The sequence below is a fragment of the Halorussus marinus genome (assembly GCF_004521895.1).
GTDB classification, from domain to species: Archaea; Halobacteriota; Halobacteria; order Halobacteriales; family Haladaptataceae; genus Halorussus; species Halorussus marinus.
The window spans coordinates 1-54,466 of record NZ_SBIR01000017.1 but is presented as its reverse complement, the minus strand read 5'-3'; the positions used below and the strand labels follow the sequence as shown (position 1 = coordinate 54,466).

At 65.2% G+C, this 54,466-nt stretch carries 59 protein-coding genes and 1 pseudogene (1 of these 60 cut by a window edge); 33 read left to right on the top strand and 27 right to left on the bottom strand.

Going from position 1 to position 54,466, the window contains the following annotated elements; all coding sequences use genetic code 11:
• On the bottom strand, window positions 1-63 hold the beginning of the coding sequence (locus EPL04_RS17810; RefSeq protein ID WP_134672528.1) for an IS6 family transposase. The gene continues 576 nt to the left of window position 1, outside the view; only the first 63 of its 639 coding nucleotides appear in the window; its start codon is at window positions 61-63; its stop codon lies off the left edge, out of view.
• Window positions 64-157: 94 nt separating this feature from the next.
• On the opposite strand from EPL04_RS17810, the gene EPL04_RS17805 reads away from it, so the two are divergent.
• Together EPL04_RS17805 and EPL04_RS17800 are read left to right on the top strand one after the other, a co-directional pair.
• Window positions 158-1,273, top strand: coding sequence for a DHH family phosphoesterase (locus EPL04_RS17805; protein ID WP_134672527.1), 1,116 nt, complete (start codon window positions 158-160; stop codon window positions 1,271-1,273).
• 93 nt (window positions 1,274-1,366) lie between these two features.
• Window positions 1,367-2,710, top strand: coding sequence for an alkaline phosphatase family protein (locus tag EPL04_RS17800; RefSeq protein WP_134672526.1), 1,344 nt, complete (start codon window positions 1,367-1,369; stop codon window positions 2,708-2,710).
• 71 nt (window positions 2,711-2,781) lie between these two features.
• On the opposite strand, the gene EPL04_RS17795 is transcribed toward EPL04_RS17800, so the two are convergent.
• Window positions 2,782-3,861, bottom strand: coding sequence for a tubulin/FtsZ family protein (locus EPL04_RS17795; RefSeq protein ID WP_134672525.1), 1,080 nt, complete (start codon window positions 3,859-3,861; stop codon window positions 2,782-2,784).
• A 116-nt stretch (window positions 3,862-3,977) separates the two neighbouring features.
• Here EPL04_RS17795 and EPL04_RS17790 point away from each other — a divergent pair, with 116 nt between their 5' ends.
• The 3 genes and pseudogenes from EPL04_RS17790 to EPL04_RS17780 form a co-directional block, all read left to right on the top strand.
• A complete protein-coding gene (locus EPL04_RS17790; protein WP_134672524.1) occupies window positions 3,978-4,394 on the top strand; it encodes a DUF7310 family coiled-coil domain-containing protein in 417 nt (138 codons plus the stop codon).
• The gene (locus tag EPL04_RS17785; RefSeq protein ID WP_134672523.1) at window positions 4,391-4,969 is read left to right on the top strand and encodes a DUF7311 family protein; all 579 of its coding nucleotides are present in this window, start codon (window positions 4,391-4,393) and stop codon (window positions 4,967-4,969) included. Before EPL04_RS17790 ends, EPL04_RS17785 begins: the two co-directional genes overlap by 4 nt.
• Before the next feature lie 152 nt (window positions 4,970-5,121).
• A pseudogene (locus EPL04_RS17780) lies at window positions 5,122-6,036 on the top strand (phytoene/squalene synthase family protein); the annotation flags it as partial.
• An 82-nt stretch (window positions 6,037-6,118) separates the two neighbouring features.
• Here EPL04_RS17780 and cruF read toward each other — a convergent pair.
• The 3 genes from cruF to EPL04_RS17765 are packed head-to-tail and all read right to left on the bottom strand — an operon-like array spanning window position 6,119 to window position 9,237.
• Entirely contained in the window at window positions 6,119-6,934 is an 816-nt protein-coding gene (gene cruF / locus EPL04_RS17775) for a bisanhydrobacterioruberin hydratase (RefSeq protein WP_134672521.1), read from the bottom strand.
• Complete coding sequence (locus EPL04_RS17770) at window positions 6,927-7,754, bottom strand: prenyltransferase (protein WP_134672520.1); 828 nt, start codon at window positions 7,752-7,754, stop codon at window positions 6,927-6,929. Before EPL04_RS17770 ends, cruF begins: the two co-directional genes overlap by 8 nt.
• 1 nt (window position 7,755) lies before the next feature.
• On the bottom strand, window positions 7,756-9,237 hold the full coding sequence (locus EPL04_RS17765; protein WP_134672519.1) for a phytoene desaturase family protein: 1,482 nt from the start codon (window positions 9,235-9,237) through the stop codon (window positions 7,756-7,758).
• A gap of 129 nt (window positions 9,238-9,366) precedes the next feature.
• Between EPL04_RS17765 and EPL04_RS17760 the strand changes: the two genes are divergently transcribed.
• Window positions 9,367-9,675, top strand: coding sequence for a hypothetical protein (locus EPL04_RS17760; RefSeq protein ID WP_134672518.1), 309 nt, complete (start codon window positions 9,367-9,369; stop codon window positions 9,673-9,675).
• A 77-nt stretch (window positions 9,676-9,752) separates the two neighbouring features.
• On the opposite strand, the gene gatE is transcribed toward EPL04_RS17760, so the two are convergent.
• Entirely contained in the window at window positions 9,753-11,621 is a 1,869-nt protein-coding gene (gene gatE / locus EPL04_RS17755) for a Glu-tRNA(Gln) amidotransferase subunit GatE (protein WP_134672517.1), read from the bottom strand.
• A gap of 114 nt (window positions 11,622-11,735) precedes the next feature.
• Here gatE and EPL04_RS17750 point away from each other — a divergent pair, with 114 nt between their 5' ends.
• The gene (locus EPL04_RS17750; RefSeq protein WP_134672516.1) at window positions 11,736-12,452 is read left to right on the top strand and encodes a hypothetical protein; all 717 of its coding nucleotides are present in this window, start codon (window positions 11,736-11,738) and stop codon (window positions 12,450-12,452) included.
• On the opposite strand, the gene EPL04_RS17745 is transcribed toward EPL04_RS17750, so the two are convergent.
• The 4 genes from EPL04_RS17745 to EPL04_RS17730 form a co-directional block, all read right to left on the bottom strand.
• Entirely contained in the window at window positions 12,453-13,919 is a 1,467-nt protein-coding gene (locus EPL04_RS17745; RefSeq protein WP_134672515.1) for a PH domain-containing protein, read from the bottom strand. It lies immediately after the preceding gene.
• Window positions 13,916-14,380 carry a PH domain-containing protein gene (locus tag EPL04_RS17740; protein ID WP_134672514.1) on the bottom strand — a complete coding sequence of 155 codons (465 nt, stop codon included), beginning with the start codon at window positions 14,378-14,380 and terminating at the stop codon, window positions 13,916-13,918. Before EPL04_RS17740 ends, EPL04_RS17745 begins: the two co-directional genes overlap by 4 nt.
• A gap of 58 nt (window positions 14,381-14,438) precedes the next feature.
• On the bottom strand, window positions 14,439-14,831 hold the full coding sequence (locus EPL04_RS18935) for a hypothetical protein (protein ID WP_167599518.1): 393 nt from the start codon (window positions 14,829-14,831) through the stop codon (window positions 14,439-14,441).
• Between the two features lie 71 nt (window positions 14,832-14,902).
• The gene (locus EPL04_RS17730) at window positions 14,903-16,315 is read right to left on the bottom strand and encodes a class II fumarate hydratase (RefSeq protein WP_134672513.1); all 1,413 of its coding nucleotides are present in this window, start codon (window positions 16,313-16,315) and stop codon (window positions 14,903-14,905) included.
• A gap of 170 nt (window positions 16,316-16,485) precedes the next feature.
• Here EPL04_RS17730 and EPL04_RS17725 point away from each other — a divergent pair, with 170 nt between their 5' ends.
• Genes EPL04_RS17725 through EPL04_RS17710 form a run of 4 tightly spaced genes read left to right on the top strand, consistent with a single transcriptional unit; the run spans window position 16,486 to window position 21,081 of the window.
• Window positions 16,486-17,865, top strand: a complete 1,380-nt coding sequence (locus EPL04_RS17725; RefSeq protein ID WP_134672512.1) for an extracellular solute-binding protein — start codon at window positions 16,486-16,488, stop codon at window positions 17,863-17,865.
• 24 nt (window positions 17,866-17,889) lie between these two features.
• On the top strand, window positions 17,890-18,963 hold the full coding sequence (locus EPL04_RS17720; RefSeq protein WP_209019665.1) for a carbohydrate ABC transporter permease: 1,074 nt from the start codon (window positions 17,890-17,892) through the stop codon (window positions 18,961-18,963).
• Complete coding sequence (locus tag EPL04_RS17715; RefSeq protein ID WP_134672511.1) at window positions 18,960-19,895, top strand: carbohydrate ABC transporter permease; 936 nt, start codon at window positions 18,960-18,962, stop codon at window positions 19,893-19,895. Before EPL04_RS17720 ends, EPL04_RS17715 begins: the two co-directional genes overlap by 4 nt.
• Before the next feature lie 43 nt (window positions 19,896-19,938).
• Window positions 19,939-21,081 carry an ABC transporter ATP-binding protein gene (locus EPL04_RS17710; protein WP_134672510.1) on the top strand — a complete coding sequence of 381 codons (1,143 nt, stop codon included), beginning with the start codon at window positions 19,939-19,941 and terminating at the stop codon, window positions 21,079-21,081.
• Window positions 21,082-21,338: 257 nt separating this feature from the next.
• Here the strand turns inward: EPL04_RS17710 and EPL04_RS17705 are convergent, their stop codons facing one another.
• A complete protein-coding gene (locus tag EPL04_RS17705) occupies window positions 21,339-21,593 on the bottom strand; it encodes a BolA family protein (RefSeq protein WP_134672531.1) in 255 nt (84 codons plus the stop codon).
• A 179-nt stretch (window positions 21,594-21,772) separates the two neighbouring features.
• On the opposite strand from EPL04_RS17705, the gene EPL04_RS17700 reads away from it, so the two are divergent.
• Together EPL04_RS17700 and EPL04_RS17695 are read left to right on the top strand one after the other, a co-directional pair.
• Window positions 21,773-22,738 carry a DUF7139 domain-containing protein gene (locus tag EPL04_RS17700; RefSeq protein ID WP_134672509.1) on the top strand — a complete coding sequence of 322 codons (966 nt, stop codon included), beginning with the start codon at window positions 21,773-21,775 and terminating at the stop codon, window positions 22,736-22,738.
• Between the two features lie 33 nt (window positions 22,739-22,771).
• A complete protein-coding gene (locus EPL04_RS17695) occupies window positions 22,772-24,109 on the top strand; it encodes a DEAD/DEAH box helicase (RefSeq protein ID WP_134672508.1) in 1,338 nt (445 codons plus the stop codon).
• Between the two features lie 15 nt (window positions 24,110-24,124).
• Here EPL04_RS17695 and EPL04_RS17690 read toward each other — a convergent pair whose 3' ends face one another.
• Entirely contained in the window at window positions 24,125-24,499 is a 375-nt protein-coding gene (locus EPL04_RS17690; RefSeq protein ID WP_134672507.1) for a hypothetical protein, read from the bottom strand.
• 78 nt (window positions 24,500-24,577) lie between these two features.
• Between EPL04_RS17690 and EPL04_RS17685 the strand changes: the two genes are divergently transcribed.
• On the top strand, window positions 24,578-26,146 hold the full coding sequence (locus tag EPL04_RS17685) for a DUF790 family protein (RefSeq protein WP_134672506.1): 1,569 nt from the start codon (window positions 24,578-24,580) through the stop codon (window positions 26,144-26,146).
• Here EPL04_RS17685 and EPL04_RS17680 read toward each other — a convergent pair.
• Complete coding sequence (locus tag EPL04_RS17680) at window positions 26,143-26,658, bottom strand: DUF7122 family protein (RefSeq protein WP_134672505.1); 516 nt, start codon at window positions 26,656-26,658, stop codon at window positions 26,143-26,145. The genes EPL04_RS17685 and EPL04_RS17680 overlap by 4 nt on opposite strands.
• A complete protein-coding gene (locus EPL04_RS17675) occupies window positions 26,655-27,608 on the bottom strand; it encodes an RsmB/NOP family class I SAM-dependent RNA methyltransferase (RefSeq protein WP_134672504.1) in 954 nt (317 codons plus the stop codon). Before EPL04_RS17675 ends, EPL04_RS17680 begins: the two co-directional genes overlap by 4 nt.
• 108 nt (window positions 27,609-27,716) lie before the next feature.
• Between EPL04_RS17675 and EPL04_RS17670 the strand changes: the two genes are divergently transcribed.
• On the top strand, window positions 27,717-27,992 hold the full coding sequence (locus tag EPL04_RS17670; protein WP_209019664.1) for a hypothetical protein: 276 nt from the start codon (window positions 27,717-27,719) through the stop codon (window positions 27,990-27,992).
• A gap of 28 nt (window positions 27,993-28,020) precedes the next feature.
• Here EPL04_RS17670 and EPL04_RS17665 read toward each other — a convergent pair whose 3' ends face one another.
• Window positions 28,021-28,239 (bottom strand): hypothetical protein, encoded by a 219-nt coding sequence (locus EPL04_RS17665; protein WP_134672503.1) that lies wholly within the window; start codon window positions 28,237-28,239, stop codon window positions 28,021-28,023.
• Window positions 28,240-28,348: 109 nt separating this feature from the next.
• Between EPL04_RS17665 and EPL04_RS17660 the strand changes: the two genes are divergently transcribed.
• Window positions 28,349-29,488, top strand: a complete 1,140-nt coding sequence (locus EPL04_RS17660; RefSeq protein WP_134672502.1) for an NAD(P)/FAD-dependent oxidoreductase — start codon at window positions 28,349-28,351, stop codon at window positions 29,486-29,488.
• Here EPL04_RS17660 and EPL04_RS17655 read toward each other — a convergent pair whose 3' ends face one another.
• Window positions 29,489-29,863 carry a hypothetical protein gene (locus EPL04_RS17655; RefSeq protein ID WP_134672501.1) on the bottom strand — a complete coding sequence of 125 codons (375 nt, stop codon included), beginning with the start codon at window positions 29,861-29,863 and terminating at the stop codon, window positions 29,489-29,491.
• Between the two features lie 67 nt (window positions 29,864-29,930).
• Complete coding sequence (locus EPL04_RS17650) at window positions 29,931-30,338, bottom strand: SHOCT domain-containing protein (RefSeq protein ID WP_134672500.1); 408 nt, start codon at window positions 30,336-30,338, stop codon at window positions 29,931-29,933.
• Window positions 30,339-30,447: 109 nt separating this feature from the next.
• On the opposite strand from EPL04_RS17650, the gene EPL04_RS17645 reads away from it, so the two are divergent.
• The 5 genes from EPL04_RS17645 to EPL04_RS17625 all read left to right on the top strand — a co-directional run bounded on the left by EPL04_RS17645 (window position 30,448) and on the right by EPL04_RS17625 (window position 35,006).
• On the top strand, window positions 30,448-30,669 hold the full coding sequence (locus tag EPL04_RS17645; RefSeq protein WP_134672499.1) for a hypothetical protein: 222 nt from the start codon (window positions 30,448-30,450) through the stop codon (window positions 30,667-30,669).
• A 31-nt stretch (window positions 30,670-30,700) separates the two neighbouring features.
• On the top strand, window positions 30,701-31,090 hold the full coding sequence (locus tag EPL04_RS17640; RefSeq protein WP_134672498.1) for a hypothetical protein: 390 nt from the start codon (window positions 30,701-30,703) through the stop codon (window positions 31,088-31,090).
• A 112-nt stretch (window positions 31,091-31,202) separates the two neighbouring features.
• Complete coding sequence (locus EPL04_RS17635) at window positions 31,203-32,090, top strand: ABC transporter ATP-binding protein (protein ID WP_134672497.1); 888 nt, start codon at window positions 31,203-31,205, stop codon at window positions 32,088-32,090.
• Window positions 32,087-33,964 carry an ABC transporter permease subunit gene (locus EPL04_RS17630; RefSeq protein WP_134672496.1) on the top strand — a complete coding sequence of 626 codons (1,878 nt, stop codon included), beginning with the start codon at window positions 32,087-32,089 and terminating at the stop codon, window positions 33,962-33,964. The genes EPL04_RS17635 and EPL04_RS17630 overlap by 4 nt, the downstream gene beginning before the upstream one ends.
• The gene (locus tag EPL04_RS17625) at window positions 33,957-35,006 is read left to right on the top strand and encodes an ABC transporter permease (protein ID WP_167599517.1); all 1,050 of its coding nucleotides are present in this window, start codon (window positions 33,957-33,959) and stop codon (window positions 35,004-35,006) included. Before EPL04_RS17630 ends, EPL04_RS17625 begins: the two co-directional genes overlap by 8 nt.
• Window positions 35,007-35,039: 33 nt before the next feature.
• Here EPL04_RS17625 and EPL04_RS17620 read toward each other — a convergent pair whose 3' ends face one another.
• The 4 genes from EPL04_RS17620 to EPL04_RS17605 form a co-directional block, all read right to left on the bottom strand.
• Window positions 35,040-36,290: an arginine deiminase family protein gene (locus EPL04_RS17620; protein ID WP_167599516.1), complete on the bottom strand. Its 1,251-nt coding sequence runs from the start codon at window positions 36,288-36,290 to the stop codon at window positions 35,040-35,042.
• An 81-nt stretch (window positions 36,291-36,371) separates the two neighbouring features.
• The gene (locus tag EPL04_RS17615; protein ID WP_134672494.1) at window positions 36,372-37,595 is read right to left on the bottom strand and encodes an aminotransferase-like domain-containing protein; all 1,224 of its coding nucleotides are present in this window, start codon (window positions 37,593-37,595) and stop codon (window positions 36,372-36,374) included.
• A gap of 9 nt (window positions 37,596-37,604) precedes the next feature.
• On the bottom strand, window positions 37,605-39,200 hold the full coding sequence (locus EPL04_RS17610) for a thiamine pyrophosphate-binding protein (RefSeq protein WP_167599515.1): 1,596 nt from the start codon (window positions 39,198-39,200) through the stop codon (window positions 37,605-37,607).
• Window positions 39,201-39,393: 193 nt separating this feature from the next.
• Window positions 39,394-39,654: a hypothetical protein gene (locus tag EPL04_RS17605; protein ID WP_134672492.1), complete on the bottom strand. Its 261-nt coding sequence runs from the start codon at window positions 39,652-39,654 to the stop codon at window positions 39,394-39,396.
• Window positions 39,655-39,747: 93 nt separating this feature from the next.
• Between EPL04_RS17605 and EPL04_RS19375 the strand changes: the two genes are divergently transcribed.
• The gene (locus EPL04_RS19375; RefSeq protein ID WP_280633731.1) at window positions 39,748-39,879 is read left to right on the top strand and encodes a hypothetical protein; all 132 of its coding nucleotides are present in this window, start codon (window positions 39,748-39,750) and stop codon (window positions 39,877-39,879) included.
• Between the two features lie 288 nt (window positions 39,880-40,167).
• Window positions 40,168-40,692, top strand: a complete 525-nt coding sequence (locus tag EPL04_RS17600; RefSeq protein WP_134672491.1) for a hypothetical protein — start codon at window positions 40,168-40,170, stop codon at window positions 40,690-40,692.
• Window positions 40,693-40,794: 102 nt separating this feature from the next.
• On the opposite strand, the gene EPL04_RS17595 is transcribed toward EPL04_RS17600, so the two are convergent.
• From EPL04_RS17595 to EPL04_RS18930, 4 genes are all read right to left on the bottom strand, one after another.
• The gene (locus EPL04_RS17595) at window positions 40,795-41,022 is read right to left on the bottom strand and encodes a DUF3592 domain-containing protein (protein WP_134672490.1); all 228 of its coding nucleotides are present in this window, start codon (window positions 41,020-41,022) and stop codon (window positions 40,795-40,797) included.
• A 73-nt stretch (window positions 41,023-41,095) separates the two neighbouring features.
• Window positions 41,096-41,221, bottom strand: coding sequence for a hypothetical protein (locus EPL04_RS19370; RefSeq protein ID WP_280633730.1), 126 nt, complete (start codon window positions 41,219-41,221; stop codon window positions 41,096-41,098).
• Between the two features lie 79 nt (window positions 41,222-41,300).
• Complete coding sequence (locus EPL04_RS17590) at window positions 41,301-41,555, bottom strand: hypothetical protein (protein WP_134672489.1); 255 nt, start codon at window positions 41,553-41,555, stop codon at window positions 41,301-41,303.
• A 109-nt stretch (window positions 41,556-41,664) separates the two neighbouring features.
• Window positions 41,665-41,808: a hypothetical protein gene (locus EPL04_RS18930; RefSeq protein ID WP_167599514.1), complete on the bottom strand. Its 144-nt coding sequence runs from the start codon at window positions 41,806-41,808 to the stop codon at window positions 41,665-41,667.
• Window positions 41,809-42,074: 266 nt separating this feature from the next.
• Between EPL04_RS18930 and EPL04_RS17585 the strand changes: the two genes are divergently transcribed.
• The 5 genes from EPL04_RS17585 (at window position 42,075) to EPL04_RS17565 (ending at window position 44,817) form a co-directional block, all read left to right on the top strand.
• Entirely contained in the window at window positions 42,075-42,494 is a 420-nt protein-coding gene (locus tag EPL04_RS17585) for a universal stress protein (protein WP_134672488.1), read from the top strand.
• A 283-nt stretch (window positions 42,495-42,777) separates the two neighbouring features.
• Complete coding sequence (locus EPL04_RS17580; RefSeq protein WP_134672487.1) at window positions 42,778-43,800, top strand: tyrosine-type recombinase/integrase; 1,023 nt, start codon at window positions 42,778-42,780, stop codon at window positions 43,798-43,800.
• Window positions 43,801-43,885: 85 nt separating this feature from the next.
• Window positions 43,886-44,071 carry a hypothetical protein gene (locus EPL04_RS17575; protein ID WP_134672486.1) on the top strand — a complete coding sequence of 62 codons (186 nt, stop codon included), beginning with the start codon at window positions 43,886-43,888 and terminating at the stop codon, window positions 44,069-44,071.
• Window positions 44,064-44,258 carry a hypothetical protein gene (locus EPL04_RS17570; protein WP_134672485.1) on the top strand — a complete coding sequence of 65 codons (195 nt, stop codon included), beginning with the start codon at window positions 44,064-44,066 and terminating at the stop codon, window positions 44,256-44,258. The genes EPL04_RS17575 and EPL04_RS17570 overlap by 8 nt, the downstream gene beginning before the upstream one ends.
• Window positions 44,259-44,577: 319 nt before the next feature.
• Window positions 44,578-44,817, top strand: coding sequence for a hypothetical protein (locus EPL04_RS17565; protein ID WP_134672484.1), 240 nt, complete (start codon window positions 44,578-44,580; stop codon window positions 44,815-44,817).
• Between the two features lie 425 nt (window positions 44,818-45,242).
• Here EPL04_RS17565 and EPL04_RS17560 read toward each other — a convergent pair whose 3' ends face one another.
• A complete protein-coding gene (locus tag EPL04_RS17560; protein WP_134672483.1) occupies window positions 45,243-48,257 on the bottom strand; it encodes a carboxypeptidase-like regulatory domain-containing protein in 3,015 nt (1,004 codons plus the stop codon).
• 59 nt (window positions 48,258-48,316) lie between these two features.
• Here EPL04_RS17560 and EPL04_RS17555 point away from each other — a divergent pair, with 59 nt between their 5' ends.
• The 5 genes from EPL04_RS17555 to EPL04_RS17535 all read left to right on the top strand — a co-directional run bounded on the left by EPL04_RS17555 (window position 48,317) and on the right by EPL04_RS17535 (window position 53,399).
• Window positions 48,317-48,535, top strand: a complete 219-nt coding sequence (locus EPL04_RS17555) for a hypothetical protein (RefSeq protein WP_134672482.1) — start codon at window positions 48,317-48,319, stop codon at window positions 48,533-48,535.
• A 71-nt stretch (window positions 48,536-48,606) separates the two neighbouring features.
• A complete protein-coding gene (locus tag EPL04_RS17550) occupies window positions 48,607-49,881 on the top strand; it encodes a hypothetical protein (protein ID WP_134672481.1) in 1,275 nt (424 codons plus the stop codon).
• Between the two features lie 110 nt (window positions 49,882-49,991).
• On the top strand, window positions 49,992-50,249 hold the full coding sequence (locus EPL04_RS17545) for a hypothetical protein (protein WP_134672480.1): 258 nt from the start codon (window positions 49,992-49,994) through the stop codon (window positions 50,247-50,249).
• Window positions 50,250-50,259: 10 nt separating this feature from the next.
• Window positions 50,260-52,020, top strand: coding sequence for a hypothetical protein (locus EPL04_RS17540; protein ID WP_134672479.1), 1,761 nt, complete (start codon window positions 50,260-50,262; stop codon window positions 52,018-52,020).
• A gap of 173 nt (window positions 52,021-52,193) precedes the next feature.
• Entirely contained in the window at window positions 52,194-53,399 is a 1,206-nt protein-coding gene (locus EPL04_RS17535) for a hypothetical protein (protein ID WP_134672478.1), read from the top strand.
• A 14-nt stretch (window positions 53,400-53,413) separates the two neighbouring features.
• Here the strand turns inward: EPL04_RS17535 and EPL04_RS17530 are convergent, their stop codons facing one another.
• A complete protein-coding gene (locus EPL04_RS17530; protein WP_134672477.1) occupies window positions 53,414-54,265 on the bottom strand; it encodes a hypothetical protein in 852 nt (283 codons plus the stop codon).
• Window positions 54,266-54,466 lie beyond the last annotated feature (201 nt).

Here is a 54,466-nt window from a genome sequence, read left to right as displayed (position 1 = left end):
CCGCTCCACAAACGACAAATCTATCCACGTGATAGCATCGCTGAGGCGTTCGAGATCGAGCATGGACACTCAGAGATCGAACGCCTCATCCTCTAACTTAACGCGACCCGGACGGCCTCCCGAAAATATTTATCGCTGGAATCGGGACCCCGAAGCGATGGCGCTCGGGACCGGATTCGGGAACGCGGAGTTGGCCGCGATGGCAGCCACGGTGGTGGTCGCCGGTGGAGTCGTCCTCTACGCCGCCCGGTCGGTCACCGGCTGGCGACGCGATCGCGAGCCCGCACCGGTCGACGCGCTCAAGAACACGGTCGCCGGCCAGAACCGGGTCGCGCTGGTGGTGCCCGACGGCCCGAGCATCGACGCGCTCGCGGCGGCGGTCGGGCTCCGGGCGCTCTGCAAGGAGTGGGGCGTCACCGCCCGACTGTTCGCGGAGGGCGAGATCACCGGCGAGGACACCAAGGCGTTCTCGAACATCTTCGACCTCGAGTTCGCGGTTATCGGCGACGGGAGCGAGGAGCTGACCGAGTTCGACGCCGCGATCGCGGTCGGCGGGGGCGGGGCGGTCCCCCGGCTCTCGAACAACCCGCCGGTGGTCGCGGTGGTCCGCCACCGGCCGACCGCCGCGGAGAACATCCTGACGGTGACGCCCACCGAAGACGGCTCGACCTCGACCACGGTCGCGCGATTCCTCCAGACCGAGAACGTGGTCCCCGACCAGCGGATCGCGACCGCGCTCCTTCACGGCATCCGGGCCGGCACGCGGGAGTTCCGCCGGGCGAACGGCCAGCAGGACTACGAGGCCGCCGGCTACCTCCACACCTACGCCGACCTCGGGCGCATCGAGGACCTCCGATCGCCCGGCATGAGCGGCGACACCTTCGACGTGATCGGCGATGCGATCGCCAACCGCGAGCGCCGGGCGAGCTTCGCGGTGACGAACGTCGGGTCGATCCCGGCGGTCTCGGCGCTCGAAGAGGCCGCCGACGCCATGCTCCGGCTCGAAGGCGTCTCGACCGCGGCGGTGTTCGGGATACACGAGGAGACCATCGTGGTGTCGTGTCGCGCCGAGGACGTCCGGACCAACGCGTTCGACATCCTCGACTCCGCGTTCGAGACCAGCGAGACCACCGGCGGCAACACCGACGCCGCGACGGCCCGGGTGCCCCTCGGACTGTTCTCGCAGGTCGACGACGATCAGGAAGAGACCCTCGACATGCTCATCGACGCGAGCACCCGGAAGGCGCTGTTCGAGGCGTTCGAGAGCTCCTGATCTTCTCGGTCGCGAGGTCTTTCATCATCGTTCGGGTCGAAGGCGGCGCTTACGAAAAGAAATTTCTTGTATGCGGTCCTCGTAGCCGGAAGCATGGGACTCTTCGATAAGCTCCGCGGCGACGACAAGCCCCGCGTCGCGTTCTTCGGTATCGACGGCGTGCCGTACAGTTTCCTCGAGGATCACTTCGACGAGTTCGAGAACCTCGCCGCGCTCGCCGACGAGGGGTCGGCCGGGCCGATAGACAGCATCGTCCCGCCCGAGTCGTCGGCGTGTTGGCCCTCCCTCACCACCGGCGTCAACCCCGGACAGACCGGCGTCTACGGCTTCCAAGACCGCGAAACCGGCTCGTACGACACCTACGTCCCGATGGGTCGGGACGTCCAGGCGACCCGAGTGTGGGATCGCGTCCAGAACGCCGGCCGGGACGCGACCGTGATGAACGTCCCCGTCACCTTCCCGCCCCAGCGCAACGTCCAGCGGATGGTCTCGGGCTTTCTCTCGCCGGGCATCGACAAGGCGGCCTACCCCGACGAACTCGGCTCGTACCTCGACTCGATCGACTACAAGATCGACGCCAACGCCAAGCTCGGCCACGACGAGGACAAAGGCGACTTCATCGAGAACGCCCACGAGACCCTCGACGCCCGCTACGAGGCGTTCAAACACTACCTCCAGCAGGACGACTGGGACCTCTTTTTCGGCGTGTTCATGACGACCGACCGGGTCAACCACTTCCTGTTCAAACACTACGAGGAGGACGGCGAGTACAGAGAGGCGTTCCTCGACTTCTACCGGAAGCTCGACCGATACGTCGGCGAGATCCGCCAGAACCTCCCCGACGACGTGACGATGCTGGTCGCCTCCGACCACGGGTTCACCTCCCTCGACTACGAGTTCTACGCGAATACCTGGCTCGAACAGGAGGGGTGGCTCTCCTACGAGGACGACGACCACGAGGAGCTCGGCGACATCACCGACGACACCGAGGCCTACTCGCTGATCCCGGGCCGGTTCTATATCAACCTCGAAGGCCGCGAGCCCCGCGGGAGCGTCCCCGAGAGCGAGTACGAGACCAAGCGCGACCAGCTCAAAGAGGCGCTCGAAGCCGTAGAGGGTCCCGACGGTCGGAAAGTCGTCGAGCGCGTGGTCGAGAAAGAAGACGCCTTCCACGGCGACCACGACGACATCGCGCCCGACCTCGTCGCAATCCCGAACTACGGCTTCGACCTCAAGGCCGGGTTCAAGGGCCACGAGGACGTGTTCGGTCAGGGCCCGCGCAACGGGATGCACAGCTTCGACAACGCGTCGCTGTTCGTCGACGACCCCGAAGCGACGGTTCGTGACGTCGATCTCTTCGACATCACCCCGACGATCCTCGACCTGCTCGAGGTCGAGTACGACGCCGCTGAGTTCGACGGCGCGAGCCTGGTCTGACCGAGGTGAGGCTCAGCCGTCGGCTCTGTGAGTTCGACGCCGTCGAAACGCGCGACCGAAGACGCCGGCCGCTAGATCAAATCGTCCAGTTCGTCGGTGCGGAACTGCTCGGCCGGGTCCTGTTTGGGTTCCTCGGCCCGCTTGCTCGCCTCTTTCGCGCGGTCGAGGAACGCCTCGATCCGATCCGAGCGCTCGACCCCGCCCAGCAGGATGAGCGACGCCAGTCGGCCGCTGTCGAGCGGGAAGTCCCCGCCCCGGACCTGCAGGCTCCCGGTCTCGTCTTCCATCCACTTGCGGGCGCGCTCGACGCCCTTCCGCGGGATCGCGTCCGGCTGGCCGGCGACCACCAGCAGTCCCGAGTCGGCCTCGACGGCGTTGGGCAGGCTGAGGTTGCTGAGGAGCGCCCGCCGGGTCGTGGAGGTGACGGTGTTGATGTTGGCCTCGGCGTCCTCGCCCGCCTCGGCGCTGGCGAACCCGAGCGTGGCGATGCCGCCCGACCGGAGAGTGTTGATGACCTCGCTGGAGTCGACGACGCTCTCGCCGACGCCCTCGACCGCCTCGCCCGAGGCGAACAGCAGGCCGACCCGCTGGGCGATGTTCTCGTTGATCTTGTCGAACGCCTCGCCGACGCTCTCGCCCGAGGTGTGCCACGCGTCGTTGTCGATGAGGAGGGTCGCATCGGCCTCCCGGACCAGCGTCATCAGCGACCGGCCGGCGTTGGCCTGATACATCGCGCCCTCGTCGCGGCCCGGCAACACGCCGAGGCCGTAGACCGGGATCTGGTAGACGCGGTTGAGTTCGCGGGCGAGCACCGGCGCGCCGCCCGATCCGGTGCCGCCGCCGAGGCCCGCGACGACGAATATCGCCTCGGCCTCGGCGGTGATGCGTCCGTCGAGCGCATCCATCACTTCGGTCGCGTCGCTCTGCATCACCTCCGCGCCGAGTTCGTTGTCGCCGCCGACCCCGTGGCCTTTCACCCGATCCTGTCCGATGAGCACCGTATCCAGATCGAGTTCGCGGAGGTCAGCCTTCGCGGAGTTGACCGCGAGGGCGCCCTTGACCGCGCCGAACCCCATCTTCCGGTCGTATTCGGCGAGCCGCTGGGTGAGTTTGCCCCCGGCCTGCCCGACACCAATCAGGACGACTTTCATGCACGGGGACTCGAATTGGAGGACAATCAACTTTCCGGCGCGCGGCGGCGTCCGCGCCGGGATCGAGGCGGTCGTCGGACGAACATTTAAGTATCGGAGCGGGACCACCCCGAGCCATGTCCGACCTCGAAACGCTCGACGAGCGACTCCGCGCGGTCGAGCGAGCGCTCACCGGCGAGGACCGCGACCTGACCGACCTCCGGACCGGCGCCGAACTCGCCGCCGAGACCGACGCGCTCGCCGATCGCCTCGACGAGGCCGAGAACCGACTCGACGAGCTCGACGCCGCCACGCAGGCGCTCAGAGGCTACGTCGGCAACGCACGGACCGTCAACGAGACGGTCGAGCGCCGGGCCGACGCGGCGCTGGCGAAGGCCGAGGCGCTCGAACGCGAACCGCCGACGGTCGAGCGCCCCGTCTGTGACTGCGAGCCCCGACGCGCCGGCGAGTGCGCCGACAGCGAGCGACCCGACCCCGATCGCAGTGGCGACGACGCGGGACTTCTCGCCCGGCTCGCGGAGGCGCTCGGGTGATACGGACGGTGCTCTCGGTGACGCTGGCGGCGACGCTGGCGGCCGCGGCCGCCCCCGCGGTCGACGACGCTCGCACCGCCAGAACCGAGCGGCTCGTCGACGGCGAACTCGACCGCATCGAGGCGGCCGCCGAACGCCTCGTTCGCGAGGAGAGTCCCGCACGGCCCGGCGCGCAAGGGCCGCGGCGCGCGCTGACCGTCTCGTTCCCGTCTGGGTCGGCGACCGCCGTCCCCGTCGCGTCGGTCGCGCTCGGGAGTCGGCTCGACGGCGCCGCGGCCGAACCGCCTTCGAACGCCGAGACCGACGCCAACGGTGTGGTGGCCGCCACGGTCGCGGGCGGCCGGCGGCACGTCCGTCGGATCGGGGTCGAACTCCGGCCGGCCGAGTCGGTCGCCGACGGGGACGCGACCGCCGACCCACTGCTCCTCCGAGCGGGCACCCACCGGCTGGTGCTCCGGCTCGTCAACCTCGATGACCGCCCGGTCGTGCTCGTGACGCTGGCGACCCGAGACGGCTCGTCGCTCCCCGACGGCAGACCTCCACGGAGCCGTGACGGCGGTTCGGCGCCGAAATGACACGAGGGCGCTATGTCCGCTGGAGACGATTTCACCGAAGCCAACAATTAACTCGGACGCGCCCTAAGTGCGGGTACCGCGGCGCCGTTGCACGGCCGGACTCTCACACAGGAGACACTGAATGGTCACAGACCGACAACTCCGACGCAGCACAGCGAACTGGCAGAACCTTCCACTTCGCCACGCGACTCCTCCCCGAACGGGTGCGCAACCCGACCTACGTCCTCTACGCGTTCTTCCGCGTGGCCGACGAGGTCGTGGACGGCGCGACCGACCTGTCACCGGAGGAGGAACGCGAGCGACTGGAGCAACTGCGCGCCGAGGCGCAGGGCCGTCGTGAGACCGACGACCCCGTGCTCGCCGCGTTTCAGGAGATGCGCGAAGAGTACGACATCCCCGACGACGAGATCGAGGAGTTCATCGACGCGATGGCGACCGACATCGACAAGAGTCGGTACGCGAACTACGAGGAACTGGAGTCGTACGTTCGCGGCTCGGCGGCCGCCGTCGGGGTGATGATGCAGGCGGTCATGGGCGTCGAGGAGCCCGACCGGGCGCGGCCCCACGCGGTCGCGCTGGGCGAGGCGTTCCAGCTGACGAACTTCCTGCGCGACGTGCGCGAGGACATCCGCGACCACGACCGCGTCTATCTCCCCGGGACGACCCGCGAGCGCCACGGCGTCACGGAGGCCCAGCTCCGGCGTTGCGACCCGGACGACGGCTTCCGAGCCACCATGGCCGAGGAGCTCCGGCGCGCCGAGCGCAAGTACCGCGAGGGCGTGGCGGGCATCGAGTACCTTCCCGAAGACTGTCAGTTCGCGGTGCTTTTCGCCGCGGTACTGTACGCTGAGTACCACCGGCTCATCCGGGCGCGGGAGTTCGACGTGCTGACCTCGCCCCCGGAGCTGAGCGCGCCGCGCGCGGCGTGGCTCTGGGCGAAGACCCGGTGGCACTGGCAGTGGTCCGACGACCCCAAGACGGTGTTCCGCCGAGTCAGCGCCGTCCCCGACGGCGACGGCTCGCCCGGCGGCGCCGACGTTCCCGGCGGAACGCCCCAGTTCGAGTAGGGAGTCGTCGCACCGCTGTCGATCCGCTCTTCCGGTGTGTCCCCACTATAGCGATCCGTGGAGCGGCGCCCACACGTTCGAACTACCCGGGACTGCCCCGGCCGAACACCGCGAAGTCGAAGCGGTCGGCCCGAATCAGCCCGACGGCCAGCGCGGCCGCCAGCCCGACCGCGACCCAGTTGCCGAAGTAGGCGTTGGTCGCGCCCCACAGGACCACGAAGCTCACGAAGTCGTCGAGCGCGAACTCACAGTCGGCGAGTCGGGCGGCCAGCGCGTCGGCGTCGAAGGCGTACTCGATCGCGGTGACGGCCACGAATCCGCTCAGCACCCACCCGACGTAGTTCGAGACCGGGACCCCGTAGTACGGGCCGCCGCCGTAGGTCCAGAAGCCGATCGCGACCGCCGCGGGGTCGAGCACGAGGTCGACGACCAGCACGACCGCCAGCGACGCGCCGATCCGGCCGGCGGTCGACAGCCGCGGGGCCAGCAGTCCCACCAGCAGGTAGCTGTTGAGCACCAGCGGGAGGAAAAAGACCGGCAGTCCCACCGGCACGCCCGCGATCATCGGTCCCAGTTCGGTCTGGTAGTGGAACTCGCCGTAGGGCCAGCCGGTCGTCACGCCGACGAACTCGATGAGGTAGCTGTAGGCGGTCACCGCGACCAGGCCGGCGGCCGCCCGCCGGTCGATCAGCGGGGCGAGCGCGGCCGCCAGCGGGAGCCGCATCACGAGCGTCCCGAAAAGCACCGCCAGCGGGTTCATCGCGAGCCAGTCCGGGAGCAGTCCCTCGTGGCTCGTGACGAACAGCGCGGCGCCGACGACCGGGAACACCACCGCGATCGTGAAGCGGTTGTCCAGCACGACCTCGGCGAGCGTCGCCTCGACGGCGTCTCTACGCACGCACGACCCCCCAGAGGCCCCCGAGGGTCAGCACCATCCCGACGAGGCCGTTGATCGCCGGGAACCACCAGTACGCCCGGGCGACGTCGACGTCGGTCTCGGCGACGCCGACCGCGAGCGCGGGATACACCGCGAGCAACGCCCCCGCCCGGAGGTCGATCGCGCCGAAGGCGCCGGCCGCGAGGAGCCAGCACCCCGCACAGTACGCCAGCGTGGCTCGCTCGCCCAGCAGCGTCGCGGTCGTCCGGATACCGGCCCGGCGGTCGGGCTCGATGTCGGGCACCGCCGAGAAGGTGTGCATCGCCATCGCCCAGAGCCAGCCGCCGGCCAGCGCGAGCACCGGGGGCTGGCGGCCCGCGACCGCGGCGAACGCCGCCGCGCCCGGCAGGACGTACAGCCCGTTCGAGACCGAGTCCAACAGCGGCGTCGTCTTGAATCGGAGCGGCGGGGCGCTGTACGCGAACCCGAGCGCGAGGAACCCGGCGACCCAGACCGAGGCCCCGAGCGGGAGGACGGCGACCAGCGCCGCGCCCGCGACCCCGCAGACCGCGACGACCGCGCCGACCGCGAGCCCGCCGCGATACCGGGCTTCGCGGTTCTCTTTTTTGGGATTTGTCTCGTCGATCTCGGCGTCGAAGGCGTCGTTGACCCCGTAGAGGTAGACGTTTGCGGGGACGAGGAAGTACGCGAACAGCGCGACCGCCTCCGGCGCGAACAGGTCGGCGGTCGTCGACGCGCCGAACGCGACCCCGACGACCACCGGTCCCGCCAGATAGAACCAAAAGCGGGGCCGCGAGAGCACCAGCAGGTACCGGAGCATGCTACTCGCCGCGGTCCTCCAGCACCGCGTCGGCGGTGTGCTGGCCGCCGATCAGACACATCGGCACCCCGATGCCGGGCGTGGTGTACGACCCGGTGAAGTAGAGCCCGTCGACCTCCGACGAGCGGCGACTCGGCCGGAGCGGGCCGGTCTGGCGGAGGGTGTGAGCGAGCCCGAGCGCGGTGCCCGCCCGGCTGTTGTACCGGTCGGTGAACTCGGAGACGGAGAAGCGCTCTTCGACCACGATGCGATCCCGGAGGTCGACGCCCGTGTTCTCGGCGATGTCCTCGAGCACGAGGTCGCGGTAGCGCTCGCGGGTCTCGGCGTCGTCGTCGAGCCCGGGCGCGATCGGTACCAGCGCGAACAGGTTGCTGTGGCCCTCCGGGGCGACGGTCTCGTCGGTCTCGCTGGGCACGCAGAGGTAGTAGGCCGGGTCGTCGGGCCACGCCGGCTCGTCGAAGATCTGCTCGAAGTGCTCGTGCCAGTCGGTCGGGAGCACGAGGGTGTGGTGTTCGAGGGAGTCGACCGATCCCTCGACGCCGAGATACAGCAGGAACGCGGAGGGCGCGTACGTCCGGGAGTCCCAGTAGTCCTCGTCGTACTGGCGGCGCTCGGGGGCCAGAAGCTCCTGTTCGGTGTGGGCGTAGTCGGCGTCGCTCACCACGAAGTCCGCCCGGAGGAACCCCTCGTCGGTCTCGACTTCGAAGTCGCCCGCCGACCCCTCGATCGCCTCGACCGGACTCCCGGTCCGGTACTCGACGCCAAGCTCCGAGCCGAGGTCGACGATGCCGTCGACCACGCCGCCCAGTCCGTCCTCGGGGTAGTGGACGCCGAGGTTGAAGTCGACGTGGCTCATCAGGTTGTAGAGCGCGGGCGTGTTGCTCGGCGACCCGCCGAGGAACACGAGCGTGTACTGCATGATCTGGCGGAGCTTCGGGTGGTCGAAGTAGTCGGCGACGTGGTCCTGCATCGACCCGAGGAACGTCAGACCGCGGGCGTGGCGGACCACGTCCCAGTCGACGTAGTCCCGGAACCGGGGCCGGTCGGTGTAGACGAAGTGCTCCATCCCGATCTCGTAGGTCTCCTCGGCCTCCGCGAGGTAGGCGTCGAGGGCCGCCCCGGCGCCGTCCTCGTACTCCCCGAAGATCGCTTTGGTCTCCTCCCGGTCGGCCGAGACCGTCACCTCGTCGCCGTCCTTGAAGAAGATCTTGTAATGGGGGTCGAGATGCTCCAGCCCGTAGTAGTCCTCGGGCTCGCGGCCGAAGTGGCCGAAGAACCGCTCGAACACGTCAGGCATCAGGTACCACGACGGCCCCATGTCGAACCGGAAGCCGTCGCGCTCCAGAACGCTCGCGCGGCCGCCCAACTGGTCGTTTCGCTCCACGACTGTCACGTCGGCGCCGGCGTCGGCGAGATAACACGCCGTCGAGAGGCCGCCGAAGCCGCCACCGACGATCGCGACCGACCTGTCCGCGAGTTGCATACTCGGATCTGGGGACGCGACCGACATAAAACGATGCGGAGACGCGCTCGGCCGACGGCCGGCGCGGTCGTTCCGACCGTCCACCGATACACTTATTATCGGCTCGGCGACCGTTCGAAACAGAGAGCCATGAACGCCCCGAAGTTCGCCCTCCTGCTCGGCGTGGGTCTGCTGTCTTTTCTGTTCGTGACGGCGCTCTACGTCGTCTGGACCCGGATCGTCGGGCTCGATCCCACCCTCGCCAAGCGCTGTGTGGCGCTGTCTGACGTCTGGCGGTCGGCGCTCGCGGCGGTCTCGGGCGTGGCGCTCGGGACGTTGAGCCTCGCGGCGCCCTCCGTCCGGACGGGCGTCGCGGTCATGGTGTTGCTGGCCGCGAGCACGTTCGCCGCGCTGTTGGTGTTCGAGTTGGTCCAGCAACGACGCGCGGTCGCGGGGTGACGCCGAACATCGCGTCCGGCGTCGCGTCGAACCCCTGATCGCGGGCGCCCGGCACCGACTCCCACCGGGGTGGGCGCTCAGGCTCGCTTCTGGATCTCCTCGCGGAGCACCTCGCTCACGAGGTCGCCGTCGGCCTTCCCGCCGAGCGCGCCCATCGCTTCGCCCATCAGCCCGGAGAACGCCTGCATCCCCTCTTGTTCGACCTGCCCCTCGTTTCGCTCGACGACCTCGACGACGGCGCCCCGGACCTCGTCTTCGCCCGCGCTCCCGAGTCCCTCCGCCTCGACGGCCTCGGCGGCACTGCGCTCGGGACGCTCGGCGAGCGCGGTCAGCACCGCGCCGACGTTGCCCTTCGCGGTCTCGCCGTCGGCGACCAGTTCGAGCGTCTCCAGCAGGTGGTCGTCGGTGAGGTTCTCGACCGCCACGCCGTCCCGGCGAAGTTCGGTGACCGTGCTCTCGAGGGTGCCGGCCGCGAGCGTGGGGTCGACCCCCGCCTCGACCGCGGTCTCGAACAGCGCCATTCGCTCGCCGTACGCCACCTGCTCGGCGAGTCCGGCGTCGAGACCGTACTCGTCCCGATAGCGCTCGACCTTCTCGGTCAGAAGCTCCGGGGGTTCGACCTCACTGGGGTCGGGGTCGACCGGCGGCACGTCGGTCTCGGGGTACATCCGGGCCGCGCCCGGCAGGGGCCGGAGGTAGCGAGTGGTGCCGTCCTCGTTGGCGCCCCGGGTCTCCTCGGGGACGCCCTCCAGCGCGGTCTCGGCCCGGTCGGCCGCCGCCTCGATCGCGGCCTCGGCGGTCTCGGGGTCGGCCGCGACGATGGCGACCGCGTCCGTCTCGCCGGCGCCGACCGCCTCGCGGAGCGACTCGACCTCCGCCTCGGTGACGCCGTAGGCGGGCAGTTCGTCGGTGTGGAAGATGCCGCCGGCGCCGTGGCGCTTGGCGTGGTCCGACAGTTCGGTGCCGAGCCGGCGGTCGGGCTGGAGTTCCGCCCCGACGAGGCCGTCGAAGCCGTACAGCGCCACCGCGGTAACCGTGCCGCCCGAACTGAGCGCGCCGTCGATGACTCCCGAGTCCGTGTCCTCGAACACGTCGGTCACGTCGGCGACGTCGCCCACTTCGGCGTCGCGCTCGCGGAGTTCGTCGCGGAGTTCGAGCAGTCGGACCTGCCGGTGGACCTCGTTTTCGACGAGGTCGTCGATGTCGTCGAGGCTCTGGACGCCCTTGACCTCGACCCGTGCGCCCTCCGCGATGGAGATGTTGACGTCCTGTCGGATGGTGCCGAGCCCGCGCTTTACCTTCCCGGTCGAGCGCAGGAGCATGCCGATGGTCTCGGCGGCCTCGCGGGCCTGCTCGGGCGAACGGATGTCGGGCTTGGTGCCGATCTCGACCAGCGGGATGCCGAGCCGGTCGAGCGAGTACCGCACCCCGTCGTCGGTCTCCTCGACGCGCTGGGCGCTCTCCTCTTCGAGCATCAGGTCCTCGATCCCCACCGGGCCGTCGTCGGTCTCGATCTCGCCGTCGGTCGCCATCAGGGTCGAGCGCTGGAACCCCGAGGTGTTCGAGCCGTCGACCACGATCTTGCGCATGACGTGGGCCTGATCGACCGGGTCCATGTCGAGCAGTTGGGCGATTTCGAGGACGACCTCCTGGGCCTCCCCGTCGAGCCGGTGGGGCGGCTCGTCGTCCTCCTCGACGAGGCAGGTGGTGTCGTACGCGAGGTACTCGAACTCGCGGTCGACCTGGCTCTCCTCTAGGGCGGCCTCGTCGAGTTCGCCCAGTTCGCTCTTGGTCGGGTGGAGGTACCGGCTGAACTGACGCTCGGACTCCTCGGGCTCGCGGAGCGCGGTCGGACAGTTACAGAACAGCTTCGTCTCGGTGTCGAGTTGCTGGTGTATCTCCAGCCCCGCGACGAGGCCGAGACCCTCGTAGTCGTACTCGGTCATTACACGCCACTCCGAGCGCGAGGAGTAAAAAACCGTTCAGTCTCGACCGGCGGGGTCGCGTCGGCGACTCGGGCGTCCGCGAGGTTTATATCAGCCGTGCGTTAACTTCCGGGCATGGCATCCGAGCGCGACGGACCCGACCCGAACGAGGGGGTCCACGTCCGTCGGCTCGACGTGGTCGACACGCTCCGGTGGTCGTGGTACGCGCTCGGCGACCACCTCGAACTCGCGGCGGTCGCGTTCGCCGTCCAGCTCGTGGGGCTCGGCGCGTCGCTCGGGGTGACCTACGAGTCGCCGACCGACCCGCCGACGGTCGCCGACTGGGCGTGGCCGGCGTACCTCGCCTTCGCGGTCGGGCTGGTCGTCGTCTGGGGCGTCTGCTATCTGACCGCGGCGGACGCGGTCGCCGAGCGAACGAGCCCGCTCGCCGAGCGACTCGTCGGGGCCACGAAGCGAGTGCCCGCGGTAATCGGGGCCTCCCTGCTGTTGTGGCCGCTGGTCTCGATCGGCTTCGCGCTGTTCGTGCTCCCGGGGCTGTATCTCGTCCACCGGCTCGTGCTGGCGTATCCGGCCTGCGTGATCGACGGGCGGGGGCCGCTCGCGAGCCTCAGATCGAGCTGGGCGGTCGCCGGCGGGGGCGTCTGGAAGATCGTCGGCGTCTCGCTGGTCTCCGTCGCGCTCGCCTCGGTGTCCGTGGTCGTCTCGAGGACGATCGGGGCGGTGTCGGGACCGGCCGCCCTCGCGCTCAGTACGGGCATCTCGTCGGCACTGCTCGCGCTGTTCGGACTCGCGGTCGGCCACCTCTACCTCGAAGCCAGCCGGAACGCCTGATCAGCGCCGTCCGGTCCGCTCGGTCCAGCGCTCGCCGAGCCGCTCGTGGAGTCGCCGCCCGACCAGCTCTCGGAGCCGCCGGGCGTCGGTCCGGTCGAGGTCGACCGCGCTGGCCTCCCGGCCGCCGAACCCGGCCGAACTCGCGGTGTCGATCACGACCGTCGCGAGCCGGCGGCGGCGCTGGAAGATGGTCCGGGTCTCGATCACGGTCTGGACCCGGTCGTAGGCCACGATCTTCGTGGTGCGCTGCCAGAAGCCGTTGCGGGTCACGACGTGGCGGTCGGCCCGGGCGTACCCGCGATTCGCCCACTTGAGGTGGGCCGCGACGGGGGTGAGAACGACGAGCGCGAGCGGCGCGTACCAGATATCGGGGCGGCCGGCCAGCGCCCGGGCGCCCAAGAGGAGTCCCGCGACGCCCGCCAGCGCGAGCGTGTACCGGGCGACGTAGCGCGTCCGGGCGCGCTTGGGCGGGCGCTCGAATTCGGGCGGATCGAACGGCTCGACCTCCCGCGCCAGATCGAGGACGCGCTCGCGGGTCGCGAGCGGCACCGCGGCCTCCGACCCGCCCGAGGGCGTCTGGCCCGGCGCGTACCCCGCGGTCTCGACCGCGAGCGCGGCGTACCCGAACCGCCGCATCAGGACGTTCTCGCGCACGGTCACCGTCTGGACCTTCTCCAGCGGGATCGAGCCGTCGTAGCGCTGGATCAGCCCCCGCTCGTACCGGAGCTCCTCGCCCACCTGCGAGAGCCGGAAGCCGTAGTAGCGCGCGAAGGTGAACACCGCACTGATCGCCCAGAGCCCGACCGCGAGCAGGCCGACGATCACGATGCCACCGAGGAAAGCGAGGTCGGCGATGCCGGGGACGAACGGGAACGCGACCGGCCCGAACGCCAGCACCGAGACGTACCGCAGGTCGAACGAAAGGAGACTCAGCGCGACGAGTTCGGGCATCGAGAGCTCGAACAGCGTCTCCTCGGGGTCGTCGGGGCGGTCGACCGACTCACCGGCGTCGGTCGCGGCCCCGCCGCGTTTCAGCCGCTGGATCTCGCGCTGGAGGCGCTTTGCCTCGTCGTAGCCGACGTACCGCAGGCTCGCCTCGGTCTCGCCGCCGCCGGCGGTTTCGAGATCGAGCGCCGCGAGCCCGAGCGCGCGCTGGATCACGTTGCGCGAGATGTCGACGTTCTGGACCCGACGGAGCGGAATCTCGCGGTGGCGTCGCGAGACGACCCCGGAGGCGAGGTCGAGCCCGTCGTCGGTGAGTTCGTAGTCGAACCGCCGGTAGTAGGCGACCTCCCAGCCCGCGGTGACGAGCACGCCCAAGATTGCCAGCCCGACCAGCGCGGGGCCGATCAGATCGGGGATCGCGCCGGTGCCCGACAGCGTGATCCCGAGAAACACCACCGAGGTGCCGACGCTGATCCCCCGCGAGATCGCACGGTATGGGACCGAGAGCGGGTGGAGTTTCATACCGCGTCGAAGTCGCCTTCGCTCTCGATGGCGAGGCGGCGGAGTCGCTCCTGGAGGGCGTCGGCCCGGTCGGGGGTCAGCCCCGGAATCGTCACGTCCGCGCCCCGCGAGCCCGCGGTGTAGACGACCACGCTCGACAGCCCGGCCGCCCGTTCGATGGGGCCCCGCTGGGTGTCGACGTGCTGGACCCGAACGAACGGGACCACCGTGTGAACGCGGGTGAGAACGCCCCGTTCGAGGTAGAGGTCGTCGTCGCGCACCTCGAAGGCCCAGACCCGGTACTTGACCAGGACGTAGCCGACGCCGACGCCGAGGACGGCGACCGCAGCGACGACCGCGATCCACGCGCCGACGCCGAGCGCGAACCGGTCGGCGACGCCGACGCCGACCCCGAGGACCGCGGCGGTCACGAGCACGCCGATGCCCCAGACCAGTCGGATGCGCGGGTTCAGCGTTTCCATGTCGCGTGGAACTACCTCCTGCCCGATAAGTTCACTCATCCGGCGGGCGAGCAGGCTATCATCCGCCGACGGCGTCGGCGATTCGCCGGCGGACGGCCTCGGCGGTCCCGGCGTCCTCGTCGCGCTCGTCCAGTTCGAAGGCGGCGAGAGCGTCTCTCACGGCGTCGGCGCCCGCCCGCGAGAGGGTGACCTCGGCCGTGTCGTCGGGGTCGAGTGGCCCATCCTCGTCGAGCCACTCGCCGGGGGACCACTCGTCGTCGGCCGTCTCGCCCCCATCGCCGGTGCGGTACTGATCGACCTCGAACGCGGCCGCGAGCCGGTCTTGAACCTCCTGAAGCCGGCGGCCCCGGTCGTCGGAGGCGGTCATCTCCTCGTCGGCCAGCGCGGCGACGACCACCCGGGCCTCGCCCCGCGTCAGATCGACCGTAACCGTGTCGGTGTTCTCGGCCATGCCAACGACAGACGGGCCCGGCAGTGAAACGGTTGACGGGCGGACCGATCGGCCGGCGGGCCGAGCGCCGATCAGTCGTCGCCGAGGATCCCGCGGTGGGTCATCGCTTCGGGGTCGATGACCTCGGCGGCCTCGTCCTCGCTGAGATACCCCTTCTCGACGACGACCTCTCGGACCGTCTTGCCCTCCTTGAGCGCGGCCTTGGCGGCCTCGCTGGCCTTGTCGTAGCCGATGTGGGGGTTGAGCGCGGTCGCGAGCGCCATGCTCTGTTCGACCTGATCCTCGCAGTGGGCCTCGTTTGCCTCCAGCTTGCGGACGAACTTCTCGCCGAACACCTCCGCGGAGTTGGCGAGAAGTTCGGCCGACTGGAGGAAGTTGTGCGCGAGCACCGGCTTGTAGAGGTTGAGGTCGATCTGGCCCTCGGCGGCGCCCGCGCTCACCGCGGCGTCGTTGCCCACGACCTGCTTGTGGACCTGATTGACCGCCTCGGCGACCACGGGGTTGATCTTGCCGGGCATGATCGAGCTCCCGGGCTGGTTCTCGGGCTGTTCGAGTTCGCCGAGCCCGTTGCGCGGGCCGGAGGCGAGCAGCCGGAGGTCGTTGGCGATCTTGTTGAGCGAGCCCGCGACCGTCCGGAGCGCGCCGTGGGCCTCGCTCATCGCGTCGTGGGCGGCCTGGGCCTCGAAGTGGTTGTCGGCCTCGCGGAACTCGACGCCGGTCTCCTCGGAGATGTACTCGGCGGCCGTCTCGGGGAACTCCGGATGGGTGTTCAGCCCAGTGCCGACCGCGGTCCCGCCCAGCGCGAGCTCCGAGAGGTGCTCGCGGATGCGGTCGAGTCGGCCGAGTCCCTTCTCGACCTGCGTGCGATAGCCCGAGAACTCCTGGCCGAGCCGGATCGGCGTCGCGTCCTGGAGGTGGGTCCGGCCGGTCTTGACGACGCCGTCGAACTCGGCCTCTTTGGCTTCGAGGGCCTCGCGCAGCGAGTCGAGCGCGGGCAGGAGATCTTTCTCGACGGCCTCCAGCGACGCGACGTGCATCGCGGTCGGGATCACGTCGTTGCTCGACTGGCCGTAGTTGACGTGGTCGTTGGGGTGGATCTCTCGGGTGCCCAGGTCGCCGCCGTAGATCTCGGTCGCGCGGTTGGCGATGACCTCGTTGGCGTTCATGTTCGAGGAGGTCCCCGAGCCGGTCTGGAACACGTCGACCGGGAACTGGTCGTCGTGGTCGCCCGCGATGACCTCGTCGGCGGCCTCGACGATGGCGTCGGCCTTGTCGTCGGGGATCTGTTCGAGGTCGCGGTTCGCCTGCGCGGCGGCTTTCTTGACGACGCCGAGCGCGCGGACGAATCGCCGCCCGAACGTGATGCCCGAGACGGGGAAGTTCTCCAGCGCGCGCTGTGTCTGGGCGCCCCAGTAGGCGTCCGCGGGCACCTGCATCTCTCCGAGGCTGTCCGATTCGGTCCGGTAGCTCTCCTCGTCGGTCATACGTTCGGGTCAAGGAGGGGCCGGGCGTAAAAGCCACCGGAACGCCGCCGGAGCGCCCGGCGACCCCGGCGGGAGCTGTAGGAGCGAGTGACACTTTACTCGATTCTGCATTAATTTCAACAACGTTTAAGTGGCTGGTAGCCTCTTCTCAGTGTTAGGTCACAGATAGTATGACAGGCACCAACGATGACACCGACGTTTCGCGACGACACTACCTGAAGGCGGCCGGAGCGGGGACCCTCGGAGTCACCGGACTGGCCGGCTGTATGGGCGGCGACAGCGGTCAGGACGAAACGACCACGGCGGGCGAGGAGACGACCGAGAGCGACGCGACCGAGGAGACGACGACCGGGGGCGACTCCTCGACGGACTACAACACGCTCGAAGTCCAGCACTGGTGGACCGGCGGCGACGGCGAACCCGCGATCAAGGCGCTGTTCGAAGGCTTCGCCGAAGCGTATCCCGACATCGAGGTCAAGCAGAACCCGGTCTCTGGGGGCGCGGGCCAGAACCTCGAGACGGTCATCAAAAAGCGCGTGCTCAACGACAACCCGCCGAGCTCGTGGCAGGCGTGGCCCGGCGCGAACCTCCAGCCGTACATCGAGGCCGACAAGCTCGAAGACATCGGCGAGTCGGTGTGGGGCCAGAACGGGATGAAGGAAAACTACCTCGAGGGCCCGAAAGAGGCGGCTCGCCCCGACGGCACCTTCGTGACCGTTCCGCTGAACATCCACCGGATCAACAACCTGTTCTACAACGTCTCGGTCGTCGAGGAGGCTGGCGTCGACCCCGCCTCGATCGAGACGCCGGGCGACCTCGTCGACGCGATGGAGACCGTCGAGTCCGAGACCGACGCGGTCGGGATGGCCCACCAGACGTCGTCTGCGTGGTCGACCACCCAACTGTGGGCGACCGTACTGCTCGGCGAGACCGACGTCGAGACGTACAACGCGTTCGCGGAGGGCGAGGTCGCCGCCAACGAAGAGGCGGTCACCAGCTCGCTTCAGACGGTCGTCGACTACACCGACTACCTCAACGAGGACGCCGGCTCGGTGAGCTGGACCGAGGCCAACCAGAAGATCCTCAACGACGAGGCCGCGTTCTTCCACCAGGGCGACTGGGCGGCCGGGATGTACCGCAACCAGGACGGCTTCGAGTTCGAGGACGACTGGGACCACGTTCCGTTCCCCGGGACCGAGGGCGTCTACGCGCTCAACATGGACTCGTTCCCGTTCCCGACGAACAATCCCTCGCCCGAGGCGACCGCGAAGTTCCTGCAGTACGTCGGCTCGGTCGACGCCCAAGAGCGGTTCAACCCCCTGAAGGGGTCGATCCCGCCCCGGACCGACGTGCCGAGCGACGAGTTCGGGCCGTTCCTCACCCGACAGATGGACGACTTCCAGAACTCCGACTCGCAGGTCCAGTCGATCGAGCACGGGCTCGCGGTCCCGCCGAACCCCAAGAGCAACATCAGCGACGCGATGGCGGGGTTCATCTCGAACTGGAACGTCGACAAGACCTACGGCCAGCTCGAACAGGCGTTCAACTGACGCGGCCCCACCTTTCGTTTTCACATGCAACGACTCACAGACGTACTCCGACGACTCCGCCCCGGCGCGGGCGGGTCCGTACGCGGTTCGGGAGCCGGCGGCGAAGGCGAACCCGGACAGACGGCGTCCGGCGACGGATCGGACGCCGGCGACGAGCGCCTCCGCGCGGACGGCGGGGTCGCCGCGGCCGAGGAGACGGGGGGCCGACGGTCGCTTCTTTCGAGCGACTTCGTCCAGTCGATCCCCTTCTGGCTGCCGCCGTTCTTGCTGATGGGGTTTTTCGTCTACGGCGCCATCGGCTGGAACTTCGTGATCTCGCTGACCGACTTCAGCGGGCTCGTCCTGCCGGAGTACGACGTTTCGAACTTCGACCTCGACATGTATCGGCAGGCGTTGAACGACCCCACGTTCTGGACCGCGGCCCAGAACACGCTGGTCCTGCTGGTGGTGTTCACCGCGCTGTGTCTGGTGTTCGGGTTGCTCCTCGCCATCCTCGTCGATCAGGGGATCCGGTTCGAGAACACGTTCCGGACGATCTACCTGCTCCCGATGAGCCTCTCGTTCGTGGTGACCGCGAAGTTCTGGGCGTGGATGTACAACCCGGAGATCGGGATGATCAACGTCACGCTCAGCCAGCTGGGGCTGGACGTTCTGACGCTCCAGTGGATCTCGAACCCCGACACCAAGTTGGCGGCGGTCATCTTCGCGCTCATCTGGCAGTTCTCGGGGTACGCGATGGTCGTGTACCTCGCGGGCCTGCGAGCGATCCCGGACGACCACTACGAGGCCGCGCGGGTCGACGGCGCGAGCACGCTCAAGATGTACTGGCGGGTGATCCTCCCCCAGCTCAGAGCCTCGACCATGAGCGCCGCGGTGGTGCTGATGGTGTTCGCGCTGAAGGCGTTCGACTTCCTCTACGTGATGTTCGGCAACAACCCCGGCCCGGCCGCCGACATCCTCGCGACGATGATGTTCCGGGAGGCGTTCGGGTCGAACCAGTGGGCGTACGGGTCGGCCATCGCCATCGTGCTGTTCGCGATGGCGCTCGCGGTCGTCGCGCCGTACCTCTACGCCGAGTACAGACGAGGTGAACTATGAGCAGTCCACCCGCCGGTCCGACGCCCGAATCGAACACGCGACGCGAGCGACTCGCCCGCGCCGCGCGAAACGCCGACCGAACGCGGATCGCGCTGTACGCGGTGCTAGGGGCGCTCGTCGGCTTCTACCTCGCGCCGCTCGAAGCGGGGCTGATGACCGCGTTCAAGACGACCGACGCGTTCAACCGGAGCGTGCCGTTCCTCCCGCCGATAGCGGAGGGGTTCACCCTCGAACCGTGGCGGGTCGCGTTCCGAGAGCTGTGGAACGGCCTGATAAACAGCCTGCTGTTGGCGGTGCCGGCGACGGTGCTGTCGGCTGGGCTCGGGAGCATCGCGGCCTACGGCCTGACGACGATCGACTGGAAGTACCAGATGCCGATCGTCGCGCTGTTCGTGGCTGGGATCTTCATCCCGTATCAGGCGGTGTTGGTGCCCCTCTCGCGGCTGTTCGCCATCGTGGACACCCAGTCGCTGCTGTCGGTGCTGTGGGGTCTGCCGCTGATGGAGGAACACTACGCGTCGATCCTCAACCTCATCGTGACTCACGTCGCGTACGGTATCCCGATCACGTTCCTGTTGTTCCGGGCGTACTACCAGTCGTTCTCGAACGAGATGATCGAGGCCGCGAAACTCGACGGCGCGAGCGTGTTCAGCATCTACCGCAACATCGTGCTCCCGCTGTCGAAGCCGATGTTTGCGGTCACGCTCATCTACCAGTTCACTCAGATCTGGAACGACCTGCTGTTCGCGCTGGTCATCCTGCCGTCGGGCGGCGGCGCCGCCGCGCCGGTGACCGTCGCGCTCAACGCCCTGTCTGGCGGCATCGTCCAGTCGTTCAACACCCAGATGGCGGGCGCGTTCGTCGCGGCGCTCCCGACGCTCATCGTCTACGTGCTGTTCGGCGAACAGTTCGCGAAAGGAGTCGCTTCCTAACCATGAGGAACCATTACCCACCCCGATCACGGAGGAACAGCCGATGGCCGAACTGACCCTCGACGGAGTCACGAAGTGGTTCGACGACGGCGGCGACCGCATCGTCGCGGTCGACGACGCCGACGTCGAGATCGAAGACGGGGAGTTTCTCGTCCTCGTGGGACCGTCCGGCTGCGGGAAATCGACCACGCTCCGGATGGTCGCCGGGCTCGAAACCGTCTCGCAGGGCGACATCCGGCTCGGCGACCACTCGATCACCGACGAGCCCCCGACGACTCGGGACATCGCGATGGTGTTCCAGAGCTACGCGCTGTACCCCCACATGACCGTCCGGGAGAACATGAGCTTCGGGCTCGAAGAGTCGACCGACATGCCCGACGACGAGATCCGCTCGCGGGTCGCCGAGACCGCCGAGATGATGGGCATCGCCGACCTGCTCGACCGCAAACCTCGCGAGCTGTCGGGCGGCCAGCAACAGCGGGTCGCGCTCGGACGGGCCATCGTCCGGGACCCGGAAGTGTTCCTGATGGACGAGCCCCTCTCGAACCTCGACGCGAAGCTCCGGGCCCAGATGCGCACCGAGCTCCAGCGCATCCAGGAGGACCTCGACGTGACGACGATGTACGTCACCCACGACCAGACCGAGGCGATGACGATGGGCGACCGGATCGCGATTCTCGACGACGGCCGGCTCCAGCAGGTCGGCACCCCGCTGGAGTGTTACCACGAGCCGGCGAACCAGTTCGTCGCCGGGTTCATCGGCGAGCCGTCGATGAACTTCCTCGACGTCGAACTCGCCGGCGGGAGCCTGGTCGGCGACGCCTTCGAGTACCCCCTCTCCGAGGAGACGCTCGCGGATCTGGAGGGCCACGACAGTCTCGTGGTCGGAATCCGACCCGAGGACATCGAACTCGACGGCGCGGCCGACGCGTCCCACAGCTACCCCACGACCGTCGACGTGGTCGAACCGATGGGCAACGAGAACAACGTCTATCTCACCTTCGACGACGACGCGTCGGCCCAGACCGTCGTGGTCACCGTCTCGGGCATGCGGAAGGTCGACGCCGGCCAGCAGGTCGCGGCGCGGATCCCCGAGGAGGCGATCCACGTCTTCGACCGAGAAACCGGACGGGCGCTCCACAACCGCACGCTCGATCGGGCCGAGGTCACCGAGCCGAACGTCTGAGCGCCCGGCGAGCAGTCTTTCTCCGCCGGTCGGCGAAATGAGTCCGGCCGCTCGCGAGGTATGAATCAACCTTCTACGCCACTAATCTACGCATAGTCAGCATTTAATCAAAGATTTTATACCGGTAAGATATCAACGTGCGGTCGGATGACAGACTGTAGCAGGCGAACATTTCTCACGGCGGCGAGCGCTATCACGGCGCGGGCCACCTCGACCTCCGGCGACTCGTCCGTCGGGCCCGGTGAACGGCGCGCCGATCAGTCGTCTCTGGCCTCGTACTCCTCGGGCGTGTAGGTCTTCAGCTCTACCGCGTGGATGTCGGTGGTCATGTGCTCGCCCAGCGCGTCGTAGACCATCTCGTGTTGGTCGACCAGCGACTCGCCCTCGAAGGCGGGCGAGACGACGGTGGCCGCGAGGTGGTCGTCGTCGTCGACGCCCCGCGGGCGCGTGACGGTGGCCTCGGCGCCGTCGAGGTTCGATTCGATGAGTCGCTGTACGTCCGCGGCGTCCATGGGCGCGTCTTCGTCGTCGTTCATGTGAGTGGCCGTGAGTACGGAGTCCCGGCTGAAAGGCGTATGGATACCGCACCGGCGCGGGCGCCGACCGGAGTCGGGGGCCGGGCCACCGTCGCGTTCGACGGATTGCGAGCGTCTGACGCAACGTTTACTTGATGGCGTGCGATGGCCCGCACATGACGAGTCTCGCGGAGGCCTACGAGGAGAACGTCGGCGAGGTGGGGAGCCTCCGGCGACTCTATCTCGGCGTCGGGCTGTTCGTCGTGGGCGCCCTGCTGGTCGTCGTCGGCATCGTCGTCTCGACGACCGGCGTCCACGCCGCGCTCGGACTGGAGTGGTGGCAGGGCCGGGAGGTCGCGGGCGTCCTCGCGGGACTGGGCGTCCCGTCGGTGTTCGTCGGCGTGTTCACCGTTCTGCCCGCGAGCCAGCGCGTCCGGGCCGCGGCCGCCATCGGCGCGGGCGTGGCGGTGCTCGGGATCGCGCTGTTCGCCCACGCCTACCCCTACATGTGGGCGGGCGCGGGCAACGGCGTCGACCTCACCGCGCAGGTCGCCGCGACGTACTTTTTCGGCGTCCTGGTGACGTGCTGGTGTCTGTTCGTCGCGGTCGCCAACTTCAAGACGCGCAACGACCCCGGCGGGACGGTCACCCTCGAAATCTCGCGGGAAGGGGAGGTCCGGACCGTCGAGGTCGACCGCGAGGACCTCGAAGAGTTCGACGACCTCGACGACCTCAGCGCGGTTCGGACCCAGCTCGCCGGGGCCGACCGTTCGGACGGTGCCGACGACCGGCCCGCCGAGACCGGACTCGGCGGCGTCGGCTTCTTCGGCGACGCGCCCGACGGCGAGACGCCCACCCAGACGAACCGGGGCGGGACGGCGGGCCGCGGCGGCGAGCAGACGCTCGGTCTGGGGGCGTCGTCGGACCCCCAGTCCGACGGCGGGACCGCCGCCAACGACATCCGTTCGCCGCTCGACGGCGCGCCGACCGACCGGCCCGACCGGACCACCGACACCTACTGTGGCAACTGCCGTCACTTCGAGTACGTCCGGACCAACGACGGGATGGTGCCCCGCTGTGGCTACTACGGCCGGACGATGGAGGACATGGACGCCTGCGAGGAGTGGGAGCCCAACCGGTAGCGCTTATATTCCGCGAGCCCCGAACGATCGACAGTGCCAGACGTGTCTCTCGCCTTCGAGGAGGGGACTCTGCGGGTCGAGACCGACCGCGAGCTCCCGTACACCGACGCCGACGCCCGGTCGAAGACCCGGCGAGCGCCCGCGTTCCGGTACGCCGCCGTCCGGGCGTACCTCGACGAGCAGGCGATCGGCTACGAGGACGCGGTCCTCGACGCCCCGGAGGTGCCCGAGCTCGCCTCGACTTACGAGCTTCGAGAGTACCAGCGCGAGGCCCTCGACGCGTGGGACGAGGCCGGCCGACGGGGCGTGCTGGAGCTTCCGACCGGGAGCGGCAAGACCGTCATCGGGCTGAAGGCTATCGAGTCGCTCGGGACCGCGACGCTCGTGGTCGTCCCCACCATCGACCTGCTCGAGCAGTGGCGCCGCGAGCTCGAATCGGAGTTCGCGGTTCCGGTGGGGCAGTTGGGCGGCGGCGAGCAGACCGTCGAACCGCTCACGGTCTCGACCTACGACTCGGCGTACCTCCGAGCCGACGAGCTGGGCGACCGGTTCGGGCTCGTGATCTTCGACGAGGTCCACCACCTCGGCGGCGAGGGGTACCGAGAGATCGCCCGACTGCTGGCCGCGCCCGCCCGGATGGGGCTGACCGCGACCTTCGAGCGCCCGGACGGCGCCCACGAGGTCGTCGCCGACCTCGTCGGCGAGAAGGTCTTCGCCATCGACCCCGAGGCGCTGGCGGGCGAACACCTCGCGCCCTACGACATAAAGCGCGTCGAGGTCGAGCTTACCCCCGCGGAGCGCGAGCGCTACGAGGCCGCAAACCAAGTGTTCACCGACTACCTCGCGCGGTCGGACATCCGGATGCAAAGCGGGAGCGACTATCAGGAGCTGGTCAAGCGCTCGGGGTCGGACCCGCGGGCCCGCGAGGCGCTGTTAGCCAAACAGCGCGCCCGCGAGGTGATGATGAACAGCGACGCGAAGGTCGAGGCCTTGGCCCGGATCCTCGACGACCACCGCGGCGATCGGATCATCGTGTTCACCGCCCACAACGACCTCGTCTACCGGCTCTCCGAGCGGTTCCTGCTCCCGGCGGTGACCCACCAGACCGGGGCACCAGAACGCCGCGAGATCCTCGAACGGTTCCGGGAGGGCGAGTACTCGCGGGTCGTCACCTCGAACGTCTTAGACGAGGGCGTCGACGTCCCCGACGCGAACGTCGCGGTCGTGCTCTCGGGCAGCGCGAGCGAGCGGGAGTTCACCCAGCGGCTCGGCCGAATCCTCCGGCCGAACGACGACGGCCGGCCGGCGCTGCTGTACGAGGTCGTGAGCGCCGAGACCGCCGAGGAGAGCGTCGCTCGACGCCGCAAGTGACCGAGCCGGGCGAGTTCAGTCGGTTCGGAGGTCGAACGAGAGGCTCCCGCCGCTCCGGAACCGCTCGTAGGCGAACCCGACCTCGATCTCGACCGTCGTCGATTCGCCGGCCGCGACGGTCACCGCCCGGGACTCGCGGGTGACGTCCTCGCCCGCCTCGACGGTGACGTAGAGAGTTCCGGATCCCTCGGCGTCGCCGGCGTTCTCGACGGTCGCGGTGACGAGGAGGTCGCCAGAGTCGCTCTCGGCGTGGTCGAACTCCGCGAGTTCGAGGGCGACCGACCCCGCGTCGGATTCGGCGTCGTCGCCGCTCGAACACCCCGCGAGGGCCGCGAGGCCCGCGACCGACCCAGCCGCGCCGCAGGTTCGGAGAACGTCACGGCGTCGCATACCAGCCGGTGGTCGGCCGGACGGTATGAGTCTTCTGCCTTCCGACCGCTTTTGTCGGTCCGGCCCGGAGCCACTGGTATGCTGACCAAGGACCTGCTTCGGGTCTCCCGGGCCGGCGGGGGCTATCGGCCGGCGTTCGCCGACCGGAGCCACCGCCCGCTGGCCGCGCGGGTCCTGGGCACGTTTCAGGGCCACGTCGGCGAGCCCCGGTCGGCGCTCGACGCGGCGCTCGGAGACCTCGAAGCCGACGCCGACCACTTCAAGCTGGTCAGGGGGTTCGCCAAGCTCCTCGAACGCGAGGCCGCCTTCGAGACCCGAGCGCCGGTCGACCCCGAGCGCGCCAGACGGGCCGCCTTCGAGGCCGCCGAGCGGGTGGGCGTCGTCGCCGAGGCCGACCGCGAGGCGGCGCTCGGCGAGGCGGGCGAGCGCCTCGGTGTCGAGTCCGACGCGCTCGCCGACGCGCTGTACGCCGACCTCGACGAGCGCCAGGTCCTCGCGTCGTTCGACGCCCGGTGGGACCCCGACGAACTGCTGGCCCAGTACAATCTCTCGCTGGCTCAGACGGCGCTGTTCGACGCGACCGAGCTTCGGGTCCGGACCGCCGACCCGAAGGCGCTGGTCTCTGCGGTCAAGCGCCTCCGACTGATGTACGAGATCCGGACGGTCGAGGGCGGCCCCGAGGGCGTCTCGGACCGCGAGGTCGTGGTGACCGGCCCCGACGCGCTCTTCCGGTCGACCCGGCGGTACGGCACCCGGTTCGCGCGACTGCTCCGGACCGTGGCGAGCGCCGAGGCGTGGACCCTCTCGGCGACGATCGACGACTACGGCACCGACCGGACCCTCTCGCTGTCCGACGACGACCCGGTGGCGGTGCCGGGCACCGAGCCGGTCGCGTCGGTTAGCTTCGACAGCGGCGTCGAGGCCGACTTCGCCGGCCGGTTCGGGGCGCTCGATCTCGACTGGGAGCTCGTCCGCGAGCCCGAACCGCTCGAAACCGGCGCGCGGGTGATGATCCCGGACTTCGCGTTCGAGTACCGCCCCGCGAACTCGACGGGCGAGACCGCTGGGGACGCCGGGGGCGGCCACGCCGACTTCCGGGTGTTTTTCGAGATCATGGGGTTCTGGACGCCCGAGTACGTCGAGAAGAAGCTCTCGCAACTGGAGACCGTCGAGGACGTAGAGCTCCTCGTGGCGGTCGACGAGAGCCTCGGCGTCGGCGAGGAGATCGCGGCCCGCGACCACCGCGCGATCCCCTACTCCGGGACCGTCCGGCTCAAGGACGTCCGGGACGCGCTCCGGGGCTACGAGGACGACCTCGCGGCCGAGAGCGCCAGCCGACTCCCCGACGAACTCGTCCCGGACGCCGACGCCGTCGGCCTCGATGCGCTCGCGGCCGAGTACGGCGTCAGCACAGACGCGATCGAGGGCAAGTCGTTCCCGGACCACGACCGGGTCGGACGGACCCTCGTCCGGCCGGGGGTGCTCGAGGACCTCCGGAGCGAGATCGAGGCCGGGATGGCGTTCGCGGCGGCCGAAGAGCGGCTCGCCGAGCGCGGGATCGACGACGCGAGCGCGGTGCTGTCGGAACTGGGGTACGCCGTCGAGTGGGAGGGGCTGACCGGCGGGACCGTCCGGCCGAAGGCCTAGAGGTCGCGCTGGCGGCCCTTCGGCACCGGGCTCCGGAGTTCGCCGTGGACGTAGAGACCGACCCCGAGCGGCGCCTCGCCCCCGGCGAGGTCGTGAGTCACCACGAGATACCCCCAGTCGCCGTCCCAGTCGAGTTCCTGATCGTCGCCGCGGGCGAACCGGCGGGCCTGCTCGCGCGTGAGTTCGACGACGTTCCGGGTGGCTTCGGCGCCGAACCGCTGGACCGCGTTCATCGTCGGCTTCCAGTGTTTCTGGCGGGTCCGCAGGAACGTCATGCCCAGCGCCTCGACGTCGACCGGGGACGCGAGGTCCCCGCGGAGGAGCCAGATCTTGCCCTTTCCCTTCTCCCAGAGCGAAAAGTCCTCGAACGTCTCGGGCGGGACGCCGAACCGCTCGTCCCACCAGTCGAGGACCTCCTGACGGCTCGCCCGGCCCTCGACCTCGCGGTCGGCGGGCGTCGCGGGCAGGCGGTCGAAGCGCTGGCCGTCGTTGGTGGCCGAGCCGTCGGTCATGCGTCCACCTCCAACTTCGCGCAGAAGAACCCGCCGGTGTCGTTGTGGTGTGGGTAGAACCGCCGGGCCTTCCGAACGCTGTCGTCGTAGCGCTCGCCGTCCCACTCGGTGACGCCGGGCCGCGAATCGAGGTCGACGTCGAACTCGACGAGGTGACAGTCCTCGGCGTCGAGGACGTGGTCGAGCACCGCCTCGTTCTCCTCGGGAGCGAACGTACAGGTCGAGTAGACAACCGTTCCGCCCTCGCGGGTCGCCTGAACCGCCCGCCGGAGGATCCCCTTCTGGACGCCCGCGACGCTCCGGACGTGGTCCATGGTCCACTCGTCGAGCACAGTCGGGTTCTTCCGGATGGTCCCCTCGCACGAACAGGGGACGTCGACCAGCGCCTTATCGAAGGCGTCGAAGTTCTGGGACCGCGCCTCGGAGCCCGATGCGTTTCGCTCGTCGGCGTCGAACGGCTTCAACGAGAAGTGCCGGGCGTCGCTGTTGACGACCACCGTGTTGGTCACGCCGAGGCGTTCGGTGTTGAACCGGAGCGCCGAGAGCCGCCCGAGGTTGTTGTCGTTGGCGACGACCAGCCCCTCGTCGTCCATCAGCGCCGCGAGCTGGGTGGTCTTGCTCCCGGGCGCGGCGCAGGCGTCCCAGACGCGCTCGCCGGGTTCGGGCGCGAGCACCGTCGCCGGGATGGCCGAGACCTCCTCTTGGCCGTGGATCCAGCCGTGGAAGGAGGCCCACGTACTCCCGGGGCTGTCGGTGTCGACCGAAAGCACCTCGTCGGACCACTCGCGGTCGGTCCACTCGACGCCGTCGGCTTCGAGCGCGCGCTTGGCGCGCTCGACGGTCGCCTCGATGGTGTTGACCCGGACCGCCGTCGGGAGCGGCCGCTCGCAGGCCGCCCGGAAGGCGTCGAAGTCGTCGACGATCGGTTCGTAGCGCTCCAGTGGCTCCATCGACGGGACGTTCGCGCGAGCCGCGCTTGTGGGTTTCGGAACGCCGGACCGGCGCGGAGACGGGAGACGGCCGTAGCTGTTACCCGTCGGTGCCCCGTCGTCTGTGGCATGGCAGACACCGACGCGCCCGACACCGACTGGGAAGCGGCCGTGCGCATGGATCTGGAGCCCGACGCGCTCCACGAGAGCGAGAGCGGCTACTACTTCGATTGCCCGGAGTGTGGCTCGCCCGCGACCGTCGAGAACCTCGTCCAGCACGGCCGGTGCAACGGCTACCTCGACGAGCAGGTCGAGGGGCTGGACTTCGACGTCTCGAACGTCTCGTGTACCGCGCGGCTCCGACTCGAACTCGCCTACACGTCCGACGCGGAGAACGAGGCGTAGCCCGTCGCATCCGGGGGGAGTGGCGCCCTCACTCTCGGTCGCCGCGCTGGCGCCACGCGAGACACCCGAACCCGACGAAAAACAGGCCGACGGATGCGGGCAGTCCGAGGCCGAACGCGACCGCCGGAATCGCCGGATGGGACGTCCCGAAGAGGACCGCCAGTAGCCAGACGCCGAAGACGACCGTCGCGAGGTCCCACCACGTCCGCCAGTGGGCCAGCAGGCCGACGAGTCGCTCGCGATCCATGTTGTAGTTACATACCTAACACTTTTTAAGCGTTCGTACTCGGCGGTCGTTCGATCGCCCGAACCTTCCCACCCACTACTAAGCCCTCCGGGTTCTTAGGTCCGGACGAATGCGAATCGCCATCCTCGGCGCGGGGTACGCCGGACTGAGCCTCGCCCGAAAGCTAGAGCGCACCGTTCCCGACGACGTCGAACTCGTGGTGGTCGAGCGGACGGGGAGCCACCTCGTCCAACACGAGATCCACCGCGTGATCCGCCGGCCCTCGCTGGCCGACGACATCGAGGTCCCGCTGGAGGCGGTGCTCGACCGCGCCCGACTCCAGGAGGCGGAGGTCGCCGACGTGGACCCCGAGGCCGGCGTCGTCACGTTCGCCGACGGCGACGAACTGGCCTACGATTACGCCGCGGTGTGTCTCGGCGCCGAGACGGCCTTCTACGACCTGCCGGGCGTCGAGGACCACGCCACCCCGCTGAAGTCGATTCCCGACGCCGAGGCCATTCGCGCGGAGTTCCTCTCCGCGCTCGAGGCCGGGGGCCGGGTCGTGGTCGGCGGCGCCGGGCTGTCGGGCGTGCAGGTCGCCGGCGAACTCGCGGCGTTCGCCGACGAGGAGGGCGCCGGCGACGACGTGACCGTCACCCTGCTCGAACAGTACGACACCGTCGCCCCGGCCTTCCCCGAGAACTTCCAGCGGGCGGTCCGGGAGGCCCTCGAAGCCCGCGGGGTCGAGATCCGGACCGGAACCGCGGTCGCGGAGGCGACCGACGACGCGATCGACCTCGAGTCGGGCGCGTCGCTGGCGTACGACCAGTTCGTCTGGACCGGCGGCATCCGGGGGCCGGCCGCTCTCGACGGCGAGCGCCCCGAGGTCCAGAACACCCTCCGGGTCTCGGACTCGACGTTCGTCGTCGGCGACGCCGCCCGCGTGGTGGACGCCGACGGCGAGCCCGTCCCGGCGAGCGCCCAGTCGGCGATCCGGGAGGCCCGGACGGTCGCCGAAAACATCGGCCGGCTCGTCGACGCCGATCGCGACGGCGGCGACATCTTCGAGCCCCGGCTCGAACCGTTCGCGTTCGACTCGCCGGGATGGCTGGTGTCGATCGGCGACGGCGCGGTCGCGCAGGTCGGCCCGACCGTCGTCACCGGGGCGGCCGCGAAGACGCTCAAGGCGACCGTCGGCGCCGGCTACCTCTCGTCGGTGGGTGCGATCCGCAACGCCGCCGAACTCGTCAACAAAGAATTAGCCGACTGATCAGAGGAACGGGACCCCGAGCGCACCGGCCTCGACGAATCCGATCCCTTCGAGCAACACGAGCACGACCCAGACCGACAGCCACGCAACGAGTCCGATGCCGATGGCCGTCCCCCACCCGCCGGGGTAGCGCGCGTTGATCACCCAGACCCACGCGAGGAGGCCGAGAACCGCGCCGATGAACGACCCGACGAACGGAATAAGTCCGAACAGTCCGGCGACGACCCACCAGACCAGCGCGCCGACGATAGCGGTGAGCACTGCGTATTCGTAGTCGTCACGGTCAGCGATGACTCTCGCACCGACGTAGATACCGAACGCGCCGATGAGGAGGCTCACGACGAACCCCACGAGGTAACTCAGGAACTCTACCATGGGTAGTAACTATCTCGACCGGTTTTTATATGTGGCGTCTGTCAGCCGCTCGAAACCGGCCCCGAACTCACTCGCGCTCGCGGACGCGTTCGCCCCCGCGCTCGCGGGCGACGTGGTCGCGAGCGCTCTCGGGCGTCTCGGTTTCGAGCAGTCGCTCGACCTTCCGCTCGAACTCCGCGTCGCTCAGGTCTCCACGGGCGTAGCGGTCCCGCAAGGTGTCGAGCGCCTCCTGCTTTGACTCCGGGGCCTCGACCGACGCGTCGGGATCGGCCGACGCCTCGTCGTCGCCCAACAGCGTGTCGACGAGCGGGACGACCACGGCGAACCCGATGACGAACACCAGCCAGAACCCCTCGATCCCGGCGAACAGCCCAAGCAGGCCGAGTCCGACCACGAGCAGCGACGCGACCTGGGTCGCGGTGTTGTCGCCGCTCTCGTCGGATTCGACGCCGGTGCTCGACAGCGAGTCGACCATGCACCCGGGTAAGTCGACGATCGCCAAAAATTTTCACCCCCGCCGGATCGAATTCTGTCGGGTCGTGTGCGTCAGTGGCTTTAAGGTTCTGGCCGAACCTCCCGAGCGCATGGCACGCGATACTGCGCTGTTCGACAAGACGTTGGCGGGGGTGGTCGGCGTCGCCGCCGGCGCCGCGATCGGGCTCGGCGCGCTTCGACGCTACCGAACGACGCCGTCCGCGAGCGTCGTCTGTACCGAATGTGGCGAGTCGATGCCGGTCGACGACGTGCTCGATCCGGCGGTGACCTGCGGCTGTGTCACCCCGCGAGACTCACAGGACTTCCGGTAGCCACTACCGCCTCGACCCCGAACGGGGACCCATGGACCCCGAGGATCTCCGCGAACGACTCGAAGCGCGACTGATGAGCCACGGCGTCTACGTGACCTCCCTGGAGCGAACCGACGCCGGCCTCGCCCTCGACTACGAGACCGCGACGCCCGGCGAGGCGGTTCCGGACCGCGAGATCGGGCGGGTGCTCAACCTCCTGCTCGACGCGCTCGCCGACGGCGAGTGGGAGCCCGTCGACGTGCGGGCGACGGTCCACGACATCGACGACCCGGAGCCGTCGGCCGACGGGGAGCCCGACCCCGCCGCGGGCGTCCGCGGGAGCTGGCGGGCCGACGCCGAGTGGCTGGCGGCCCACGACGACGGCGACATCTCGGACGTCGAACTCTCCCAGCGCGTCCTCGACACGGTCGAGGAGGCGTGAGGGTCCGAACCCCGAGCGCCCCGGCCGAATCGGGACGGTCGTACCCGGTTGTCTCGGGCGTCCGTAACCCATAAAATCAAGTCACCGGGGTATCGACTGTCGGACAGCTCGAATGATAGACGTCGACAGCCTGCGGAAAGAGTACGGCGGCTTCACCGCTGTCGAGGGAAGCACCTTCTCGGTCCCCGACGGCGAGGTGTTCGGCATCATCGGCCCGAACGGCGCGGGCAAGACGACGACCCTGAAGATGCTCGCGGGGCTCATCGAGCCCACGAGCGGGTCCGCGACCGTCGCCGGCTACGACGCCCAGGACGCCGAGATGCGCAACTACCTCGGCTTTCTCCCCGAGGAGTCGCCCCTCTACGAGGACATGACGCCGGTCTCGTACCTCGAGTTCTTCGGGGATCTCTACGACGTGCCCCGGGCGACCGCCCGCGAGCGCATCCACGACACCCTCGATCGGCTCGATCTCGACCACCGCGACCGCAAGCTCGGCGACATGTCGAAGGGGATGGGCCGAAAGGTCGCCATCGCGCGGTCGCTGGTCAACGACCCCGAGGTCCTGATCTACGACGAACCGGCAAGCGGGCTCGATCCGCTCACCACCAACTACATCATCGAGTTCACGCGCGAGCTCGCCGAGTCGGGCAAGACGGTGGTGTTCAGCGCGCACAACCTCTTTCACGTCGAGAGCATCTGCGACCGGGTGGTCGTGATGAACGACGGTCGGATCGTCGCGCGGGGCGCCGTCGAGGAGATCCGCGCCGAACACGGCCGGACGGAGTACCACGTCTACACCACCGTCGACGTCGAGGGCGCGGTCGCGGAGAACGGCGCGTACCGCCGGATCGTCGAGAGCATGGACGGCGTCGAGGAGACCCGCGAGCTGGCGGCCGCGTCCGGCGGCGAAGTGACCGACATCCAGACTCACACCCCGAGCCTCGAGGACATCTTCCTCGATCTCGCCGAGGAGTCGCCCGACGTGGAGGGCCGGCCGTGAAGGCCGACAAGACCCTCCGAATCGCCCGATGGGAGGTCTCGAAGAACGCGGGCCAGCTCGACCGCCGGACGCTGGCGGCGATCGGGGTCGTGCTCGTGTTGGTGGCCGCGCTCACGCCGCTGGTCGCCAGCAAGGGCATCGCGCTCGACGACGGTATCTATCAGGTCGGCGTCGCCGACGACAGCCCGTACCGCGGCCCCGTCGCGAACGACTCGACGTTCGTCGCGGTCGAGCCCGACGCCCGCGCGTTCCGCAACGGCGAGATCGACGTGCTGATCCTGCCCGGCCGACCGCCGGTCCCGGCCCCGACCCAGAAGGGGCAGGCGGCGATCTCCGAACTGCGCGCGACGGTGCAGGCGTACAACGACGACCTGATGGGCTTCGAGCGAAACCGGACCGCCGCGTTCCCGGTGAACGTCTCGCTCCGGTACGTCGCCCAGAACGTCTCGACGACCGGCGCCGGGGCCGACGACTCGGAGCCTCCGGCGACCACCCGGCCGACCGACGAGGACGAGGTCGGACTCGGCGGCGGCGAATCCGGCGGGGGCGACACCGGCGGCGCCACCGATGGGGATGCCGGAGGCGACGACAGCGGCGCTGTCGGCGACGGGCCGGCCGGCGCGCCGTCGGTCGGGAGCGGCTCGTCGCTGTTCACCGACCAGACCCGAGGCGGCACGCCCGCCGACATCGCGCCGCCGTTCCCCTTCGAGTCGCTGGTGCTCGCGTTCGCGTTCGTGCTCCCGATGAACTTCGTGATCCAGGCGTACGCGTCGAGCATCCTGAACGAGCGGATCAACGACCGCGGCGAGCTCCTGCTCGTCTCGCCGGTCTCGCGGGGCGACATCGTCGCGGGCAAGACCCTCCCGTACCTCGTCGGGATGATCGCCATCGCGACCCTCACCGCGCTCGGGATCGCGGGGCTGACCCCGGCCGGCGGCGACGCGCCGCTCGAAATCGCGTCGACCGCGGCGGTGTCGGTCGCGGCGGTCGCGCCCATCGCGTTGCTGTTTCTGGCCTGCGCGTTCGTCGGCGGGATGTTCGCCCGGTCGTTCAAGGAGCTCACCTTCGTCACCGTCACCCTCTCGGTGCTTCTGACCTCCTACGCGTTCATCCCCGCGATCTTCACCGACGTCCACCCCATCGCGGCCATCTCGCCGCTGACGCTGGTGGTCCGGGCGCTCGGGGGCGGGGCGGTCCCGCTCGCCGACTACGCGTTCTCGACGCTCCCGCTGTTGCTGACCGCCGGGACGCTGTTCGCGCTGGGCGCGGGCGTCTACCGCGAGGAGGACATGTTCACCCAGCGGTCGGTGCCGCTCAAGTTCCTCGACGCGCTCGACAGCCAGCTGTCGAGCCCCCGGAGCCTCGCGAAGCTGAGCGCCCTCTCGATCCCGTTCGTCTTCGTCGCCGAACTGCTGGCGGTCGCGCTCCTCTTTGCGCTCCCGGTCTCGGTGTCGATCCCCGCGCTGTTGGTCGCGATCGCGCTCGTCGAGGAGGTCGCCAAGAGCGTCGGGATTTACGCCGGGTTCGCCCACGAGCGGTTCGGCCGGTCGGCCCGGTCGATCGGGTGGCTCGGGTTCCTCTCGGGGCTTGGCTTTTTCGTCGGCGAGAAGGCGACCGCGGTCGCCCAGCTGGTCGGGCTCCCGAACCTCGAACTCGGCCGGGCGGCGTTTGGCACCGTCACGGGGCTCGGGATCCAGTCGTCGCCGCTGGTGCTGGTCGGGCTGTTTTTCGCGCCGCTGGCGCTCCACGCGGTCACCGCGACGATCACCGCCGCCGGCGCGAGCAGGGATCGGCGGTGGTACTTCGGGACCCTCGCTGTCGCGACGCTGGTTCATGCCGGCTACAACCTAACGGTGGTGAGCTACCTTGGGTAAGCGCCTGACGGTCGCGCGCCGGGAGCTGGCGTCGCTCCGGAGCGAGAAGACCATCGTGCTCGCGATCCTGATCCAGCTTTTCATCGCGGCGTTCTCGTCGTTCCTCGCGGTCGGGCTCGTCTCGCTGTACGACCCCGGGTCGGTCTCGGAGGGGTTCGTCGTCGAGTTCGCGGTGACCGGTGAGGCCGGCGACGATATCGCGCCCGTCATCGAGCGCGAGGGCGGCTGGCGGGCCGTCGAGTACGGCAGTTACGGCTCGGCGATGGACGCGTTCCGCGGGGGTGAGGTCCACGCCGTCCTCTACGTCGACCGGCTCCCGAGCGGACAGGCCGACGTGGAGGCGGTCGTCCCCGACGGCAACATCCGGACCACGCTGGTCGTGACGCAGGTCCGAGACGCCCTCGACGCCTTCGAGCGCGCCGAGCGGAAGCGCCTCCGGGCCCAACTCGAACGGACGCCGATCGATCTGCCCCGCGACGGCGAGTCGAGCCCGTACTTCGGGTTCACTTACACCGTGTTGCTCCCGCTGTTGATGTTCCTGCCGGTGTTTCTCAGCGGGAGCGTCGCGGTCGACGCCATCGCCGAGGAGTACGACCGCGGGACGCTCGAACTCCTCCGGGTGACGCCGCTGACCGCCACCGACATCGTCGACGGGAAGCTGGCGGCGATGGGCGCGCTCGCGCCGCTCCAGGCGGGCGCGTGGCTGGCGTTGCTGTCGCTCAACGGGACCGACATCTCGAACGTCGCCGAGATTCTGCTGGTCGTGACCGGCTTCTCGGTCGGCGTGGTCGCGATGGGGGCGTTCGCCGCGCTCCGGTTCCGCGATCGCAAACAGGCCCAGTTCCTCTTCTCGATGGGGATTCTGGTCGTGTTCAGCGCCACCTACCTCCTGCCCGAACCGCCCGCGAACACCGTGGCGAAGCTCGCCATCGGCAGTCCACAGCCGCTCACCCACGCGATGGTGGCCGCCTACGTGGTCTGTGGGCTCGCCGGCTACGCCGCGCTCCGGCGGCTGGTCGCGACTCGGGGGATCGGCGAATGAGTCACGAAACAAATCGATGCGTCGGCGACGCGGCTACCCCCGCGACAGCGGCGTCGTCATGCAGTGGACCCCGCCGCCGCCGGCGGTGAGCGCGCTCGGCAGGAGGCCGGTACCGTCGGGCAACACCTCGACGCCTCGTTCTTTCAGCGCCTCGATGGTGTGGTTGCGCTCGGGGCGGTACTCGCCGGTCCCCTCGGCGTCGTCGCGGTAGATCGCGACCACCGTCCCGTCGTCGACGGTCAGGAAGTTCGTCGGCCAGCGTTCGAGCCAGTCGGGATTGATCGTGTCGTAGCCCTTCTCGTCGAGGTACGACAGCACCGTCGTGGTTTCGCGCCGGCGGTACTCGTCGCCGCGGCGCTCGTAGACGTCGACCTCGGCGGCGGCCGCGAGGCGCTCGCGGGTGACCGCCAGCCCCTCGGCCGCGACGTTGAGCCACCCGTCGAGGTGGAGGACCCGCGAGCCGGTGGCGTACTCCTCGGCCATCGCCCGGCCGGCTTCGAGGGGCGCACGAACCAGTCCGACCTCCTCGAACCCGATCGCCCCGGCGTCGAGCAACTGTTCGCCGGCGGCGTAGCTGGTCCGGAGGATCTCCTCCTCGCCGTCGACCACCGCCGAGGTGCCTACCAGCGCGAAGTCGCCGGCCGGTACGAAGTCCCCGCCCTCGATTGGTTCGTCGGTCACCTGATGGGCGACGTCGGCCCCGACGCCCTCCCACGCGGTCCGGACCAGCGGGATCTCGGGCTGGCGGACCGCGTCGTACATGTTGGCGACGATCGGCCCCTCGTCGCCGAGCAGGTTGTGGTCGCGCTGGAAGTACATGTTCGAGATCGGGCGCTCGAAGCGGACGTCGGCGACCGTCGACTCGGCCGACCGGCCCCACCAGTTGGCCTCGCCCGCCCCGGCGTCGCGGTCGAGCAATCGCGGGCGGCTCAACACCAGCCCGAGCTTCTCGCGGGCGTCGAACGCATCGAGGACGGCGTCGACGTCCGGAATCGGGCGGACGTCCCCCGGCGTCGACTCGGTCGCGGCGGCGACCTCCCGGACCAGCTCGTCGAGCGCTCCGGCCGCGGCGAGGTCGTCGGCGAGCTGGTGGACCTCGACGCCCGCACGCTCGAAGGTCTCGATCAGGTGTCGGTGTTCCCGGCGGGCGCGCTCGGGCGCCACCGGCTCGAAGAACAGCGATCGCTCGGGGTCGAGGCTCCCGGTCAGCAGTTCGGGGCCGGGCGTGTGGACCCGGACCGCGTTCAGCGCGTCGTACTCGGCCGTTGCGGAGTGGTGTGTCACGATGGGCGTACGTGTCCGTAGGATGGCATAAATCTATGCGTCGCCCCGGTAGGCGTCCGGTTTTCCCGGACCGTCGCCGACTCAGTGGTCCGCCAGCGTCGACTCGGTCGCTCGGGCCAGCGCCCGGATTCCCCGCTCCATCTCGTCGAGCGAGACGTGGCTGAACGAGAGCCGGAGGCAGTTCTCGCCGCCGTCGTCCGGGAAGAACTGCTCGCCCGGGAGGTAGGTGACTCCCTCGTCGGCGGCGGTCGGGAGCAGCGCCTCGGCGTCGATCCCCTCGGGGAGTTCGACCCAGACGAAAAAGCCGCCGTTTGGCTCGGTCCATTCGGCGCCCGGCGGCATGTGTTCGTCGAGCAGGTCGAGCATGTGATCACACCGGCGCTCGTAGGCCGCCCGGAGCTCCTCGACGTCGGCCTCGAAGCGACCCTCGGCGCAGTAGCGCCCGAGCACGCTCTGGGTGAACGTGTTGGTCCCGCCGGCCCGCATCCGGGTGATCTCGGCGAGCGGTTCCGCGTCGGCGAGCACCCATCCCGTCCGGACCCCGGGCGCGATGGTCTTCGAGAACGTGTTGACCCGGACCACCCGGCCGGAGTCGTCGAGCGCCGCGAGCGGCGCCACGGGGTCGCCGCGGTACCGCAGGTCGTCGTAGGCGTCGTCTTCGAGCACGACGAAGTCGTACTCCTCGGCCAGCTCCAGGAGGCGTTCGCGGCGCGGGCGCGACATGGTGGTCCCGCCGGGGTTCTGGAAAGTCGGGATGGTGTACAGCAGTTTCGGGAGGGGCCGGCCGTCGGCCCGCCGGGCGTCTAGCTCCGCCGCGAGCGCGTCGACGTCGAGGCCGTCGGCGTCGGCCTCGAAGCCGGTCACGTCGACGCCGTAGTTCGCGAACAACTTGAGCGCGCCCATGAACGTCGGCGCCTCCACGAACACCTCGTCGCCGCGTTCGAGGAACGTGTGACAGACCACGTCGATCGCGTGGGTAGAGCCGTTCGTCAACAGGACGTTCTCCTCGTCGCAGTCGATGCCTCGCTCGCGCTCGCGCTCGACGACCGTTTCGGTGAGACGGTCGACGTACTCGCCGCCGCCGTACTGGAGCGCGCGCTCGCCCTCTTGTTCGAACACGGCCTCGGCGGCCGCGACGAGCTGGTCCTCGGGGAACGATTCGGGGAATGGAAAGCCGAAGCTCAGCGACACCGCACCGGGGGCCTTTATCGACCGCCAGCTTCCGTACCCCTCTTCGTTCAGTCCGTCTCGTACAGTCTCGGTGAACAGGTGATCGAACGCACCCGTCCGCTCGTTGTCTTGCATGTGTGTAGTTCAGAAGTCGACCGGTATCTCGACGACCGTCGGTCGGTCGCGCGCGAACGCCGCCTCCAGCGCGGCGGGCAACTCCGTCTCGACCGCGTCGGCGTCGACCCGCTCGGCGGCGGCGCCGAACGCCCGGGCCAGCGGGACGAACTCGGGGTTCTCGATGTCGGTCCCGACGATCCGGCCGTCGTAGTCTCGCGCCTGGATCTCTTCGAGGACGCCGTAGCAGTCGTCGTTGACGACCACGATCGGCACCGCGAGGTCGTGCTTGACTGCGGTCGCGAGCGCCTGTACCGTGAACAGGAACCCGCCGTCGCCGACCAGCCCGACGACCTGCGTGTCGGGCGAGCCGACCGCCGCGCCGAACGCCGCGGGCGGCCCGAATCCGAGCGTCCCGAACCCCCGGGGGAACAGAAAGGTGTCGGGCTCGCGGACGGGGAACTCGCTCGACGCCGCGTACGACACCTTCGTCATGTCGTTGACGACCACCGCGTCGTCGTCGAGCGCCGCCCGGAGCGCCGCGAGGATCCGGTGGCGGCCGTCGCGGTCGTCGGGCCCCAACTCGATACGCGCCCGGAGGTCGGCGACCGCCTCGCGCTGGTCGTCGCCGAACTCGACGCCCCTCGATTCGACCCGGTCGGCGAGCTCGGGGACCGCCGCCGCCGCGTCGGCGACGATGCCGACCTCGGTCGGGTAGGTCTTGCCGAGGGTTCGGTAGTCGATGTCGATCTGGACGAGGGTCTCCGGGAGGTCGACCGACTCGAACTCCCGGGGACTGAGTTCGGTGCCGATCGCGATCGCGAGGTCCCGGGACTCGACGAACTCGGCGACCGGCTCGCGACCGGTGGTCGCCCCGAGCGCGAGCGGGTGGTCGGCCGGGACGACGCCCTTGCCCGCGACCGTCGAGACGACCGGGACGCCGGCGGCGTCGACGAGCCGGCGGACCGCGTCGGCCGCACCGGACGCGCCGCCGCCGACCACGAGTAGCGGCCGGTCGGCCTCCGCGAGCCGGTCGACCGCCGCCGCGAGCCGGGTCTCGTCGACCGGGTCGGGGGACGGCTCGCCGACAGGCGCCGCGAGTTCGACCCGTTCTTCGCGGGCCAACACGTCGGTCGGGATCTGGACGTGGACGGGACGGGGCCGACGGGTCCGGAGGTACTCGACGGCGTCCGAGATCGCCTCGGGGACGTCGGCGACCCGCGTCACCCGCTCGCTGTAAGCCGCGATGCTTTCCATCGCGCCCTGCTGGTCTTTGAGCTCGTGGAGGTAGCCTTTCCCCCGCTCGTCCTCGTTGGTCTCGTTCTGGCTGGAGACGACGAGCAGCGGCGAGGAGTCCGAGTAGGCCTGCCCGATCGGCGTCGCGGCGTTCGTCAGCCCGGGGCCGGTGATGACCAGCGCGACCCCGATCCGTCCGGTCGTTCGGGCGTACCCGTCGGCCATGAAGCCGGCGCCCTGTTCGTGGCGGGTCGTGACGTGGTCGATGTCGCTGTCGAGGAGCGCGTCGTAGACGTCGAGCGTGTGCACGCCCGGGATCCCGAACGCGACGTCGACGCCCTCCCGCTCGAGCTGTGCGACGACCGCCTCTCCGCCGGTCAGTCGCGGCATGTGGTACTCATCCTCAATCGTTCGTGAAACAGGCAGGCATTCGGACATATTCCTTTCGGTGGCGGCAGTCGGCGACTCCGAGGCGTCGCGGCGAATCCGACGCGAGGCAACCAGAAGTCGTCCGGCACGTCGCTCGGGATCCCAGATACGGGGCGTCCGCCAGCGAGATCCGATCGACGGCGAACTCGACCGGTTACTCGTCGGTCTCGTCGACCAGTTCGGCGGCGTTCGTCAGTTCGGCCTGGATGTCGTCGATGACCTCGTGCTGGTACTGGCTCGCCTCGTAGATCATCGTCGAGTCCGAGGCGAGGCTGGCGGTCGTCTCCGATAGCTCGTCGACCACCGCCGCGACCTGCTCGATCGAGGTAGCCTGATCCTCGGTCACCTTCGAGACTTCCGTGACGCCGTCGGCGGTCTCCTCGGTCGCGTCGATGATGTCCGTGAGCCGATCCATCACGGTCTCGGTGCTTTCGATCCCCTCTTCGAGTTCGCTGTAGGTCTCGGTGACCCCCTCGATCGTGTTCGCGGCCTTCGTTTCGACGTCGGCGTGGACCGCCTCGCGCTCGTCGCACCGGGAATCAAGTCCAGAGCGAGCAACGCGAACCTCGACGCGAACCAGGCCGACGTTCGGTCGTTCAGCGACCCCGACGAGGCGTTCGACTGGGCGGTCGAAGCGTAGTCGTCCGGTAGGTTCCTCGTTCGGGCGGAGTCACTCGGCACCGTCGGACCAACGAGTGACTCTTTCGGCACCCGGCTGTACGCGCCCACCGGCGGTTCGCGGCGTCAGCGCGAGTGACGCCGAGCGACGATCGAGTGGTCTCGACGTGACGGGGTGTACTACTCGACAATTTTATATGGCGTGTATTAAAAGGGACGTGTAAGTGGATTAGTCGATCGAGTCACTTTCGATAGTTCAAATTACCGTCCCCGCTCTCGGAAGCGCGAGCGTTCGGGAGTTGGTCTACAGATGAGCAAGGCGAGTGCCTCGGGGCTTGACCCCGAGGCGGTTCACTACAGCGGCGAAACGACCGAAGACTGGCGGGGTGACATCGATGCGATGGAAAAGCGAGTCTCGTCGGACGACGTGATCGTGGTCCAGCCAAACCGGATCGAATCTCGAAACCTCGTCGACTACTACTACGACGGCCCGTCGGTCCGGGTCGTGCCGATCGCGCCGAGCGGCAGTCTCGAACAGCGCCACACCGAACAGCTCGACGCGATCACGCGGACCGATACGACGGTCTGGTTCGTCCGGTTCAAGGAGGCGGGACCCGACACGTTCCCGGCGCAGTTCGGCAACTACTCGGTGCGATCGTTCGACGAGGACGGACTGGTCGTCGTGTATCGGCTCGACCCGCCCGATTCGCGAAACCGGACCGACACCACAGGAGCCGACTCGATCTCCGACGTCGCCGGACTCACGACTCGTCCGGGGAGTCGACAATCTGGCGTCGCGGTCCGGCGGCCCAGTGTCGTCCGCAGATTGCGGTAGTGACGGCTATCGCCGATCGGGCGGACGATGAGTTTCAGGAGCCGGTGGATGGCCCTCCGCGACGTTAGTCGGTGCGCGTCGAGTAGAGCCCGCCCGGGAGAATCAGGACGCCGCCTCGATCGCGAGAAACGGCTTGCCGGTGGTCGTGTGCTTGAGAAACGCCTCGCCGGGCGAGTCCGGTGGGACGTACGCCGTGACGGTGTCGCCCGGCCCGTCGTCGGCCAGTTGGGCTCTGGCCTGGTCTTCGTTTCCGAACTCCCTCGGAAGTTCGCCGGGGTAGACGTTCGTGGAGGTGTACGACCCTCCCTCGTAGGTGTAGTCGAACGTCACACGAGGCCTGTATCTACTCCCCCTTGCTCGCTTTCTGTTCTGTCACCGCGGTCGAAGCGATAGTCGCGTCCACCTAGACCGCGGAGGCCAGCGCCGAGGACTGGGTGGTGTAGCTGTACGCCCCGTACCCGATCGTGGCGACCCCGACGAGTAGCATCACGACGAGCCGAACCGTTCCGAAGGGACCGTCGAACTCCATAGCGAGTAGAAATGTGCAACGTGGGTATATCTTTAGCACTCTACATCTCTCCGACTCCTCCGCCTATCTGACCGATTCGCTACGTCCGGTAGAGAACGTAGAGGAGATAGAGGCTCGATCCGGTGACGAGCGCGCCGCCGAGAACGTAGCCCGCGATCGCGAGCGGCGACAGCGCGTAGAGCGCGAGCTGGAACAACTGGAGGCCGACGAGAAGCGCGACGACCGACAGCCCCGTCCAGAGTGCGGTCGCGACCAGACTCCGGCTCGTGTCGATCACCTCGTCGCGGACGATCTCGCGAACCCGCTCCTCGGTGAGTCCGTCGGAGGGCGCCATAGCCGGGTGTACGACGCCCAACTGGAATAAAATGTCGACTGGTCGGCTCGAACCCAACTGCCAGCAGGTCGCGACCGCCACGACGGCCACTACGGACGAGGTGTCCCGTTCACTCTGGGTCGTCCGCTCGCTCCGCTTTCACCGCTTCAGAAAAGACGTCCGTGAGGATGTCCGATAGCCGCTCGACGCCGATTTCGTCGATCGCTTCCGCCACCCGTTCAGCGTCCCCCGGATTATCTTGCTCGTCGCTCATACGACGAGACTCTCGTTCGTGTCGAATGTACGTGACGGTGACTCGCCTGTCCCGACCGCCGCGCCAGAACGTGGCGCGTTCGAGGGCGTCGACAGAGCAGACCCAACGACTCCGAGGACTCACGTACGACTCAGACGGGCGATCGCCAAAAGTATTCAAATTCCGATAGTTGTCGGGACCGGATGCGGTGGATGACAAAACGGAGTCTACCGCGACTCGAAGCGGGCGGCCTCCCGTTTTATCCGGCCGCTGACCGTAGGCATCACATGATCTCACGAATCCTCGTTCCGATGGACGACTCGGAGATGGCCGAGAGAGCGCTCGAATACGCCCTCGAAAACCACTCCGACGCCGAGATCACCGTCATGCACGTCGTTGGCGAACCGTCACCGATGGGGGGAACGGCCACGGCGCTCGCCGTCGAAGACGACCTCGAAGAAGCCGCCGAGGAGCGCGCGAAGGAGGTCTTCGACCGCGCGAGGGATCTCGCCGCCGACCGCGACGTCGAGATCACCACCGACGTTCGACTGGGACAGCCGGTTCGGGCGATTCTGAACCGCGCCGACGACTTCGACGCGGTCGTGATCGGGAGCCACGGCGGATCGGTCGCCGACCGACTGTTCGTCGGTAACGTCGCCCAGAAAGTGTTCCGACAGTCTCCGGTGCCGGTGATCGTCGTTCGGTGAGTACCTCCTACGAGGGCCCAGATGGACGTGGCTGGACAGAGTCGGCGAACGAACTGCGATCGACGAGAGGACGACTGTCGGTTCAGGTCAGTTCCGTCCGAGCGGTATCGGGATACTCATCAGGCGTTATCGAGTGGAGAGCCACGTAAAACACCTTCGTCGAAAGCTACTGATCTCTGTTCGGTATGCGGCGTGATGGGCGCTGCAGGATTCTCACCGCAAAACCGCAATAGGGCATCGGGTTGCTGGTCTATCCCTCAACGACCCGCAAACGAGTTTTACTATGGCAACCACCAGCACACCCGACTTAGAGGAATTGACACCCAACGAAGCAGTACAGATGTATCTCGCCGACAAGCAGAGTGACTCGGCAGAAGCCACCGTGCGCTCCCACAAGAGCCGACTCGGACACTTTCTGGACTGGTGTGACGAGAACAGCATCGAGAACCTGAACAACCTGAGCGGGCGAGACCTCCACCGCTACAAACTCTGGCGGCAGGAAGGCATCAACAAGGTCACGCTCAAAACCCAACTCGACACACTCCGAGTCTTTATCCGCTTCTGCGAAGGAATCGACGGCGTTCGACAAGACCTCTCCCAAGCCGTTCAATCCCCGAAGTTAGAGGACGGCGACAACCAGCGAGAAGTCATCGTAGAACAGGAACAGGCCGAACAGATACTCGGATACCTGGAGAAGTACGAATACTGCACACTCCGCCACATCTACGCTATCCTCCTCTGGAAGACAGGGATGCGAGTCGGTGCTACACGAGCCGTCGATGTTGGTGATGTACATCTTGACGAGATGGCTATCGAAGTGAACCACCGACCAGATGGAGAAACGCCAATCAAGAACAAGGATGCAGGCGAGCGGTATATCGCCATCTCCGAGGAAACGACCGAGGTTCTGCGTGATTGGATTCAGGATAGACGGCCTGCAGTCACGGACGACTACGGGCGCAACCCACTCCTCGCAACCAAGCACGGACGAGTCCATATCGAGACTCTGAGGAAGTACTCGTATCAGCTCACCCGCCCGTGCGAAATCGGAAACGGCTGTCCCCACAACCGAGACCCTGAGGACTGTGAAGCAATCGGCTTCAACGACGCCTCGAAGTGTCCTGAGTCCAAGTCACCGCACTCGTGGCGTCGTGGACACATCACTCACCTACTCCGCCAAGACACCCCAAAGACGGTCGTCTCGGACAGAGTGAACGCATCACCCGAAGTGCTTGAGGCACACTACAATCAGATGACGGAGAAAGAGAAGATGGCCCAGCGTCGAGACTACCTCGGCGATATCTAAACGACTGACTGCGTTCTTTTCTCAAAACTTCTGTTCCTGAATCAAAATCGGTGCCTTTAAGCTTACCTATCAACAATATAGTAATATGCCAAACGAAACAAGTCAGAACGGAGGTGATGAATTCACACAAGAAGAAGTTGAGGCTCGAACAGCGAAAATCCTGAATCGAGAACCACGGATGGACCCGAGAGACGCAGAGCGTGAAGCGAAGAAAGCCCTGAGTTGGAAGTACGATATGCTCTCCGCAGGTGCGGGTGAGACGCATGAATAAGTGGGAGCAACTCGAAGGCGGTGCGAGTCGGTACGACCTCGTGAAGACGGGCGCTGTTACTTCAGTTGAACTCGAAGCCTATCGAGACGCCGAGTCCCGAGAAGAGTTCGAAGAATTAGTTGAGGAGGGTAGAGCGGTCGCCGACCACGCTGAACACGAAGAACGGTATCGCCGACCGAAGTTCTAGAGCAAGCCAAGAACAGCATCTATCACTTTGCTTGCCGCCCACCCGAGGAACAGGAGAGTACCTCCAATCACAATCAAAGCGTCAATATTCGAGCCATCATCCGACGACTTCTTCGACTTACTCGAACTAGACTTCCCACTTGACCCCGACTTTCGCTCCTTCTTCCGCTTTGCTCGCTTGAGAGATTTCTCTGCTTCTTCTTCACTCAAATCATACTCGTTCGGGTCAATCTTAGACATGTGAGAGTATAGAGGCTCCAAGTCCTGTAGTGCTCGGGAGCAGTGAGAGCGCCTTTAGAGCTATAGAACAACCATACAGTATGAACGAGAACGACGATGTGACTGAGGAGATTCCTGAGGAAGCCAGAGAAGAATACGATGAAGAGAACCTAGACGACGCTACTGACGAGGAGCTGCTCGAAGAGTACTACAACACGGTGATGCACCTCGGGATTTGCGAGGCTGAAGGACAAATCGATATGACGCAGAAGCGATGGGAAGGAGTCCTAAGAGAGAAGATTCGGTCGAGGATGGACGAGGATTACACGCCGACCTACTGACTTAGCCGATTATTTTTATTTTATTCACCTCACGACGAGATTGCTCTCGCCCCAAAATAACTCAAATCTGAAGATGGAGGGTAGACGGGCTGACGCCCTCGGATTGAACCCGACCAGCTCCAACAAGACGGCGGAGAAAACTGTTTCTGTACTAACTATACTACTAACTATAATATAATATACTATTTACTGTGTATGTTATATGTATATTGGATTCTAACTTGCACATCCTGTGCTTGTTAGAGAGGTGGTTATTTTGCCCATCCTCACGCACCATCTTCAGGTCGGCTTTGGGACTTTCCCTGATTCCTGAAACTGCGGATTTCTACGGTTTCACCGATTCAATCCTATCGCATCGAGATGTGTCGAGAGCAATCTGAGCCGTTGGTGGATTAAATAAAAATAATCTCAGAGTGGCGGTTGAATCACGGCATCAGGAGTTTTGCGAGCCACATCACGAATCGGACTGGAGCTAATATCACACGAACTGGCATCTTAGCAACTTTCCATATGAGGAGGAGTATCCCGACGAACGCCACGAATAGGATTCCGAGTCCTGCGAGGATGTATTCAGTCGGGAGATACTCGTCGAGGATATCTCCAAGTGAGTATGCTGGTTCGGACCCGCCAACAATCGCCGAAATCCTGTCTGTGTCGTGGACGACGGCCACCGACCGATGGTAGTTGCTGTCGTGGGCTATCTTAGTCTCATACACGAGGTCGCCCGTGCTTGGGTCGTATAGGCGGTAGACGAGCGTGGGCGTGTCCGAGGTGAGGTTCTCAGCCGTTCCCTGTCGAGTCTGGAACTGGTGAAGGTATCCTGAATCGTATTCAAGCGTCGAGAGGCGGTGAGATGTATTATCGGACGGGTTGGCTGTGTAGAGTACTGTTTCGTCCGAGTTTGCCGTGGTTCCGTACTGTCGGAGTTCATCACCGACTGTGGCGTACACTTGGTTGCCATCGGAAGCAGCTGCTCGGAGAAGAGATTCTGACTCAACATACGACCAAGTGGTTTGGCCGTCAGTTCTGAACTCCAGATAGGAGTCGCCCGAGGTCTGGTAGACATATCCTTGACTCGTGAATTCGATGCGGGAGAGTGAGCCGCTGAAGTCATCTGTACGGTTCGTTCCCTTGTAGATGAAAGTCGCTCCGAGGTCATCTGAGTAAGCGGCTTGTTCAAGTTGCCCATCTTGAATCCCCATCGAGTATGATTGTATAGGCACGGATTCGTATGTGTACATCTCAGTTAGAGAATCATCTGAGAAATCGAATCGGTAGGTGGTCTCGCTTGTGCTGAAGTGGAGTGTGCCGTTGTCAGCGACCGCCCACCGCCCAAGTTGGGTGCTAGTGAGATTGAGTTTATGAGATTCAACGGTATCGCCTGATGCTGAATCAATCGAGTAGATGTGGGCAGTATTGTTCGAATCGAGGCTGAGAGCGTAGACTTGATTCGCTGTTTCATCTGATGCGACAGCGATTGCGGATTCAGGTTCAGTTGTGTTCGAGTGATTCAGTTCCGTCACCCAAGCGGTCTCGTTCGTCGCAGGGTCTACAGCGTACACGGTGTCCTTGATTGGCTGTCCGTTCCTATCCTCAAAGGCGGTGAAGACGAGAAGGTCAGCGACTTCTTCAGATGGACTACTTTCGGTTGTCTGGGCTGTTACATCGCCGACCATCATCGGTGGGGCAACCATCATCGACAGAACGAGCATCACGAGGATGAGGGCGAACTGTTGCTGACCGCTTCGGAAGGCAAGCACGGCCAAGAGGATGAAGATGAGGAAACCGATGCCACCGACGCCGAAGACGACTGCAAGCACATCAGTTGTGCCACCATCTCCACCGCCACCTGGGACGATTACTCCCACATCATCTCCGTCGTCCGTGGTCGTTTCACCGCCACCGTCATCCGTTGTTGTTTCAGTCGTTTCGTCTGTGAGTGCGAAATCTACCTGCGTCGTATTGTTCTCTGAAATAGATACAGACTGTTGAGTGGTGTTGAATCCAGACTTGCTGACTTCGACTGTATAGGACTCTCCTGCAGTCAGTTCGTACTCAACTGGGGCAGTCGTGTTTTGTGCTGACCGAATCGTGTCTCCTGATGAGTCTGAGACTTGGACAGACCAGTTTTCGAGTTCCGTGCCGCTGTCGTTAGTGACGCTGGTGATGTTGAGCGTTCCAGTTCCAGCATATTCGATTGAGAAACTCTGAGTGTTTGTCTGGGCGTGGTAGACGGTCGTGTTGTTGATTCGCTGTGGTTGAAGTCCGAGACCATCTACCTCGATATCGTATGTCCCACCGTAGGCGTCGATATAATTAGAACCAAACTCAGCAGAGTCGTTCTGGTAGATTTTCGCTCCAGACTCGTTGTAGATGGAAATCTGGTATGAGTGGTCATACGAGTAGAGACTCGCTTTATTGATGGAGACCTCATACTCTCCGACTGCGTAATATTCGAGACTACTCACCCACGAGTTCCGAAAAAAATCGTGCTCTAATTCTGCGGCGTTCCCTGTCTTTTCCGTGACGACTGTTCCAGTCGCCGTATCGAACTCGACATAGGTTTCGTTGATTTCGCCCTGTGCGGACGCATCTGGCTTGATGTAAGCGTTGACGATGAGCGTCCCGTTTGGCTTGACAGCTGCAGTTTGAAGCGAGCCTTGGTCGGTATATTCGATTTCGTAGACCGATTCGCCAGTGGAGCGGTTGACGATGTGCGTGTCCCACTCGTCCTCCGAACGCCCCTCGATGCGGACGCTGATGACGACATACTCATCCGTGGACGCATGGACGGTGTTATGAGTTTGATGAGCCACCTCAGAGATATTCTTGGTCTCGTAAGAGCTAGAAGCGTACTCTGCAGTCGTTGAGGTCGAGTAGTTACCTGTTCCATCATACGAGGCGTCGGAGACTGTGAGCGTCCCGTTTGCGTCGAGACTGTAGATTGTATCTTTAGAGATGGATTGCCGCTGGTGGTCGAGCGTAGTTAGGAGATTCCCAGATGGGTCAAGGGCAACACGCTGACCTCCGCTGCCTGTTGTGTTGATGAGTTCGCCAGTAGTTGCGTTGAGCTTGTATAACTCGTAATTCGAGGCGACATAGACATATTCGCCGTTTCCGACCACAGCAGAGCGGGCTGACCCTTCTGTATTGCCGATATCTTCGTTTCTGACTGAGGTCTGCCAGAGGACTGTGCCTGTTTCGTTGTATGCCGTGATTTCGGTGGAGTTAGAGCCGCCCCAGTTGGTTGCGTTGAGCCACGCAATATTGGCCGTCGTCTTTGCGTCTGTTTCGTTGCCAACTGGCTCAGTGTCGTTGACGGAATCCATCGCTGCCGCACCGACGATAGCCGCACCCCCGACCATCGCAACGAAGAACAGTCCGATGACTACGAGTGTTAGTTGTTCGCCGATACTCAAATTTCTAAGAAAACTTGCCATACTTATATTAACTTATTTACAACACTAAATATTTAGTCCCTGACAGTAACTATTTAAGTATGACTGAGACTGATTCAAGAAAATCAAAATCGACGCCACGGGACAAAATCTATGCTGTCATCCACAAGACGGACAAAATTCAGCTAACTGTTGAAATCGTCCAAGACGAGGTTGATGAAGACCTTTCTGCGTTTACTGTATCACACGCTCTGCACGGGTTGTGGGAAGAGGATGTGCTAGCTCACAAAGAGAACAGCCCATACTGGTATGTGAAATAGTTCGCTCATGCGTGCGTCCAATATATCAAATTACGGTAACACTTTTAGTGGTAGAAAGTATATAGTTTCCTATGGGTAATTACCTAAATAAACTTAATCCAAATTCGTCTACTGCCTCTGGTAGTGGCGATGACGGCCCAAGTCGTATCGCACAAACAGGTGTCCTCGCTCTTATCGGGATGTTGGTTGTCAGCCTCTTCGCTGGACCAGCCGCCGCTGCTTCCGTGACAGGGATTCAGGTTGCAGAACCAATATATGATGAGACAAGTGGAGAATACACCGCATATCCTAGCTTAACTGTGGATAACGCCACAACAGGAGAGACTGAAACGATTACAGTTGATTCAGGGACTGGCGACCTCACTCTGAACGAGTCGGGCGTACTGGTAACTGGCGGTGCTCCTCTCTCAATTAACAATATCACAGATAACGGGGACGGTACATATGATATCGTAGTTGAGTTCACATCCGATGTGAGCAGCTCAACGAGTTTCAATATCGCTACGCCGTTCACCGTCTCTGAAGGTGGTGAAGCAACGGTTAGTGTTGCTAACACATCCTACTCGGATACTTTCCAGTACTCCGAGGCAACAGGTACTTTCGAAATCGGTAGTCTCTCGACTTCCGACGGTACTACCTTCGAGAACCTTAGTGGCGAGCAACTCGTCATCGAAGACTCGAACGGAACTGAGGTAGTCAACACGACTAACTTCAGCGAGAATTACAGTACCGAACTCGCTTCTGGTGAGGATTACACAGTACGGCACTCTGCCGACCACTACGACGAATCCTCGACGGTATACAGCATCTCGTACAACAACACGACGACTGCTGACCTTACCTTCCAGCGCACGCAGGTAGACTATGAGTTTACAGTCGAGAACAACGGTTCGGCTCTCGAATCCTTCGATATCAACCTCTACGATGGTTCAAGTATCGGCGATAACGAGTCCGCTGTTGCGTCTGCAACTGTCACAAGTAACGACAGCAACACAGTGACTTTCACTGGTCTCGATGATGGTTCCACATACACTCGTGAAATCGTCTACACGGACGCTGACGGTAACGAGACGACCTACACGGAGACCTTCACCGTAGATAGCTCTCAGGCTACAAACGGCACGGTCTCCCAGACAATCGATGTAGCGACTGATTCCTCTTCGGATGACAGCGGCTTCATCGGTAGTGTTGGTGACTTCAACAACCCGCTCAGCGGACTCGGCGACCAGATTCCAGATGACCCTGTAGTCCTTGTACTCACGGTCATCGCTGGATTCGTTGCGACTGTTGGAACGCTCTTCACTCTCCTCTGGGTGAAGAACGGTCTCAAGTTCAACAACCTCTAGAATAGTTGCTTAACCACCCGTAACAGGGTTTTCGGCGTGCTGGTGCTTCCACCTGAGTTCGATTCTTAGGGCGTCTCTCAACAACCAAAACATAAAATAAGTGATATAATATGATTCAAGAATTTCTCAACTCAACGGAAGCACCTGGAAAAGCATCGTGGACGAGCGACAAGATGCTCGCTTTCATCGCAGTCTTAGTTACATCAGCGATGATGTTCTTCGTCGGGCTTGCTGTCCTTGCTCCTGAGGCGGTCAAGACTATCGGATTTGCTGTACTCGGGATTGGCGGGTCTATCCTCAGCGTGATTGCTGTAATCGTACTGCTCTACAACTTCAATAAAATCCTCAAAGAAACTGGGTTCCGCTAAGTGATTCAACATGACTTCTCACAATCTACTCTCGCTTCTGGCTGTTCTCCTCATCTTGATGACGACCGTGACGGGTGCGGTCGGGACTGTAGCCGCTTCTCCGTCACCGTCTGGTGATGTAGTCGCTGATGATGTACAGTTCCAGCAGGAGACACCGACGCCAGACGAAAACGACACGGCGAACAATTCAACGAACAACACGACCTCGACGGCCACTCAAACTGATACAGGAGACTTCGCTGGGACAAACGATTCTGGTGATTCAGGCGACTCGGGAGATACCGTTGTGGTGCAAGTCGGCGATGGTGACGATTCTGATTCATCCTCGAACGAGTCTAATTCTTCAGCGACTGCAGGAGATGACGAACCACCGTTTAACCTGAGCCAAGCAGACTACCAGTTCCCGTCAGGTGTGTTACTCCAAGAGCGGGGACACGGCGATGAGACTGTCACCTTCATCGTCTACAATCCAACCGATAGCGAAATCGGGGTCATCTACGATAACGGAGTCAAAGGTGAGGGTGACGGGTTTTACCTCGCACCAGGTGAATCTAGAAAGATTACTGCTGAGACAAGTGGGTGGATATTGAGACAATCTACAGCAGTTACGACAGAAGTTCTTGATATAGAATCGTTTGAGGGTGGTAAAGACCACACAGTTGACTATCATCCGCTCGTTATCAACTGGAATCCTTCAGGAAGTATGGGTCCGCTCATCGGAGTCATCGGCGGAATTGCTATTATCCTGATGTTCGTTGCGGTGATGAAGTTCAACCTCAGAGTCGGACGAATTGCGATTCCACTCACTGGACAGCCCGTCCAGGGACTCTACTCTGAAGACGACCTTCCAGACCGTGACGACCCATATCGGAAGCAAGCTAAGGATATTCTCCACGGATACGGCATCCTTGCCGTCGTCGGGTTCAAGTGGATTATCGGCAGTCTTGCGTTCTGGGACTTGTATCCAATCGCCTTCTTTTGGGAGTTACTCTCAGGGTTCGGACGGCTCTACGACCCTAGCACGCTCGTCACACTCTCCGAGGTCTACTCGAACCTGATGGTGTACTGGGCGTATGATGTTGTTCTCTTCATCGTTCCAGTCTGGATTATCGGCAAGTGGTATCTCAAGCGGAACGGAGTCTACCTCCACGATATCGACCCGAAGACAGGAGACAATCACACATACCTCCTCAGCCCGACTCGGTTCGCTGACCTTGCAGTCTTCAAGAAGGGTCGAGACCCAGAGACAGGCCGACGACTCAAACCAAAACCTGTTGAGAAGAATCGTCTCGCCGAGAACAACAAAGACACGGACAGGCGCTCGTATGAGTGTGAGAACTACGACCCACGGAAGAACGCCGCTTACCTCTCGTGGGAAGGTGAGAAGAAGAAGGTGAAACCATCCCAGCTCCGACGCCACGACCGACTCGTCGATTACCTCCTCGAAACAACATCGACGCTCTGGGACCGATACGGGAACCTTCGAGACAAATTCACCATCCTCGCACAGCAGGAGTCCCGACGCCTCAACGCAAAGCAGACAGCACAAATCGAGGGGGGAATCCTCGAAGACGGTGAGAACACCCGAGACCGCCTCGACTCCGAACTCCAGGAAGCAGGCTTCGATGATGTAGTCGAAGGTGAAGAACGGACTATCGAGGATGTGGTTAAATCCTCAACTGATGAAGACGCTCCACACCTCGAATCTGATGCCGCTGGCTCAGCGGGTGAAAACCGAGGAGCCAAGCAAGCAATAGAGGGCGTGCAGTAGGCCGCACCGCTTCAGATGTTCGTGACGAAACTGAGGGAAAGGGTGCAGAGAACCACATCTACGAGTGGGCGGTCAAAGTCCTTGAAAACGAAGACCTCTCCCGAACACTTGCTGACCGTCGTGAATCGTGGCACGAGTTCCGAGAAGAGTTCGGCTATCCAAATCTCAATTATGTGGAGACCGAGGAGTTCCGTAAAATTGTCTCGAAGGAGACGACCGTCGAAGTCGGCAGCTCGATGAAAAACGAACGGATGGCGATTCTCAAATACTTCGTCTCTCGTGCAGAGCGACCTGAACTCAAGCACAAGCGACTGTGGACTTGGCTCTACCAGTATCTCCAGACGCACGGGAACGACTACATCACACAACACCTGTCGGGTGATATGGGGTCGGGGAAAACCGACTTCGCTATCTTTGAAGCGAGACTCTGGAAGCTGAATCATCCAGACGGTGAAATCCTCTCCAACATCGAATCGTTCGAGCAGGCGACGACTGTCCTAAATCAGGACGAACTCGATGAGTGGATAGAAGAGAATCCTGACACGGACTACTTCTTCGTATTTGACGAAGCCAACAAGCACGCCAGCGGGACTGGTGACTCCTCTGCTGTTGAAGACCAGCTCTACCCGCTTGTTACCTTCATCCGAAAGAACGACGGCAACCTCGTCATCATCGGCCACAACCCGAAAGATATCCACAAGTGGGTTCGAGAACTCTGCGACTTCGTTCACAAGACTGGATTGAAGACAGCGAAATTCTACAACTCGGTCGGGGAGAACGGGGAACCAGAAGGACACTTCAAGACGCTTCGAAACATCCCACAGACCAGCTACGACTACGACACGAACGAGGTCTCGGATTGGTCGTGGTCTGATGAAACAACTCGTGTCTGTATCGGGACGACACAAGATGGTGGTCGGTGTGGTGCTGTGGTTCGGATTCCATACGGCGAGGAACCTGAGTACTTCTGTGATTCGCACAAGAATCAGAACGAGCCACATCCAGATGTGCCCGCAGCAGAGTTAGAAGATACGCCGTTTGAACCGACCGAATCTGAGGTCTCTGAATCTTCTGACAACGCCCCAAGCGAACCTGTGCTCTCTAACGATTCCAAGCCAGAAAGTGAACAGGAGTCCGATGAGACCGCTGAGGAAGCCCGTGATTCGGCTGATGCAGAAGAAAACCCTACCTCGAACGAATCAACAGCGGACGAGCAGAACGGTTCAACAGCTCTGACCGTCGAGAACATCCCGCCAGATGGATGGGCGAAGATATTCGATAAGAGCGGTCTCCACAAAGACCACATCGACTCGTGGAGTCAAGTCGAGAGTATCCTCAACGACAGAGAGTTGGATGACCTCAAACGGATGATGGACTAACTACGACTCGTCTCTTAGCCGACTTCCATGAGTTCAAACGCTATCTCCCGAGTCTTCTCCATATCTTCTAACTCCCACTCTTGAGCGTAATTGAGTTCCTGGATGAGTTGGTCTTCCTCGATTGGAAACACACGGAACGAGAACTGCATCTGTCCCGTTGAGCGTCTACTGAATCCATCAATTGCGATGAATCGAGGGCCATCAGCGTCAGAATTTCGAACACAGAATCGTGAGTCGAACGGACTTGTTACTCGAATCGACTTCTCGCCGTTCTCAATCTGATTGATTTCCTCGACCGAGAAGAAGTCCTTGAGAACGGTGATGTTATCATACGAGAACCGACGGACACGACCTCGCTCAAACCCGAGTTCTCGAAACCGCTTGATTCGGTCAATTGGATGTGGGCGGTACTGAGATAATCGTTCCCGCAGAGATTTCGGTCGATTCTGCTCGGCGATGTAGCCTACCTGTCGGCCCTTCCGTTGGACTGATGTTCCGAGATTCTCGTATAGGCTACTCTGATTTGCAGGGAGAGAGTCCTTCGCATCTATCCACTTTCGGTCGAGGAGTTCAATTGCTTCCGTGAGGTCTGGGGGTGAGAGTGTACTGTTCTTCCGTTCCGTCAGTCGGTCCACATAGTCATCGACGGTCTCGATGGTGTTCCGTTGCTTCTCGGTAGTCAGTTCTGAGGATTTGTACCACGCCCTGTCGATTCCGCTTGCAGCTGAAGCGATGTTGTCGAACCACTCGTCACGGTCTCGGTTGTCTCGACGGCGTGCCTCAAACCAAGAAACGAGGAGGGCAACAGCTGCAGGGAGAAGTAGAGAAGAGACGAGGATTTGAATCCACGATGGAGATTGAGCCATCTTAGTTGACGCTCACGCTGGTAGTGTTTCAATTCTTCCCCCCAATATTCTGAAGCCAAACATGGGTGAGCGTCTCGCTCTTGTGTAGAGCTACGGAAAGACCCTATAGTTACACTGAGCCAGCCATAATCTGGGAGTATGTCTTCTGCTCAGCCGGCGTTCGGCGCGATGTTTCGAGAGCTGATCAACCTGGGCGTCGTC

What these genes read in the sequence shown, in the direction of transcription:
- EPL04_RS17805 (WP_134672527.1), top strand. Translation starts at nt 158, where the DNA reads ATGGCGCTCGGGACCGGATTCGGGAACGCGGAGTTGGCCGCGATGGCA.
- EPL04_RS17800 (WP_134672526.1), top strand. Translation starts at nt 1,367, where the DNA reads ATGGGACTCTTCGATAAGCTCCGCGGCGACGACAAGCCCCGCGTCGCG.
- EPL04_RS17795 (WP_134672525.1), bottom strand. Translation starts at nt 3,861, where the DNA reads ATGAAAGTCGTCCTGATTGGTGTCGGGCAGGCCGGGGGCAAACTCACC.
- EPL04_RS17790 (WP_134672524.1), top strand. Translation starts at nt 3,978, where the DNA reads ATGTCCGACCTCGAAACGCTCGACGAGCGACTCCGCGCGGTCGAGCGA.
- EPL04_RS17770 (WP_134672520.1), bottom strand. Translation starts at nt 7,754, where the DNA reads ATGCTCCGGTACCTGCTGGTGCTCTCGCGGCCCCGCTTTTGGTTCTAT.
- EPL04_RS17765 (WP_134672519.1), bottom strand. Translation starts at nt 9,237, where the DNA reads ATGCAACTCGCGGACAGGTCGGTCGCGATCGTCGGTGGCGGCTTCGGC.
- EPL04_RS17760 (WP_134672518.1), top strand. Translation starts at nt 9,367, where the DNA reads ATGAACGCCCCGAAGTTCGCCCTCCTGCTCGGCGTGGGTCTGCTGTCT.
- gatE (WP_134672517.1), bottom strand. Translation starts at nt 11,621, where the DNA reads ATGACCGAGTACGACTACGAGGGTCTCGGCCTCGTCGCGGGGCTGGAG.
- EPL04_RS17750 (WP_134672516.1), top strand. Translation starts at nt 11,736, where the DNA reads ATGGCATCCGAGCGCGACGGACCCGACCCGAACGAGGGGGTCCACGTC.
- EPL04_RS17745 (WP_134672515.1), bottom strand. Translation starts at nt 13,919, where the DNA reads ATGAAACTCCACCCGCTCTCGGTCCCATACCGTGCGATCTCGCGGGGG.
- EPL04_RS17740 (WP_134672514.1), bottom strand. Translation starts at nt 14,380, where the DNA reads ATGGAAACGCTGAACCCGCGCATCCGACTGGTCTGGGGCATCGGCGTG.
- EPL04_RS18935 (WP_167599518.1), bottom strand. Translation starts at nt 14,831, where the DNA reads ATGGCCGAGAACACCGACACGGTTACGGTCGATCTGACGCGGGGCGAG.
- EPL04_RS17730 (WP_134672513.1), bottom strand. Translation starts at nt 16,315, where the DNA reads ATGACCGACGAGGAGAGCTACCGGACCGAATCGGACAGCCTCGGAGAG.
- EPL04_RS17725 (WP_134672512.1), top strand. Translation starts at nt 16,486, where the DNA reads ATGACAGGCACCAACGATGACACCGACGTTTCGCGACGACACTACCTG.
- EPL04_RS17720 (WP_209019665.1), top strand. Translation starts at nt 17,890, where the DNA reads ATGCAACGACTCACAGACGTACTCCGACGACTCCGCCCCGGCGCGGGC.
- EPL04_RS17715 (WP_134672511.1), top strand. Translation starts at nt 18,960, where the DNA reads ATGAGCAGTCCACCCGCCGGTCCGACGCCCGAATCGAACACGCGACGC.
- EPL04_RS17710 (WP_134672510.1), top strand. Translation starts at nt 19,939, where the DNA reads ATGGCCGAACTGACCCTCGACGGAGTCACGAAGTGGTTCGACGACGGC.
- EPL04_RS17705 (WP_134672531.1), bottom strand. Translation starts at nt 21,593, where the DNA reads ATGGACGCCGCGGACGTACAGCGACTCATCGAATCGAACCTCGACGGC.
- EPL04_RS17700 (WP_134672509.1), top strand. Translation starts at nt 21,773, where the DNA reads ATGACGAGTCTCGCGGAGGCCTACGAGGAGAACGTCGGCGAGGTGGGG.
- EPL04_RS17690 (WP_134672507.1), bottom strand. Translation starts at nt 24,499, where the DNA reads ATGCGACGCCGTGACGTTCTCCGAACCTGCGGCGCGGCTGGGTCGGTC.
- EPL04_RS17685 (WP_134672506.1), top strand. Translation starts at nt 24,578, where the DNA reads ATGCTGACCAAGGACCTGCTTCGGGTCTCCCGGGCCGGCGGGGGCTAT.
- EPL04_RS17680 (WP_134672505.1), bottom strand. Translation starts at nt 26,658, where the DNA reads ATGACCGACGGCTCGGCCACCAACGACGGCCAGCGCTTCGACCGCCTG.
- EPL04_RS17675 (WP_134672504.1), bottom strand. Translation starts at nt 27,608, where the DNA reads ATGGAGCCACTGGAGCGCTACGAACCGATCGTCGACGACTTCGACGCC.
- EPL04_RS17670 (WP_209019664.1), top strand. Translation starts at nt 27,717, where the DNA reads ATGGCAGACACCGACGCGCCCGACACCGACTGGGAAGCGGCCGTGCGC.
- EPL04_RS17665 (WP_134672503.1), bottom strand. Translation starts at nt 28,239, where the DNA reads ATGGATCGCGAGCGACTCGTCGGCCTGCTGGCCCACTGGCGGACGTGG.
- EPL04_RS17660 (WP_134672502.1), top strand. Translation starts at nt 28,349, where the DNA reads ATGCGAATCGCCATCCTCGGCGCGGGGTACGCCGGACTGAGCCTCGCC.
- EPL04_RS17655 (WP_134672501.1), bottom strand. Translation starts at nt 29,863, where the DNA reads ATGGTAGAGTTCCTGAGTTACCTCGTGGGGTTCGTCGTGAGCCTCCTC.
- EPL04_RS17650 (WP_134672500.1), bottom strand. Translation starts at nt 30,338, where the DNA reads ATGGTCGACTCGCTGTCGAGCACCGGCGTCGAATCCGACGAGAGCGGC.
- EPL04_RS17645 (WP_134672499.1), top strand. Translation starts at nt 30,448, where the DNA reads ATGGCACGCGATACTGCGCTGTTCGACAAGACGTTGGCGGGGGTGGTC.
- EPL04_RS17640 (WP_134672498.1), top strand. Translation starts at nt 30,701, where the DNA reads ATGGACCCCGAGGATCTCCGCGAACGACTCGAAGCGCGACTGATGAGC.
- EPL04_RS17635 (WP_134672497.1), top strand. Translation starts at nt 31,203, where the DNA reads ATGATAGACGTCGACAGCCTGCGGAAAGAGTACGGCGGCTTCACCGCT.
- EPL04_RS17615 (WP_134672494.1), bottom strand. Translation starts at nt 37,595, where the DNA reads ATGCAAGACAACGAGCGGACGGGTGCGTTCGATCACCTGTTCACCGAG.
- EPL04_RS17610 (WP_167599515.1), bottom strand. Translation starts at nt 39,200, where the DNA reads ATGCCGCGACTGACCGGCGGAGAGGCGGTCGTCGCACAGCTCGAGCGG.
- EPL04_RS17605 (WP_134672492.1), bottom strand. Translation starts at nt 39,654, where the DNA reads ATGGATCGGCTCACGGACATCATCGACGCGACCGAGGAGACCGCCGAC.
- EPL04_RS17600 (WP_134672491.1), top strand. Translation starts at nt 40,168, where the DNA reads ATGAGCAAGGCGAGTGCCTCGGGGCTTGACCCCGAGGCGGTTCACTAC.
- EPL04_RS19370 (WP_280633730.1), bottom strand. Translation starts at nt 41,221, where the DNA reads ATGGAGTTCGACGGTCCCTTCGGAACGGTTCGGCTCGTCGTGATGCTA.
- EPL04_RS17590 (WP_134672489.1), bottom strand. Translation starts at nt 41,555, where the DNA reads ATGGCGCCCTCCGACGGACTCACCGAGGAGCGGGTTCGCGAGATCGTC.
- EPL04_RS18930 (WP_167599514.1), bottom strand. Translation starts at nt 41,808, where the DNA reads ATGAGCGACGAGCAAGATAATCCGGGGGACGCTGAACGGGTGGCGGAA.
- EPL04_RS17585 (WP_134672488.1), top strand. Translation starts at nt 42,075, where the DNA reads ATGATCTCACGAATCCTCGTTCCGATGGACGACTCGGAGATGGCCGAG.
- EPL04_RS17580 (WP_134672487.1), top strand. Translation starts at nt 42,778, where the DNA reads ATGGCAACCACCAGCACACCCGACTTAGAGGAATTGACACCCAACGAA.
- EPL04_RS17575 (WP_134672486.1), top strand. Translation starts at nt 43,886, where the DNA reads ATGCCAAACGAAACAAGTCAGAACGGAGGTGATGAATTCACACAAGAA.
- EPL04_RS17570 (WP_134672485.1), top strand. Translation starts at nt 44,064, where the DNA reads ATGAATAAGTGGGAGCAACTCGAAGGCGGTGCGAGTCGGTACGACCTC.
- EPL04_RS17565 (WP_134672484.1), top strand. Translation starts at nt 44,578, where the DNA reads ATGAACGAGAACGACGATGTGACTGAGGAGATTCCTGAGGAAGCCAGA.
- EPL04_RS17560 (WP_134672483.1), bottom strand. Translation starts at nt 48,257, where the DNA reads ATGGCAAGTTTTCTTAGAAATTTGAGTATCGGCGAACAACTAACACTC.
- EPL04_RS17555 (WP_134672482.1), top strand. Translation starts at nt 48,317, where the DNA reads ATGACTGAGACTGATTCAAGAAAATCAAAATCGACGCCACGGGACAAA.
- EPL04_RS17550 (WP_134672481.1), top strand. Translation starts at nt 48,607, where the DNA reads ATGGGTAATTACCTAAATAAACTTAATCCAAATTCGTCTACTGCCTCT.
- EPL04_RS17545 (WP_134672480.1), top strand. Translation starts at nt 49,992, where the DNA reads ATGATTCAAGAATTTCTCAACTCAACGGAAGCACCTGGAAAAGCATCG.
- EPL04_RS17540 (WP_134672479.1), top strand. Translation starts at nt 50,260, where the DNA reads ATGACTTCTCACAATCTACTCTCGCTTCTGGCTGTTCTCCTCATCTTG.
- EPL04_RS17530 (WP_134672477.1), bottom strand. Translation starts at nt 54,265, where the DNA reads ATGGCTCAATCTCCATCGTGGATTCAAATCCTCGTCTCTTCTCTACTT.